At 39.3% G+C, this 56969-nt stretch carries 55 protein-coding genes and 4 pseudogenes (1 of these 59 only partly in view); 19 read left to right on the forward strand and 40 right to left on the reverse strand.

Features of this window, described 5'->3' with window-relative positions; translation table 11 throughout:
• The 7 genes from yycF to ccpA all read right to left on the reverse strand — a co-directional run.
• Positions 1-549: the 5' portion of a response regulator YycF gene (yycF, locus tag HMPREF2780_RS02980; RefSeq protein ID WP_012000241.1), read on the reverse strand. The gene continues 153 nt to the left of window position 1, outside the view; only the first 549 of its 702 coding nucleotides appear in the window; the start codon lies at positions 547-549; the stop codon falls past the left edge of the window.
• Between the two features lie 209 nt (positions 550-758).
• Entirely contained in the window at positions 759-2702 is a 1944-nt protein-coding gene (gene thrS, locus HMPREF2780_RS02985) for a threonine--tRNA ligase (RefSeq protein WP_008809006.1), read from the reverse strand.
• A gap of 90 nt (positions 2703-2792) precedes the next feature.
• Positions 2793-3164 carry a hypothetical protein gene (locus HMPREF2780_RS11720; protein WP_048775085.1) on the reverse strand — a complete coding sequence of 124 codons (372 nt, stop codon included), beginning with the start codon at positions 3162-3164 and terminating at the stop codon, positions 2793-2795.
• A gap of 333 nt (positions 3165-3497) precedes the next feature.
• Positions 3498-3863, reverse strand: a complete 366-nt coding sequence (locus HMPREF2780_RS03000) for a hypothetical protein (protein ID WP_048775083.1) — start codon at positions 3861-3863, stop codon at positions 3498-3500.
• A gap of 35 nt (positions 3864-3898) precedes the next feature.
• Entirely contained in the window at positions 3899-5212 is a 1314-nt protein-coding gene (locus HMPREF2780_RS03005) for a glycosyltransferase family 4 protein (RefSeq protein ID WP_045502122.1), read from the reverse strand.
• 1 nt (position 5213) lies between these two features.
• Positions 5214-6212, reverse strand: a complete 999-nt coding sequence (locus tag HMPREF2780_RS03010) for an LTA glycolipid anchor biosynthesis glycosyltransferase, IagA/BgsA family (protein ID WP_048775079.1) — start codon at positions 6210-6212, stop codon at positions 5214-5216.
• Between the two features lie 144 nt (positions 6213-6356).
• On the reverse strand, positions 6357-7361 hold the full coding sequence (ccpA, locus tag HMPREF2780_RS03015; protein ID WP_048775076.1) for a catabolite control protein A: 1005 nt from the start codon (positions 7359-7361) through the stop codon (positions 6357-6359).
• A gap of 164 nt (positions 7362-7525) precedes the next feature.
• On the opposite strand from ccpA, the gene HMPREF2780_RS03020 reads away from it, so the two are divergent.
• Positions 7526-8608 carry a M24 family metallopeptidase gene (locus HMPREF2780_RS03020; protein WP_105026114.1) on the forward strand — a complete coding sequence of 361 codons (1083 nt, stop codon included), beginning with the start codon at positions 7526-7528 and terminating at the stop codon, positions 8606-8608.
• A 50-nt stretch (positions 8609-8658) separates the two neighbouring features.
• Here HMPREF2780_RS03020 and HMPREF2780_RS11725 read toward each other — a convergent pair.
• Positions 8659-8766, reverse strand: a pseudogene (locus tag HMPREF2780_RS11725) (DNA-entry nuclease); the annotation flags it as partial.
• Between the two features lie 289 nt (positions 8767-9055).
• Between HMPREF2780_RS11725 and HMPREF2780_RS03030 the strand changes: the two are divergent.
• The 4 genes from HMPREF2780_RS03030 (at position 9056) to HMPREF2780_RS03045 (ending at position 12714) form a co-directional block, all read left to right on the forward strand.
• Positions 9056-10102 carry a FecCD family ABC transporter permease gene (locus HMPREF2780_RS03030; RefSeq protein WP_105026115.1) on the forward strand — a complete coding sequence of 349 codons (1047 nt, stop codon included), beginning with the start codon at positions 9056-9058 and terminating at the stop codon, positions 10100-10102.
• A gap of 1 nt (position 10103) precedes the next feature.
• The gene (locus HMPREF2780_RS03035) at positions 10104-10859 is read left to right on the forward strand and encodes an ABC transporter ATP-binding protein (RefSeq protein ID WP_105026116.1); all 756 of its coding nucleotides are present in this window, start codon (positions 10104-10106) and stop codon (positions 10857-10859) included.
• A 144-nt stretch (positions 10860-11003) separates the two neighbouring features.
• A complete protein-coding gene (locus HMPREF2780_RS03040) occupies positions 11004-12032 on the forward strand; it encodes an ABC transporter substrate-binding protein (RefSeq protein ID WP_105026117.1) in 1029 nt (342 codons plus the stop codon).
• Entirely contained in the window at positions 12013-12714 is a 702-nt protein-coding gene (locus HMPREF2780_RS03045) for an alpha/beta hydrolase-fold protein (RefSeq protein ID WP_105026118.1), read from the forward strand. The genes HMPREF2780_RS03040 and HMPREF2780_RS03045 overlap by 20 nt, the downstream gene beginning before the upstream one ends.
• Positions 12715-12929: 215 nt before the next feature.
• Here HMPREF2780_RS03045 and HMPREF2780_RS03050 read toward each other — a convergent pair whose 3' ends face one another.
• From HMPREF2780_RS03050 to ftsW, 8 genes are all read right to left on the reverse strand, one after another.
• Positions 12930-13769, reverse strand: coding sequence for a DNA/RNA non-specific endonuclease (locus HMPREF2780_RS03050; RefSeq protein WP_045634644.1), 840 nt, complete (start codon positions 13767-13769; stop codon positions 12930-12932).
• A gap of 44 nt (positions 13770-13813) precedes the next feature.
• Complete coding sequence (locus HMPREF2780_RS03055; protein ID WP_045502090.1) at positions 13814-14002, reverse strand: DNA-directed RNA polymerase subunit beta; 189 nt, start codon at positions 14000-14002, stop codon at positions 13814-13816.
• Complete coding sequence (murA, locus tag HMPREF2780_RS03060; protein WP_105026119.1) at positions 13995-15275, reverse strand: UDP-N-acetylglucosamine 1-carboxyvinyltransferase; 1281 nt, start codon at positions 15273-15275, stop codon at positions 13995-13997. Before murA ends, HMPREF2780_RS03055 begins: the two co-directional genes overlap by 8 nt.
• Before the next feature lie 39 nt (positions 15276-15314).
• A complete protein-coding gene (locus HMPREF2780_RS03065) occupies positions 15315-15548 on the reverse strand; it encodes a DUF1146 family protein (protein ID WP_045502080.1) in 234 nt (77 codons plus the stop codon).
• Positions 15549-15677: 129 nt separating this feature from the next.
• On the reverse strand, positions 15678-16436 hold the full coding sequence (tpiA, locus tag HMPREF2780_RS03070; RefSeq protein ID WP_012000225.1) for a triose-phosphate isomerase: 759 nt from the start codon (positions 16434-16436) through the stop codon (positions 15678-15680).
• A 273-nt stretch (positions 16437-16709) separates the two neighbouring features.
• On the reverse strand, positions 16710-17906 hold the full coding sequence (tuf, locus tag HMPREF2780_RS03075; RefSeq protein WP_020992675.1) for an elongation factor Tu: 1197 nt from the start codon (positions 17904-17906) through the stop codon (positions 16710-16712).
• Between the two features lie 294 nt (positions 17907-18200).
• The gene (gene ppc, locus HMPREF2780_RS03080) at positions 18201-21047 is read right to left on the reverse strand and encodes a phosphoenolpyruvate carboxylase (protein WP_105026120.1); all 2847 of its coding nucleotides are present in this window, start codon (positions 21045-21047) and stop codon (positions 18201-18203) included.
• Between the two features lie 51 nt (positions 21048-21098).
• Positions 21099-22310 carry a cell division peptidoglycan polymerase FtsW gene (gene ftsW / locus HMPREF2780_RS03085; RefSeq protein ID WP_008809024.1) on the reverse strand — a complete coding sequence of 404 codons (1212 nt, stop codon included), beginning with the start codon at positions 22308-22310 and terminating at the stop codon, positions 21099-21101.
• 136 nt (positions 22311-22446) lie between these two features.
• Between ftsW and HMPREF2780_RS03090 the strand changes: the two genes are divergently transcribed.
• The 6 genes from HMPREF2780_RS03090 (at position 22447) to lysS (ending at position 27548) form a co-directional block, all read left to right on the forward strand.
• The gene (locus tag HMPREF2780_RS03090; protein WP_105026121.1) at positions 22447-22923 is read left to right on the forward strand and encodes a glutathione peroxidase; all 477 of its coding nucleotides are present in this window, start codon (positions 22447-22449) and stop codon (positions 22921-22923) included.
• Positions 22924-23027: 104 nt separating this feature from the next.
• Positions 23028-23837, forward strand: coding sequence for a glycoside hydrolase family 25 protein (locus tag HMPREF2780_RS03095; RefSeq protein WP_053794814.1), 810 nt, complete (start codon positions 23028-23030; stop codon positions 23835-23837).
• 139 nt (positions 23838-23976) lie between these two features.
• The gene (locus HMPREF2780_RS03100) at positions 23977-24819 is read left to right on the forward strand and encodes a DUF368 domain-containing protein (protein WP_105026122.1); all 843 of its coding nucleotides are present in this window, start codon (positions 23977-23979) and stop codon (positions 24817-24819) included.
• Complete coding sequence (locus tag HMPREF2780_RS03105; protein ID WP_048778503.1) at positions 24819-25295, forward strand: aminoacyl-tRNA deacylase; 477 nt, start codon at positions 24819-24821, stop codon at positions 25293-25295. The genes HMPREF2780_RS03100 and HMPREF2780_RS03105 overlap by 1 nt, the downstream gene beginning before the upstream one ends.
• A 29-nt stretch (positions 25296-25324) precedes the next feature.
• Positions 25325-25966, forward strand: coding sequence for a histidine phosphatase family protein (locus HMPREF2780_RS03110; RefSeq protein WP_105026123.1), 642 nt, complete (start codon positions 25325-25327; stop codon positions 25964-25966).
• A 91-nt stretch (positions 25967-26057) separates the two neighbouring features.
• Positions 26058-27548 (forward strand): lysine--tRNA ligase, encoded by a 1491-nt coding sequence (gene lysS / locus HMPREF2780_RS03115; RefSeq protein ID WP_105026124.1) that lies wholly within the window; start codon positions 26058-26060, stop codon positions 27546-27548.
• 88 nt (positions 27549-27636) lie between these two features.
• Here the strand turns inward: lysS and HMPREF2780_RS03120 are convergent, their stop codons facing one another.
• From HMPREF2780_RS03120 to HMPREF2780_RS03130, 3 genes are read right to left on the reverse strand one after another with little or no spacing between them, the layout of a single operon-like run.
• A complete protein-coding gene (locus HMPREF2780_RS03120; RefSeq protein ID WP_105026125.1) occupies positions 27637-28911 on the reverse strand; it encodes an ABC transporter permease in 1275 nt (424 codons plus the stop codon).
• Complete coding sequence (locus HMPREF2780_RS03125; protein WP_105026126.1) at positions 28912-29607, reverse strand: ABC transporter ATP-binding protein; 696 nt, start codon at positions 29605-29607, stop codon at positions 28912-28914. It abuts the gene before it with no gap.
• Complete coding sequence (locus tag HMPREF2780_RS03130; protein ID WP_105026127.1) at positions 29591-30775, reverse strand: efflux RND transporter periplasmic adaptor subunit; 1185 nt, start codon at positions 30773-30775, stop codon at positions 29591-29593. Before HMPREF2780_RS03130 ends, HMPREF2780_RS03125 begins: the two co-directional genes overlap by 17 nt.
• A gap of 202 nt (positions 30776-30977) precedes the next feature.
• On the opposite strand from HMPREF2780_RS03130, the gene gorA reads away from it, so the two are divergent.
• Complete coding sequence (gene gorA, locus HMPREF2780_RS03135; RefSeq protein ID WP_105026128.1) at positions 30978-32327, forward strand: glutathione-disulfide reductase; 1350 nt, start codon at positions 30978-30980, stop codon at positions 32325-32327.
• 323 nt (positions 32328-32650) lie between these two features.
• Here the strand turns inward: gorA and HMPREF2780_RS03140 are convergent, their stop codons facing one another.
• Both HMPREF2780_RS03140 and HMPREF2780_RS03145 read right to left on the reverse strand, forming a co-directional pair.
• Positions 32651-33382 (reverse strand): cyclase family protein, encoded by a 732-nt coding sequence (locus HMPREF2780_RS03140; RefSeq protein WP_061601736.1) that lies wholly within the window; start codon positions 33380-33382, stop codon positions 32651-32653.
• Between the two features lie 17 nt (positions 33383-33399).
• Positions 33400-34543 (reverse strand): annotated as a pseudogene (locus tag HMPREF2780_RS03145) (5-methyltetrahydropteroyltriglutamate--homocysteine S-methyltransferase).
• 433 nt (positions 34544-34976) lie between these two features.
• On the opposite strand from HMPREF2780_RS03145, the gene HMPREF2780_RS03150 reads away from it, so the two are divergent.
• Positions 34977-35531 (forward strand): biotin transporter BioY, encoded by a 555-nt coding sequence (locus tag HMPREF2780_RS03150; protein ID WP_045773809.1) that lies wholly within the window; start codon positions 34977-34979, stop codon positions 35529-35531.
• Between the two features lie 12 nt (positions 35532-35543).
• On the opposite strand, the gene HMPREF2780_RS03155 is transcribed toward HMPREF2780_RS03150, so the two are convergent.
• Positions 35544-35756 (reverse strand): YdbC family protein, encoded by a 213-nt coding sequence (locus HMPREF2780_RS03155; protein ID WP_008809037.1) that lies wholly within the window; start codon positions 35754-35756, stop codon positions 35544-35546.
• A gap of 139 nt (positions 35757-35895) precedes the next feature.
• Between HMPREF2780_RS03155 and HMPREF2780_RS03160 the strand changes: the two genes are divergently transcribed.
• Positions 35896-36234, forward strand: coding sequence for a hypothetical protein (locus tag HMPREF2780_RS03160; protein ID WP_172601499.1), 339 nt, complete (start codon positions 35896-35898; stop codon positions 36232-36234).
• Between the two features lie 35 nt (positions 36235-36269).
• On the opposite strand, the gene HMPREF2780_RS03165 is transcribed toward HMPREF2780_RS03160, so the two are convergent.
• Positions 36270-37556, reverse strand: coding sequence for a peptidase U32 family protein (locus HMPREF2780_RS03165; RefSeq protein WP_105026129.1), 1287 nt, complete (start codon positions 37554-37556; stop codon positions 36270-36272).
• A 197-nt stretch (positions 37557-37753) separates the two neighbouring features.
• Positions 37754-38683: a peptidase U32 family protein gene (locus HMPREF2780_RS03170; protein WP_105026130.1), complete on the reverse strand. Its 930-nt coding sequence runs from the start codon at positions 38681-38683 to the stop codon at positions 37754-37756.
• A 195-nt stretch (positions 38684-38878) separates the two neighbouring features.
• On the opposite strand from HMPREF2780_RS03170, the gene HMPREF2780_RS03175 reads away from it, so the two are divergent.
• Positions 38879-39166: a DUF3270 family protein gene (locus HMPREF2780_RS03175; RefSeq protein WP_012000206.1), complete on the forward strand. Its 288-nt coding sequence runs from the start codon at positions 38879-38881 to the stop codon at positions 39164-39166.
• Positions 39167-39209: 43 nt separating this feature from the next.
• Here the strand turns inward: HMPREF2780_RS03175 and HMPREF2780_RS03180 are convergent, their stop codons facing one another.
• From HMPREF2780_RS03180 to HMPREF2780_RS03225, 10 genes and pseudogenes are all read right to left on the reverse strand, one after another.
• Positions 39210-40010 (reverse strand): C39 family peptidase, encoded by an 801-nt coding sequence (locus HMPREF2780_RS03180; protein WP_060554017.1) that lies wholly within the window; start codon positions 40008-40010, stop codon positions 39210-39212.
• Between the two features lie 89 nt (positions 40011-40099).
• On the reverse strand, positions 40100-40543 hold the full coding sequence (locus HMPREF2780_RS03185; protein WP_061595854.1) for a YtxH domain-containing protein: 444 nt from the start codon (positions 40541-40543) through the stop codon (positions 40100-40102).
• Positions 40516-40948: pseudogene (locus tag HMPREF2780_RS03190) on the reverse strand (DUF948 domain-containing protein). Before HMPREF2780_RS03190 ends, HMPREF2780_RS03185 begins: the two are co-directional and overlap by 28 nt.
• Positions 40941-41750, reverse strand: a complete 810-nt coding sequence (lgt, locus tag HMPREF2780_RS03195) for a prolipoprotein diacylglyceryl transferase (RefSeq protein ID WP_061598745.1) — start codon at positions 41748-41750, stop codon at positions 40941-40943. Before lgt ends, HMPREF2780_RS03190 begins: the two are co-directional and overlap by 8 nt.
• Complete coding sequence (gene hprK, locus HMPREF2780_RS03200) at positions 41743-42678, reverse strand: HPr(Ser) kinase/phosphatase (RefSeq protein WP_105026132.1); 936 nt, start codon at positions 42676-42678, stop codon at positions 41743-41745. Before hprK ends, lgt begins: the two co-directional genes overlap by 8 nt.
• Positions 42679-42791: 113 nt before the next feature.
• Positions 42792-43295, reverse strand: coding sequence for an NUDIX hydrolase (locus HMPREF2780_RS03205; RefSeq protein ID WP_105026133.1), 504 nt, complete (start codon positions 43293-43295; stop codon positions 42792-42794).
• A 27-nt stretch (positions 43296-43322) separates the two neighbouring features.
• On the reverse strand, positions 43323-43595 hold the full coding sequence (locus HMPREF2780_RS03210) for a PspC domain-containing protein (RefSeq protein WP_061585196.1): 273 nt from the start codon (positions 43593-43595) through the stop codon (positions 43323-43325).
• Between the two features lie 109 nt (positions 43596-43704).
• Complete coding sequence (locus tag HMPREF2780_RS03215) at positions 43705-44583, reverse strand: VOC family protein (RefSeq protein ID WP_105026134.1); 879 nt, start codon at positions 44581-44583, stop codon at positions 43705-43707.
• A 231-nt stretch (positions 44584-44814) separates the two neighbouring features.
• Positions 44815-45264, reverse strand: a complete 450-nt coding sequence (locus HMPREF2780_RS03220) for an Rrf2 family transcriptional regulator (RefSeq protein WP_048763305.1) — start codon at positions 45262-45264, stop codon at positions 44815-44817.
• A 59-nt stretch (positions 45265-45323) separates the two neighbouring features.
• Positions 45324-46172 (reverse strand): metallophosphoesterase family protein, encoded by an 849-nt coding sequence (locus HMPREF2780_RS03225; RefSeq protein ID WP_105026135.1) that lies wholly within the window; start codon positions 46170-46172, stop codon positions 45324-45326.
• 207 nt (positions 46173-46379) lie between these two features.
• Between HMPREF2780_RS03225 and HMPREF2780_RS03230 the strand changes: the two genes are divergently transcribed.
• The 3 genes from HMPREF2780_RS03230 (at position 46380) to HMPREF2780_RS11730 (ending at position 48431) form a co-directional block, all read left to right on the forward strand.
• Entirely contained in the window at positions 46380-46835 is a 456-nt protein-coding gene (locus tag HMPREF2780_RS03230) for a MarR family winged helix-turn-helix transcriptional regulator (RefSeq protein WP_096755370.1), read from the forward strand.
• A gap of 55 nt (positions 46836-46890) precedes the next feature.
• Positions 46891-48123, forward strand: coding sequence for an acyl-CoA thioester hydrolase/BAAT C-terminal domain-containing protein (locus HMPREF2780_RS03235; RefSeq protein ID WP_105026136.1), 1233 nt, complete (start codon positions 46891-46893; stop codon positions 48121-48123).
• Between the two features lie 140 nt (positions 48124-48263).
• A complete protein-coding gene (locus tag HMPREF2780_RS11730; RefSeq protein WP_008809054.1) occupies positions 48264-48431 on the forward strand; it encodes a DUF2992 family protein in 168 nt (55 codons plus the stop codon).
• Between the two features lie 258 nt (positions 48432-48689).
• Here HMPREF2780_RS11730 and HMPREF2780_RS11735 read toward each other — a convergent pair.
• The 3 genes and pseudogenes from HMPREF2780_RS11735 to HMPREF2780_RS03250 form a co-directional block, all read right to left on the reverse strand.
• Positions 48690-48837: pseudogene (locus HMPREF2780_RS11735) on the reverse strand (IS3 family transposase); the annotation flags it as partial.
• 170 nt (positions 48838-49007) lie between these two features.
• Positions 49008-51731 carry an ABC transporter permease gene (locus HMPREF2780_RS03245; protein WP_105026137.1) on the reverse strand — a complete coding sequence of 908 codons (2724 nt, stop codon included), beginning with the start codon at positions 51729-51731 and terminating at the stop codon, positions 49008-49010.
• A gap of 1 nt (position 51732) precedes the next feature.
• Positions 51733-52434: an ABC transporter ATP-binding protein gene (locus HMPREF2780_RS03250; RefSeq protein ID WP_105026138.1), complete on the reverse strand. Its 702-nt coding sequence runs from the start codon at positions 52432-52434 to the stop codon at positions 51733-51735.
• Positions 52435-52575: 141 nt separating this feature from the next.
• On the opposite strand from HMPREF2780_RS03250, the gene HMPREF2780_RS03255 reads away from it, so the two are divergent.
• A complete protein-coding gene (locus tag HMPREF2780_RS03255; protein WP_105026139.1) occupies positions 52576-53130 on the forward strand; it encodes a TetR/AcrR family transcriptional regulator in 555 nt (184 codons plus the stop codon).
• A 170-nt stretch (positions 53131-53300) separates the two neighbouring features.
• Here HMPREF2780_RS03255 and HMPREF2780_RS03260 read toward each other — a convergent pair whose 3' ends face one another.
• From HMPREF2780_RS03260 to tehB, 3 genes are all read right to left on the reverse strand, one after another.
• A complete protein-coding gene (locus HMPREF2780_RS03260) occupies positions 53301-54113 on the reverse strand; it encodes a PrsW family glutamic-type intramembrane protease (RefSeq protein ID WP_008809058.1) in 813 nt (270 codons plus the stop codon).
• The gene (locus HMPREF2780_RS03265; protein WP_105026140.1) at positions 54106-55770 is read right to left on the reverse strand and encodes a C69 family dipeptidase; all 1665 of its coding nucleotides are present in this window, start codon (positions 55768-55770) and stop codon (positions 54106-54108) included. The genes HMPREF2780_RS03260 and HMPREF2780_RS03265 overlap by 8 nt, the downstream gene beginning before the upstream one ends.
• A gap of 267 nt (positions 55771-56037) precedes the next feature.
• Positions 56038-56898: an SAM-dependent methyltransferase TehB gene (gene tehB / locus HMPREF2780_RS03270; RefSeq protein WP_061583555.1), complete on the reverse strand. Its 861-nt coding sequence runs from the start codon at positions 56896-56898 to the stop codon at positions 56038-56040.
• Between the last annotated feature and the right edge of the window lie 71 nt (positions 56899-56969).

Raw genomic sequence — 56969 nt, forward strand, 5'->3', positions numbered from 1 at the left:
TAACAGGTGTTCGCGTGTCATTACTTGACCAACATGACTAGCCAAATGGTAGAGTAATTCAAACTCACGATGGGTTAATTCTAGTTCCTCGCCATGTTTCTTAGCAACAAAGGCATCTGGTAAAATTTGCAATTCGCCCACTGTCAACTCATTTGAACCCTTCTCATTTTCTTGGGTATCTACAGCAAATTCTGAACGTCGCAAAATAGCCTTGACACGAGCTTGGAGCTCACGGTTAGAGAAAGGCTTGGTCACATAGTCGTCTGCTCCGATCTCAAGGCCGATAACTTTATCAAACTCACTATCTTTAGCCGATAGGACAATAATTGGAACATTACTGGTCTTCCGAATGGTACGTGCTACTTCTAGCCCATCCAACTCTGGCAACATCAAATCCAAAATCAAAATATCAGGATTTTCAGCTTCAAACATCTCAAGAGCTTCACGACCATCAAAAGCCGTAACAACTTCATAGCCCTCTTTTACCATATTAAATTTTATAATATCTGAAATTGGTTTTTCATCATCTACAACTAATATTTTCTTCATATCTTTCACCTTTTTTTCTGTCTCTTTTATTATAACAAACTTTCTTAAAATAGACTAATTTCCCCAATTAAAAATACTATTTCTTTATCTTACAATTTAAAGACATTCGTGACAATGCTGTAAAAAATTAGCTCATAAAAAAAACTAAAAATAAACAGCCAAAAAAGAAACAGAACTCAAAAAGAACCCGCAAAGCGAGTTCTTAATCATTATTTTTCAACGCGTGATTTGTTGGCGATATCAGCTAGGATAGCTTCAACAAATTCGTCTACCGCTACCGTATGTGTTTCTTTTTGGCCGTAGCGACGAACGTTGACAGTTCCATCTTCCATTTCCTTGTCCCCAACGATCAATTGGTAAGGAATCTTGCTGGTTTGAGAAGCACGGATCTTGAACTGCATTTTTTCATTGCGCTCATCCACATCAGCACGGACACCGCGGTCACGGAGTTTCTTAGCCACTTCCCATGCGTAGTCCACGTGTTTTTCGTTAGAAACGGGGATGAGGGTCACTTGATGTGGTGCAAGCCATGTTGGGAAGGCACCCTTGTAGTTTTCAATCAAGATAGCTGTGAAGCGTTCCATGGTTGAAATAACTCCACGGTGAATCATAACTGGACGGTGTTCTTCACCATCAGCTCCGATGTATTTGAGGTCGAAACGTTCTGGAAGCAAGAAGTCGAGCTGGATAGTAGAAAGGGTTTCTTCTTTTCCAAGGGCTGTCTTCACTTGGATATCGAGTTTTGGTCCGTAGAAGGCAGCTTCTCCTTCCGCTTCAAAATAGTCTACGCCCATTTCATCAAGCGCTGCACGAAGCATAGTTTGGGCATTTTCCCACATTTCATCATTGTCAAAGTACTTGTGAGTATCTTGAGGGTCACGAAGAGAGAGACGGAAGCGGTACTCAGTCAAGTTGAAGTCTTCGTAAACATCGATAATCAACTGAAGGGCACGTTGGAATTCTTCTTGGATTTGTTCAGGAGTAACAAAGAGGTGACCGTCATTAAGAGACATTTCACGCACACGTTGAAGACCGGTGAGGGCACCAGATTTTTCGTAGCGGTGCATCATACCGATTTCAGCGATACGGATTGGCAATTCACGATAAGAATGAACATGGTGTTTGAAGACTTGGATGTGGTGTGGGCAGTTCATTGGACGAAGGACAAACTCTTCACCGTCTCCCATGTCCATAGTTGGGAACATATCTTCACGGTAGTGATCCCAGTGACCAGAAGTTTTATAAAGCTCTACTGATGCAAGTGGTGGAGTGTAAACATGTTGGTAGCCTGCAGCGATTTCCTTGTCAACAATGTAGCGCTCCAATTCACGACGGATAGTCGCACCATTTGGCAACCAGAATGGCAAACCTTGACCAACCTCTTGAGAAATCATGAAGAGGTCAAGCTCTTTACCAAGTTTACGGTGGTCACGTTCTTTGGCTTCTTCACGCATTTGAAGGTAGTTCTTCAAGTCTTTCTTGTCAAACCAAGCTGTACCGTAGATCCGTTGCATCATAGCATTATCGCTATTTCCACGCCAGTAAGCACCAGCTACATGGAGCAGGTGGAAGATTTGGATGCGACCAGTTGATGGGACGTGAGGTCCACGGCAAAGGTCCACGTATTCACCCTGACGGTAGATAGTCAAACCGCCCTCGTCCTCAGAGTGTTCTTCAATCAATTCCAACTTGTAAGGGTCGTTTTTGAAGATTTCACGTGCCTCGTCCTTGGTAACTTCCTCGCGAATAGATGGGAAGTTTTCTTTGACGATCTTTTTCATTTCTTCTTCGATACGAGGAAGGTCTTCGTTTGAGATCTGACCAGCTTGATTGTCCGTATCGTAGTAGAAGCCATCTTCGATCGCTGGGCCAACTCCCAAGTGAATGTCTGGGAAGAGGCGACGAGCTGCTTGGGCGAACAAGTGGGCAGCTGAGTGACGCAAGATTGGAAGAGCATCTTCGTGATCAGGTGTCACGATTTCGATGGAACCATCTTCAGTAATAGCACGAGTCGTGTCAATGAGTTTGCCGTTGAATTTACCAGCCAAGGCTTTTTTAGCTAGGGAATTGCTGATAGATTGGGCAATTTCAAAAGTAGTAACGCCAGATTCAAATTCACGAACAGCGCCATCTGGGAAAGTAATCTTAATCATAGTATTCTCCTTTAAAATTTTATCTTATTTTTATAACTGAGGTTTGAAAGAATGGGACATTAGTCATTTACAAAGAATGAAAACAATTGATTATCTAAATAAATGATAGTTTAATTTTCTCATTCTAAAGATAAAGAAAGCTGTAGAAATGAATAGATAGCATACTAAGGAAAGAATTAAAGACAGATATTCTACCTTAGTCATCTCACCTCTCATGTATATCCTTATCGGATAACTTTTTATCGCATTGACCAAATAGATACCAGCTGTCAAACTTAAAAGATATCCCGTTATAATGAATTTCTTGTTATTGAAAAACATTAAGATACCAAGAAAGGGAGCAAGGAAGGGCAAGAGAGGAATGAGTAGAAAAAATGAAAAGACGACAATATACTCTAAGCCCCATAGGCTGAGAGTTTTCATTAGCCATACATAGACTATAAGGAAGGTACAAGCCATCATCCAAGATAAATATTTCTTCAAATCTATCACCTCATTCAGCTCTTAGCTAAATTTCATTTTAACTTTGTCATAACTATTCTCCATACAAAAAGCGACATCCTCGAAAGGACGTCGCAACGTGGTTCCACCTTCATTTATGTTCCTCAAAAAAGAGGGACACCTCTGATTGGCTCTAACGTAGCCACCGTTTTATGTTTTCATAAAATCCAGTAGAGTAGTCCCAACTGCATCCTCTACGCGATTTCCAGCTCCACGCGCTCTCTAAAAGATTTCCTGCAGGTGATATGTCTCTAGGAAACATTATAGCACGATTGAAAAAATTTGCAAGAACTTTTACATTTTTCTAGCTTCGCTTTTTTTCTTTCTCAAATGATAAAACAAATGGCCTAATCCATTACCAGCCAGTGAAGAAAGAAAATAAACCAAGTGATAGAGAGGAATCCATTCTCCAAAGATAAAAATTGTTAGCAAAAATAGAAGGCCAACTAAGAGTGAAAAACGCAATGAAAATCCATAAAATACTGCATATAGAAAAGACACCAAAAGAGTGACCAGAGGTGAAAATATAAGAACATTTCCAACCATAAGGCTTTTACTTACTATTGAATCAAGTGGCAAATATATTAGCAAAATATCAAATACTAAATAGAAAAAGACAAGGGGAAATAAGAAAAGAAATTCATTTTTTCTGTCTCTCATCCCCTCACCTCCTTTTCACCTTTCAAAGAGTAAACTTATTCTAGGTATTTGCGAATTTTTCTGATTTGTTTTCTTGAAGCTTTGATCATCCGAGTGGAACCATTTACCGGAAGAAGGATAATTTTACCTGGCAGTTTTATCATTGATTTTGCAAAGCGCTTTGTTCTTGTTTCATCCGGCCTAATTTCATTTTGAAAATCTTTAGAAATCCCTAAGTCCAGATAGAATTCATAGACACGGCGCCCAAAATTTTCTGCTGAAATCTCATAGAGTTTATCTGCCAATCTCTCTTCGTCCATTTTAGGCGTTGTCATAACTGCTTCTAAAATAGCACCAGATAGGTCATTGTCCTCATAATAAAGCGTCCCAAACATTTTATCCGTCACAACATTATCTAGATAAGGATTGCCATGTGCAATAATCGGTGTACCACTTGCAATACTTTCCAAATATGTTAGACCTTGTGTCTCACTAGTCGAAGCAGAAATAAAGAAATCAGCCGCCTTATAGTAAAGGGCAGTTTCATTTGGAGGAATCATACCCGTGAAAATGATAGAATCAGTAATACCTAAACTCTCAGCCTGTTCCTTCAAGTCCGCCAAATAAGGCCCATCTCCTGCTACTACCAATTTTACAGCAGCATTTTCTTTTAAGACATCTGGTAAGGCTTCAATAACTGCTTGAATATTTTTCTCATAGGAAACTCGAGACAAACTGAGCAACATAGTTTCCGAATCATCGATTGCCAATTTCTTTCGTAAATCTTCAATATGATTTTTGGTAATTTCAGGCCGTTCAAACTTAGCCAAATCAATCCCTGTAGGAATGACCCTCTTTTCAGTTGTAACCTTATAACGTGTCAACAAATCATAGACGATTTCACTAGGACAAATCACACCATCCATGTCATTCAAAAAACCACGAACGATATACTTAACCATACTAGGCCGAATCAGCATTCCATTTGCAATATAGCGGACGTAATCTTCATATTGAGTATGATAGGTATGCAGGACAGGAATCTTTAATTCCTTAGCAATCCAGACTCCTAACAACCCCAATGAAAATTCAGTCTGTGTATGAATGATATCAAGCTGATACTGTCGAGCAATCTCTAAAGCCTTAGAAAAACCTCGGTATGCAACCCGACGATCTTTAAAGGCAAAAAAGGGAACACTCGGTATCCGAATAATCTGCCAATCCTCATAACGATTCACGTCTTTATCAGTTGTCGTAAAGATAAAAACCGTATGTCCTTGCTTTTCAAGTTCCGTCTTCAAGGTACGAATACTCGTCGCTACACCCGAGACCTGAGGGAAATAGGTATCTGTAAAAAGACCAACGCGCATATTACATCTCCAATACTTTTCGATAGGCTTCTACTAGCTGATAGGCTACATCATCAATTGAACGACTTTGAGCTACTCGATAACCAGCTTCACGTTTATCAACTTGACCGTCTAGAACCTTTCGAAGTGACTCAACAAATTCATCAACATTATGACAAAGCTCAGCAGATTCTTCGCTAATCCATCCCTCATACACAGGAATATCTCGAAGAATGACATGTTGCTTGCTTGCTAGGGCTTCCAAGACCACAATACCTTCTGTCTCTTCGTAGGATGGGAAAAAGAAGGCATCACTTCCTGACATAGCTCCTTGAAAAACAGCTCCCTTAAAATAGCCAGGAAACTCCACATTAGAAGGATGATCTTTTTCTACTAATCTACGAATTGAAGCAGGGATCAACCACTTATTGATCGAACCTAGCCAGATAAAACGAACATCAGGCATCCTTCTAGCCACTTCAACAAAGTCTTCTATTCCTTTTCTCTTAAAATAGAGACCTGCGCAGACAACAACCTTTTGACCTTCCTTAACCCGAAAATGTTCTCTAAAAACCTTTTCTTTTTTAGGATCTGCTTGGTATTTTCCAAGATCTATACCGTTTGAAACAGCAATAATCGGTGTTGTTACCCCGTATCCTGCAATAAGCTTTTTAGAATACTCCGACGGTGTAATAACAAAGTCAGCCTTTTGATACATATGAGCCAGATATTTACCAAATAAAGGTGCAAATAAATTTGACCCAATAAAAGAATTCTGAAAATCTTCTTTAGTTGAGTGACCATGCATGATTACCTTCTTCCCATGTCTCTTAGCAGCGTGCAAGAGAAGCAAGCTTCTTGGCCCGTAAGTATTAATATGGACCACATCATAATCACCTAAAATATCTGTCGTATACGGAATACCAGCTAGGTCCAAGGCATGCATTTGGTGTTGCAAAGCTCGACCAATACCAGATTTTTCTAGCACTGATTTTCCTTCTAAATACAATAAAACTTTCATAAATACTATTATACCTAAAAGCAGAAAAAAATTAAACTTTAAATGGCAAAAGCAAGTATGAATCACTCAATCTTATAGCTTTTCTTGCCAATAAGTAGCCCCAAACGGCATATCAAAAAAGCCACCGAATGGTGACTTTAACTTTTATTTTCTAGTTGAGTTACGTTCGTAAATACCATGAGACAGAACAACTTCACGTTCTTCCAACTCTTCTTTGTGCATAATCTTAGTCAGCATACGCATACTAATAGCACCTAAATCATATAAAGGCTGGCTTATGGTAGACAAATTTGGACGTGTATAGCGAGATATTTGTGAATCATCGCTAGTAATAATTTCAAAATCCTCTGGAATTTTTACTCCACGATCAGCTAGTCCGTTTAAAAGACCAGCTGCCAGCTCATCACCTGTAACAAAAGCAGCCGTTGCTTTAGAAGCAATTACTCGTTCAGCTAAATTATAGCCATCATCATAGCTATACTTAGACTCAAAAACAAGACCTTCGCTGTATGACAGCTTTTTACTCTTAAGAGCCGTTTTATAACCGGATAAGCGTACTTTTCCATTGATATCATCAACTAAAGGTCCGCATACAAAAGCAATTTTTTTATTGCGCTTAGCAAGGAATGTGATAGCATCAATTGTAGCCTGTTTATAATCTATATTAACACTTGGCAATTGGTGCTCCACATCAATAGTTCCAGCCAAGACAACTGGCGTGCGTGAGCGTGAAAATTCTGAACGAATCTTTTCAGTAAGGTGGTAACCCATAAAGATAATACCATCTACTTGTTTCGAAAAGAGAGTGTTTACAACTGAAACTTCCTTATCATCATCCTCATCACTGTTTGCTAGGACGATATTGTATTTATACATCTCAGCAATATCATCAATTCCCTTGGCGAGTGTTGAGAAATAACTATTTGTAATACTTGGAATCACAACACCAACTGTCGTAGTCTTCTTGCTAGCCAAACCACGAGCTACTGCATTTGGACGATAATCAAGGCGATCAATTACTTCCAAAACTTTTTTCCGAGTGTTTTCTTTTACATTCTTGTTTCCATTAACTACACGACTAACTGTCGCCATAGAAACCCCTGCTTCACGGGCGACATCATAAATGGTTACTGTATCGTCTGTGTTCATATTGCTTCCTTTCTTAAAGTTGAAAATAACGTTTTCATATTCCTACCAAGAACATTTTATCACTTCTTGGAAACACTTTCAAGCATTTTGATGAGTTTATTTGAAAACTCTTGCTTTTTTAGCCATTTTTTGCCAAAATAGAGGCATAGAAAGAAGGTTTCATTATGACAAAATTGAATCAAATTCGTAATTTTCTTGAAAATGAGAAAAAAGACGCTGCAATCATTTCAGATCCAGTCACAATTCATTACTTAACCGGATTTTATAGTGACCCTCATGAACGTCAAATGTTTCTCTTTGTCTTCACAGATCAAGAACCTCTACTTTTTGTTCCCGCTTTAGAAGTAGAGCGTGCTTCTAGCACCGTTTCTTTTCCTGTAGTAGGTTATGTAGATTCTGAAAACCCTTGGCAAAAGATTAAGGCCACCTTACCAGTTGAAGCAGTTAAGGCTGTGGCTGTTGAATTTGACAACTTAATTTTAACTAAATACCACGGTTTGAAAACTGTTTTTGAGCAGGCTGACTTTACAAACCTTACACCATTTATTCAACGGATGCGCCTGATTAAGTCTGCCGATGAAATCCAAAAAATGCTTGTAGCAGGCCAATATGCCGATAAGGCTGTTAACATTGGTTTTGACAATATTTCTTTGAATAAAACTGAAACTGATATCATTGCTCAAATTGACTTTGCCATCAAGCAAGAAGGATATGAAATGAGCTTTGAAACCATGGTCCTAACTGGAAATAATGCGGCCAACCCTCATGGTATCCCAGGAGCAAACAAAATTGAAAACAATGCCCTCCTACTCTTTGACTTAGGCTGTATGGTTAATGGCTATGCTAGTGATATGACGCGGACTGTTGCTGTTGGCCAACCTGACCAGTTCAAAAAAGATATCTACCATCTAACTCTAGAAGCCCAGCAAGCTGCACTTGACTTTATCAAACCAGGTGTAACAGCCCATGAAGTAGACCGAGCTGCTCGACAAGTTATCGAAAAAGCTTGTTATGGTGAGTATTTCAACCACCGTCTTGGTCATGGTATCGGTATGGATGTTCATGAATTTCCGTCTATCATGGAAGGTAACGAGATGGTTATTGAAGAAGGTATGTGCTTCTCTGTTGAACCAGGTATTTATATTCCTGGCAAGGTCGGTGTCCGCATCGAAGATTGTGGGTATGTCACTAAAAACGGATTTGAACTCTTCACTGAGACTAGCAAGGACTTGCTCTACTTTGATTAGAATAGCCAAAAGCACCCATTGCGGTGCTTTTTTTCTAATTTGAAATCTACTTAGTCAACTGTTACTTCTCCAGTTCTATAGTTAATACGAATCCCGGTTTGAATATTCGGTATGAAAGTATTAAACTCGAGACTCCCATCGCTTGATTTGGTTTCCAGACGAAAAATTACTCCTTTTTTTGCTTCTAGTCGTTATTGGACTGAAATTCTTTACACTTTCTTAGATCCTCTTGCCCTTAATTACAAGTCTGAACTCTATTGTTTGGGCTTTTTTTTCTAAAAAATAAGAATCCTAAAAAACAGTCGACAACCATTTGGTGAAATTATTATATGTATAAATGATTAACTTTTCAAATCAGGTCTTCCCTTGCCCTTCTTTTTTTAAAATGATATAATTTCATTAAATTATCAGAATATTCTAAGATATTAGTGTTTTAAGGAGACATCTATGTCCTTCAAGAAAGCCCGAAGGAGAGGCTACCTTAGCTATCTTGTTCTCTTACTTTTTCTCATCATATTTTTACTTTTTTCATTGTTTTTATCTGTTTCTTTAGGAGCTGTTAAAATCAATTTGTTAGATACCTACCGGATTGTATTTAGTAAGTTAGGTTGGTTCTCAAATATAGGATACCTTTCCAAATCAAGTATTGCAATCGTTTGGAATATGCGAATCCCAAGAGTACTCCTTGCCATTATTGCAGGATCTGGACTTTCTATCTGCGGGTGTGTGATGCAATCCACTGTCAACAACCCCATTGCTGAACCTTACATTCTGGGGATTTCTTCAGGAGCTACTTTTGGAGCTACACTCAGTATCATTTTAGGCCTTAAAGCCTTCACTGGAGTTGCTGCTTTTGCGGGAGCACTTCTAGCAACCGCTGCTGTTTTACTAATTGCGACTATACAAGGAAAGTCAACAACATCCAGTCTGATTCTTTCCGGTACAGTAGTTAACGCCCTCTTTATCGCCTTTGCTAATTTTATCATTTCTCTTGGCGCCAATGCTGATAGCGCCTTGACTATCAAATTTTGGACTATGGGTTCTCTAGCAGGGGCATCTTGGTCGAATCTAACTTTTCCTGCTTTCATTGTCAGTCTTTCCCTTTTGTTCTTTTGGTCTCAATATCGAATTTTTAATGCCATGACGATGGGGGAAGAAATTGCTTTAACATTTGGTGTGCCCTTACGCTTTTATTGGTATATTTACATAACTATTGTAGCTATTATCACTGCTATGCTAGTAGCGTCTTGTGGAATTATTGGTTTTGTAGGATTGATCACTCCTCATTTAGCCAGAGCCCTAATAGGAAGCAATTATAAAGCAATCTTACCTATAGCCAGCTTGCTTGGAGCTCTCTTTGTTCTTTGGGCAGATGTTTTTGCTCGTGTTTTAATAAAAAATGCCGAGCTTCCGATTGGTATTTTTACTGCTTTAGTAGGAGCCCCCTTTTTTATCTATATGGTTGCTAAAAGTCGAAAGGAGGTGCTTAATTGAGATGGATCTAATTTGCGAAGATATTCACTATTCAATTGGCCAGAAAAAAATTTTAAATGGCATTTCTCTAAAAGTCGAAGGGAGAAAATTCCACACTATTCTTGGACCCAACGGCTGCGGTAAAACAACCCTATTGAAGACTATATATCGTCAAATGAAACCAGACAGTGGTAGGATTTTTTTAAACGGAAGTCCATTAAAAAATTTGAGTTTAAAATCTACCGCTAAAGGTATGGCCGTTCTCAGTCAATTTAACCAGTTGCAATTTGACACCACTGTTGAGGAAATCGTGTTACTGGGGCGAATCCCCCACCTATCTTTTTTACAGAGGGAACAAGAAGAAGATTATGACTTGGTTCACCAATCTTTACTTAAAGTAGACATGGCTGACAAAGCCAAACGCTCCTACTCCTCCCTATCTGGAGGAGAAAAGCAAAGAGTCTTGTTGGCTAGAGCCCTAGCCCAGCAACCAAGTCTGCTACTCCTAGACGAGCCTACCAATCATCTGGATATCAAATACCAGCTGGATATTCTAAGTATTGTTAAAGACTTAGATATCAACGTATTGGCTGTTCTACACGATATTCAATTAGCCTGTCGCTACTCAGATTATCTGTATCTTATGAAAGGAGGTGAAATCCTATATCAAGGCATCCCTGAAGAAGTAATTTGTCAAGAATCACTGCAAGCCATTTATGGTGTTCAAAGCAAGGTCGCTTGGACCAGCGATCAACAAGCAATGATTCAGTATCTCTAAGAAACTATTTTCAGAGATGAATAGTTGAAGAAAAAATTGTTTCCAATGTGACTTTCTTATAATTAATGGAAACTTTTGAGTAGCCACTTTTTGAAAACCTTAGCCTAATCTAGCTATATTCACAACACATGAAAGGAAATGTATATGAAAAAAACACTCAGTATCTTACTCGTTGCAACTGCTGCACTGACAATGGCAGCCTGCAATTCTTCATCTAAGGAAAATACGAAAGGAAGCTCAACTTCGCAATCTTCCTCAAAAACACAAAGCGCGAAAAAGAGCACAGCAGAAACAAAATATCCAGTGACAATCAAAACCTACGATGCCGAAGGCAAGGAAATTGATCAGGTCTTTGAAAAGGCACCAGAAAAGGTCATCACCAACAATCTTTCGACGACCGAAATCTTGATTGAACTAGGCTTGAAAGACAAGATTGCTGGTATGCTCAATCCAGACAACGACGTCACAGATAAATACAAGGCTGATATTGCCACCATTCCGCAGGTCGGCGACAAGAAAAACGTATCACAGGAAACTGTGCTATCCTATGAGCCAGACGCTCTTCTTGGCCGAAACATGATGTTTTCCGAAAAATCTCTGGGGACAGTTAGTGCCTGGAATGAAAATAAAATCCCTGTCTATACACAGAAGGCTTCCCTGTCCAATACCAAGCAAGACCTAGGCAATATCGTTGAAGATGTCAAGAATATAGGAACCATCTTTAACGTTCAAGATAAGGCTAATCAGTATGCCGACCAGCTACAGGCAAGAATTGACACTGTCAAGAAGGCAAATAAGGCTAGCCAAGGCGAAAAGAAAAAAGCGCTCATCATGTGTGCATATAACGATGAGACTTTCGGTGCTTATAAATCTGCTCTGCAAGAAAGTCTGCTCAACCAGCTCGGCTATACCAATGTAGCGACTGGAACCTCTGGCTTGACCTTGGAAAACCTAGTTTCTATGGATCCAGAAGTCATCATCTACGTAACCAGCGACCGCAACAAGTCCATGGATGAGCAAGCAGTTGATCTAATGAAAGCCAATCCAGTTCTGGAAGATGTCCCAGCGGTTAAGAATCAAAAAATCATGACCATCTCCTATGATGAGTTTATGGATTATGGTCCTGCTGTCATCAACTCTCTTGAGAAAATCAATGACTTTATCAATAAATAAGACCTTTGTCTGGGAGGGTATCACTGTTAATATTACTCTGCCCCAAGATTATGACGGATCACGACCTTATCCAGCAATCTTGCTAAATGATGGCCAGATAAACTACCTAATCAAGCTTTCTCCATCGGTAATCTTGATTGGACTGATACCGAACAATAGGCTGGACGATTTTACACCCTGGAAAGCCAATGCTCTAAAGCCTGGCAATCCTGATTTTGGTGGCAAAGCAGATAGTTACCATCAAAAGCTCTTCAGCGGTATATTAACAGAAATCAGACAGCACTACCTACTGGATGACAAGAGAATTGCCTATGGTGGCTACTCTCTTGGTGGACTCGCGGCTGTTTACAGTCTCTATAGCGACTGCAAGATCCCCTGTGTCTTTTCTATCTGCGGCTCCTTTTGGTATCCAGGTTTTACCGACTATTGCCAGACACAGGACTTGAAAAACAAGGACTGTCTAGTCTATTTACAGAATGGAAAGACAGAAGGTGCGAATCACTCGAACCGACTTTCCAAGGCTCCTTTCTATGCTGAAGAAATTCATCGCTTGATTCAGAAAGAAATCCTTACCACCTGCTCCATCTTTGACCCTTATGGACATCATGAAGCTCTTCAATCAAGGTATGATTCCTTTATAAAATGGTTAGTTCAATACTGGAATTTAGAAACAACTAGTTAACTATCTTTCTTGAAAAAATTTAATCTAATCAAGGAACTATATTGAGAAACACTTTTAATTCATATCAAAGTAGATAGCTTATACATTTCTTCCTCTCTTCTAATTTTAGAAAGTAAATAAAAAAGCACCAGATTTATCGACCCTAAAAGTTAGATTGAAATAATCTAAAGATTAGGGTCTGGTAAAATTGGTGCTTTTTCTGTCTTACTGCATGACTACTCTACTGTTACTTCTCCAGTTCTATAGTTAATACGAATCCCGGTTTGAATATTTGGAACGAAGACATTAAACTCAAGACTTCCATCGCTAGACTTTGCTTCTAAATGAGAGCCCGCTGCTATTAAGTCATCAGGATTAGCATAAATCAAGGTAACTCGATAACGGACTCGCTTCTTTTTATCCAAAGCCTTCCGAATCAAGCTTTCATAAAAATTTTGTCCAGTAGACGAAGGACTGTTTGCCTGATTTGCCCAAGCTGTTTGAACAGCGATATTCTCTGGGTTACTTGTAGAAGCATCAAAGTTCTTTAAGCCTCCTACTAAAGAATAGGCTAATAAATGGCCTCGATCAACAGCATGATTAAAATCTCCAGTAAGATTTCTCAACTGATGCCAGCCGGCGGGAACCCAACTTGTCGTCCCGTTTCCGGTTTCTTCTCGATTTTTGTATTGTCTAGTCTGTTTAGAAAGCAGTGCGTTCCCAATTATTGGTACTAACTGTCCCTGGACTGACTTCGTTTGATTTTGTGCATAAGGCTGACTGGCAATATCAGCATTCAGGTCTGTCTTGTTGCCATTAATAATAAAAGCACCTGCCTGATTCCATTCTATGCTGCCTTTTAATTGCTTACGAACAGAATCAGTCAATACACTCTGAGATAGTGCTTGCTCGGGAGTTGAGATATCCCTTCTTCCTGTTCTTTGAACCTGTGGATTAGACTTTATGTTATCCTGATTCTGATGGTTTGAGAAATAATTAGCACCAGCTATCAGAACAAGCGCCAGAATCAGTCCTACTATGCTTTGAAAGAGTTTCTCTTCTTGTTTCTTCTTCATTTTTTCCTCATAAAAATAGGAGCGGACAAACTGCCCTATACTCCTTATTTACCTGTGAATTTATTAATAATGCTCTGCCATTTATCAGGTGATAAGATGGACCAAGGATTATCGCCACCACCAATCACACCATAACCAATAACTAAACCAATAGCAAAGACAAGGAGCCCCAAGAAAATTACTAAGAGAACAATCCCAACTTGTTTCGCTACATATTTCAACTCATCATTCATCGTCATCTTCCTTCACACGCTTGATGTTGGCTCCTAGAGCAGCCAATTTCTCATGGAAAAGATAGTAACCACGATCTAAATGCTCTAATTTGCTAACCTTGGTTTCTCCACTAGCGACAAGGCCAGTCAAAATTAAGGCCGCACTAGCCCTCAAATCAGTAGACATGACCTCTGCTCCTTGAAGCTTCTGCCCTCCAACAATTCTTGCTGTATCCCGCATAATTTCAGAGTGCAAGCCCATACGACGCATCTCTTCTAAATGTTGGAAGCGATTTTCAAAAACTGTTTCAATCATGGTTGATTCGCCACGGACTACAGTCATCAAGGCAGTAAACTGAGCCTGCATATCCGTTGGAAAACCCGGGTGAGGCAGGGTTTTAACACTAACGGCTTTTAAGCGAGATAAATCTGATTGAATCCGGATTCCCTCTTCCTCTTCAGTTACTGATACACCCATTTCCTGTAGCTTAGCTAGCAAAGGACGATTGTGTTCCCAAATCGCATCCTGAATCAGAACATCACCACCTGTCATAGCAGCAGCAACCATAAATGTTCCCGCTTCAATTCGATCCTGAACAACACTATGTTTGGTTCCTGTTAATTCTTTGACTCCAAGAATGGTTAATGTTTCAGTCCCTGCACCACGGATCTTTGCCCCCATTTTATTGAGCAAGACAGCTAGATCAACAATCTCTGGTTCCCGAGCAGCATTTTCAATAACAGTTGTCCCTTCAGCCAGTGTCGCAGCCATCATAATATTCTGAGTCGCGCCTACACTCGGGAAATCCATATAAATATGTGCCCCGTGCAACTTATCTGCTTTTGCTTCAATATAACCGGCTGTCTGAGTAATCTCAGCCCCCATTGCTTCAAGGCCTTTCAGATGCAAATCAATTGGACGACTCCCAATTGTACAGCCACCAGGCATTGATACCTTAGCGTGTCCATTACGTGCCAAGATAGGTCCTAGGACAACAATAGATGCCCTCATCTTGCTGACATACTTGTAGGGTGCTTCTTCTGTAATATCTTGACTAGCATCGACCACGATCTCATGCTCATCCTGATTGAAGTCTACAGTAGTATTTAAACCGCGAACAACATTGTTCATAGTAAAGACGTCTGAAAGGACAGGTACATTTGTTAAAATCGTTTTTCCTTTACTTGCCAAGACGGTTGCAGCCAAAAGAGGCAAGACTGCATTCTTTGCACCCTCGATTTGTACTGTTCCAACTAAGCGATTATTTCCACCTTGAATAATAATTTTATCCATATATACTCCCTTACTCATTCATTGTTTCTAGTTTCTCTCTTATTTTACGTTTCCATTCAAAATATCAAAACTTACTTGATAAATACTTAGGAAAAAGAGACTAACCAGATAACCAAGCGCAATACTCAAGAATAGAATGAGTAAGCGAATTTTTAAAGCATTATCAGCATTTACTTTCAAGATCCTCTCCCAGTTAACAAGGCTAGATAATAACTGATGAGACAAAAAAATAAATAGTAAATGACTGCTAAGCGTAAAAACTATTTGAATCATAGACCTATTATACCAAAAATACTAAATAATGGGAAATGACCTTTACTTATCCCCTCTCGCCTTGTTCTTGAAGCAAGTTCTGACAGAAAAAAGCTTGTTGCCTTACAGCAACAAGCTTATGTCTAATCATTATTTTACAAAGTCAAGCAATGCCAAGAAGCTTTCAGCTTCAAGTGAAGCTCCACCAACAAGGGCACCGTCAACGTCAGGGCAAGCCATGTATGAAGCAACGTTTTCAGGTTTAACAGAACCACCGTATTGAACACGAACTTTGTCCGCAACTTCTTGACCGAAATCAGCAGCTACAACGTCACGAACAACTTTACACATTTTTTGTGCATCGTCTTGTGAAGCTGATTTACCAGTACCAATAGCCCAGATTGGCTCATAAGCGATAACGGTTGAAGCAACTTGTTCAGCTGTCAATCCAGCCAATGCAGCAGATACTTGAGCACCTACAAATTCAGCAGCCTTACCAGCTTCGTAAGTTTCAAGTGACTCACCGCAACAAATGATTGGAAGCATACCGTTTGCAAAGATTGCTTTTGCTTTTTTGTTAATATCTTCGTCAGTTTCATGGAAGTAGTCACGACGTTCTGAGTGACCGATAACAACGTAGTCTGTACCGATTTCTTTCAAAACTTGTGGGCTAGTTTCACCAGTGAAAGCACCTGAATTTTCAAAGTAGCAGTTTTGAGCAGCAACTTTAAGGTTTGAACCTTTAGCAGCAGCAAGAACAGCTGTCAAATCAACTGCAGGAGCTGCGATACCTGCTTCAACAAGGTCTGATGAAGGAAGTTTTGATGCAACGGCTTCAACGAATGCTTTTGCTTCTTCTGGATTTTTGTTCATTTTCCAGTTACCAGCGATAAATGGTTTACGTGACATTTCACATACCTCTTTTTTCATTTTATTTTCATGTTCCATTGTATCACAGTTGGCTCAATAAATAAAGGCGCTTGCTAAGTTTTTATCAAATTGAAACGGCTAAAATACTGCTCTCTATTTTATAAAAGACCTTGCTATATGTCCATTATGAAGCTAAATACATTGGTGTTAGGAATATTAGTAAACAAATTCTTCTTTCAAAAAAATATTAAAAAACCCGCATAAGCGGGTTTAGTGTCTGACTTAAATTGTTAATCTGGTAACTTAATTGAATTAAGCTTCGATTTCTGTAACCATACCTGAACCAACAGTACGTCCACCTTCACGGATAGAGAAAGTAGTACCTTGTTCAACGGCGATTGGGTGGATCAATTCAACTTCGATAGTTACGTTATCACCAGGCATTACCATTTCAGTACCTGCTGGAAGTTCGATTGAACCTGTAACGTCAGTTGTACGGAAGTAGAACTGTGGACGGTAGTTGTTGAAGAATGGAGTGTGACGTCCACCTTCTTCTTTAGTAAGGATATAAACTTCACCTTTGAATTTAGTGTGTGGGTTGATTGAACCTGGTTTAGCAATAACTTGTCCACGTTCGATTTCATCACGTTGGATACCACGGAGAAGCACACCTACGTTGTCCCCTGCAAGACCTTCGTCAAGCTGTTTACGGAACATTTCAACACCAGTAACAACTGCTTTTTGGATTTCTTCTTTGATACCAACGATTTCGATTTCGTCGTTGACTTTAACGATACCACGGTCGATACGTCCTGAAGCAACTGTACCACGTCCAGTGATTGAGAATACGTCTTCGACTGGAAGAAGCAATGGTTTGTCAGTGTCGCGTTCTGGTTCTGGAATGTACTCATCAACAGTGTTCATCAATTCCATGATGATATCTTCATATTTAGAGTCACCTTCAAGAGCTTTAAGAGCTGAACCTTGGATAACTGGAAGATCGTCACCTGGGAAGTCGTATTCTGACAAGAGGTCACGGATTTCCATTTCAACCAACTCAAGCAATTCTTCATCGTCAACCAAGTCAACTTTGTTCATGAACACAATCAAGTGTTTAACACCAACTTGGCGAGAAAGAAGGATGTGCTCACGAGTTTGTGGCATAGGACCATCAGTTGAAGCTACTACAAGGATAGCTCCGTCCATTTGAGCGGCACCAGTGATCATGTTTTTAACGTAGTCCGCGTGTCCTGGAGCGTCGATGTGAGCGTAGTGACGTTTTTCAGTTTCGTACTCAACGTGCGCAGTGTTGATAGTGATACCGCGTTCGCGTTCTTCTGGAGCAGCATCGATAGACGCATAGTCTTTTGGTTGGTTAACTGCTGAAGGCAAGCGACGTGCCAATACAGTTGTGATAGCTGCTGTCAAAGTAGTTTTACCGTGGTCAACGTGTCCGATAGTACCAATGTTAACGTGTGGTTTACTACGATCGTATTTTTCTTTTGCCATTTGAGTAAAAGCCTCCAATAAAATATATTTTATAGATAGACAGTAGGCAATACAGTCTAACTTTCCTTACTATTTTATCAAATTCTAGTGAAATTGCAAGCCTTTTACACATTTTTTGTGAATTAACCTTTTCTAATAGAAAGCTCAACTTATATCAGACAAGTTAACTGCTAGCGTATATTTTAAAACTTATCATCTGCTTCTCTTCTTACTTCCTTGAAAAATCTAATAAAACTCCAAAAATGATCTAATCAAGCACAAAAAAATCGGAAATATTTCCGATTTTTCTTCGTATTAACCTGAGTTTCGCAAACCAGTTGCAATACCATTAATAGTGATGTGAATCAACTTCTCTTGATCAGGCGTTAGCTGACCATTGCGTTGACGTTTAATCAGCTCTAGTTGAATATAGTTCAAAACATTAAAGTAAGGCATACGATAGTCCAAGCTGTCTCTTAGATAAGTATTTTCAGCCAAGAGTTCATCGTGTCCTTCAATCTCAAGAATAACATTCTTAGTTAGTTGCCACTCATCCAAGATAATATTGAAAATATCCCGAACATTCTGATCTTCACATAACTGAGCATATTCAAAAGCAATGTTCATATTGGACTTAGAAAGGACCATGTCTACATTTGATAATAGAGATTTGAAGAATGGCCATCTCTTGTACATAAGTTGTAGAAAGGCAAGATTATTTTCTGGATCTTGATCAATAAATTCCTTGAAACTTGAGCCAACACCGTACCAACCAGGGAACATCACTCGACTTTGAGACCAGGAGAAGACCCATGGGATCGCTCGAAGACCACCGATTTCAGTAATCGTTTTACGAGCTGCAGGACGAGAGCCAATATTAAAGCTAGAAATCGCTTTGATTGGACTAGATTCAAAGAAATAATCATAAAAGCGTTCGTCGCCAAAGACTAAATCACGATAAATCTGATAGCTTCGCTCGACAACCTGATCCATGATCCGCTCATATTTATTGGATGTATGGGCATCACTTTTCTTATGTGTTACCATTCGATTGATTGCTGCAGAAACGAGCATTTCCAAATTATAGTAGGCTGCATCTTTATTACCATATTTGTTTCCAATAACTTCCCCTTGCTCAGTAAGGCGGATCCGGTCGTTGATACTTCGTAGGGGTTGTGAGGTGATCGCTTCATAGGTTGGACCGCCACCACGACCAACTGTACCTCCACGACCATGGAAGAAGGTAATTTTAACACCAAATTTATCACCAATAGCAGTCAACTGTTGCTGAGCCTTATAGAGAGTCCAGCAAGAAGATAGGTAACCACCATCTTTATTACTGTCTGAGTAACCCAACATGATTTCTTGGTAATTATTCTTAGAGGCAATCCACTTCTGAGCAATAGGCAAAGATAGATACTTCTCCATTGTTTCGCATGAATTGTCCAAATCTTCAATTGTCTCAAAAAGAGGAACAATCTGTACTCGAGTCCCATTTTCATCAATCAGTCCTACTTCTTTCAGCATAATAGCCAACTCCAGTAGGTCTGATACACTGGTCGAGTGAGAAATGATGTTCTGCTTGATGACTTCTTCACCAAGTACATCTTTCAGCTGTCGAGCAGTCTTGAAAATTTCTAATTCTTTTTGCAAAAGTTCGGACTTAGGCTCATGAGTAGCTGATAAAATGCGAGGATCCTCAAGCAATTGCTTAAGTAGTACCTGACATTTTTCTTCTTCAGATAAGCTGCTGTAATCTTTTACAATGTTTGCTGATGCCAAGAGCTCAGCCACACAAGCTTCATGAACACTAGAATCCTGACGCATATCAATGCTGGCTAAGAAGAAACCAAAAACATCCACTGCTTGTAAAAGTTCTGTCAGGTCTCCTGTCACTAAAGCCTCACCATGATGTTCGATAAGAGAATCATAAATGACCTGTAAGTCTTCTTTGAATTCTTTTGCAGTTTTGTAAGAAGGTGTTTCCTCCTTCTTCAACTCAGTTAAGGTTTCACTGATACGAGACTGAATATAGTTTGGAATAATTTCCCGTCCCTTATTACTCACAGAAGGAGTTGTCTTGGCAGATAATGTTTTCTCAGCTCGATCAGTCAAGCACTGACCTTCATTAGAAAAGTTTCCTTCTTTCAGGTACAGCAAGGTCTGAATCAGCTTGGACTGAATATAGTGGAAGGCACGGCGGTAAGGCTCATTTTCACGATAAACAGATTTATCAGTTGACAAAGCAGCCATTTCTGCTACTGCCTGACTAGTTTCTGAGAGATTCGTTGACAGAGAGAAAGTACGATAAAGTGTATAAACCTTGTCAATGTAATAGTTGAGAATGACTTCACTCTGGAGAGTGGCTGATAGTTTCAAAGTTTCTGCCGTTACAAAAGGATTCCCATCCCGGTCACCACCAATCCACATTCCCATGGTAATAGGTTTAGGATTATCCAACTTGATACCCCGCTCTTCTGCCAAGCGTTTGTATTCGACCATAAAGTTGGTAATGGCTTGTAGAAAAGAGCTATTGTAGTATTCCATGACATTGGTAATCTCATTGGTTACTTTTAGTTTCTTATCCCGAATCATATCTGTCTGCATCATGAGCTCGATGTAACGACGAAGGTTGCCTAGCCACTTCTTCTCATTAACCAGACCAGCCTTAACATCTCGATGCTGACGTAAAAGGGTGTGAATATGATTTGTCAGATCCAGCATTGTCTTTCTTTGAACCTGAGTTGGGTGAGCTGTCAGTACCGGAACAACATTTAAATTCTCTAGAATTTCTTTTGCATTCTCCCGCGTTGAAATCAAGTCAATAGTTGTTGACAGCTTTCCAAGATAATCTTGGTCGATATTGTTCTGATGGTTGATTTCATAGGCTAGATCAACGTCTTCAGAAATATTAATCAAGAGTGGCAGAATAGAAAAATAACGAGAAATATAGACCATTTCTTCTGTTGTTAGTTCTTCTACGATTCCCTTTAGTTCCTGGTATTTGGAGTGAACAGCTAAGTCCTGCATCATTTCAATCTTTTCGAATGTCTCAGGACTAAGAATTTTACGCGTAACATCAGTAAGTAAGTCCGTCAAAATGGAAACTTCTTCTCGAATAACATCTTTATTACTAAAGCTTTCTAACTTATTAAATGACATGGTCTGAACCTTTCTATTTAAGGACAAAGACTAGCTAACAACCAGCCGGTCTCACAAAGTTTCTTCTAAAACACGATTGATATTGTTTCGTTTTTCGTTGGCATCAATATTGAGTACAAAGGCAATTCCAACTGACAGAACTAAGAGACTATTCCCACCTTGTGATAGGAATGGAAAAGTCACCCCTGTTGAAGGAATCAATCCTGAGATCCCTCCAATATTTATAAAGGTTTGGGTCAGCATCATGCCTCCAATTCCCAAAGCCACCATTGAATTAAAAGGGTCCCTAGCTCGAATACCTACCAAAATGATTCGCAAGATTAGGAAAAACAGTAGGGCTAAAATTAAGCTAGCACCAATAAAGCCCAATTCCTCGATAACAATTGAAAAAACAAAATCTGTCTGCGCTTCGGGTAAATAGCCTCGTTTTTCAATTGAATTTCCAAGTCCTAATCCAAACCAGCCTCCGTTTACAATCGCATAATATGAATTCGCAAGCTGATGCCCTGCTCCTGACACATCTGTAAAGGGATTAAAGAAGGCACTAAACCTCTTGGCAACATATCCAAACAAAGGAACCTTGGAGACTTTTTCTACACCAAGCAGCCAAATACTGGATAGGATCAAGGTCGAAGTTCCTACCAGTATTCCTAGCATAGCTGAGAACCATCGATGTCCAATACCACTTACAGAAACCATTATTAGGACAGTCAAAGCTAAAATAGTAGCATTCCCCAAGTCCGGCATGATAACAACAATACCTATCAAAATTCCTGTGATAGTACGCCAATCACTTAACGTTCTGGGTAACCACCGGTTAAAAGTTAAAGCTTGATAATCATATATTTCAATCTCTTCCTGCTTTCTTGAAAACCTCAGGGCTAAGAACCAGACCAGCAGAATTTTCAGATACTCGGCAGGCTGAATACTAACCCCACCAATAAAAAGCCAACCATGTGCTCCGTTTACTGCACGAGTTATAAAACGCGATAAGAGTAACAGGATCACTTCCACTAAAATGAAACCGAACAAAACCTCTTGTTTCTTAAAAATATCGATCTTTACCTTATATATAAAAACAATTGCTATTAAACTCAGAATCCAAAATATGCCTTGGCTTATAACTGATTTAAAAGAATTAGCACCTGACTGAACCAAGGTCGCACTGGTTGTTGAATAGACAATAATCAAGCCTAAAACTGATAAAATCAAATAGGGAATTAAGATAGAGTAGTTTAATAGGTGTCGTTTGTCAATCTTCATACTTCACCTAGATTTTCTAAAATTTCATTGTACATTATATCATTTTTCACAACGAAAAAAAAGCCATATCCTTTTCACAATTCACTAAAATCTTATGCTAGAATAAAAGAAAACAACTGATTGGAGGTCCAAAACTATGAACGTTTACCAATTTTCTGTCGAAAAACAAGATGGCAATCAGCTTTCGCTAGACATTTTCAAAGGGAAAGTCTTACTCATTGTAAATACAGCTACCGGCTGCGGGTTTACTCCACAGTATAAAGGACTGCAGGACTTATATCTTCGCTATCATGATGAAGGATTTGAAATATTAGATTTTCCCTGCAATCAGTTTAAAAATCAAGCTCCAGGAAGTGCAGAAGAAATCAACAATTTCTGTAACCTTAACTATCAGACCAGCTTTCCCCGTTTTCAAAAGATTAACGTAAATGGAAAAAAAGCTGACCCACTATATACATGGCTTAAAGAAGCAAAGGGGGGATTTCTATCTAAAGATATTAAGTGGAACTTCACCAAATTTCTTTTAGATAAAGAAGGCCATGTGATGAAACGCTACTCTCCTCAAACATCTCCTAAAGATATTGAAAAAGATATTCAAGAACTTTTAAAATGAATAAATTTTTAATAAGCTAAAACTTGAACAGTAGGTGTTCAGAAGTTCTATTATAAATGATTTTTTTTGCTTTTTTATTTATTTTAGGTTAAAATAAAAAAAGTATGAGAAAGAAGATAAAACCAATCGTTGTACTCGCTTTCTTTGTCTGCTTTATTCTAACAATATTGGTTAGCAGGCAACTATCGAATGCGAAAGGTCAACGAGAACAAACAAAAACTGTCCAATCATCTTCTTCAAGCTCTTCGGAAAAAATAGATCTTACTAAACCAATCATCGATTTGTCTGGTTGGCAGCTTCCGAGCGAGATTGATTATGATCAATTGGCTAAAAATGTTTCAGGAGTCATTGTGCGTATCCAGAGCGGTTCCTATACTAAAAAGGAGAATGCTGCTACTTATGCTAACGGGCTGGATAAAGCATACAAAACCCATATCAAGGAATTTCAAAAACGCAACATCCCTGTAGCAGTCTATGCTTATGTATCTGCTTCTTCGACTAAAGAAATGGAAAAAGAGGCAGAAAGTTTTTACAAGGCCGCATCCAAATACAAGCCGACCTACTACTGGCTAGATGTTGAAGAAAAAACTATGTCTGATATGAACGGAGGAGTCGAAGCCTTCCGTGCTAAATTAGAATCTTTAGGCGTAAAGAATATCGGGATTTATGTAGGCACTTACTTCATGGAAGAACACAGCATAAATACTGAGAAATTTACAGCTCTTTGGATTCCAACTTATGGAACCGATAATGGTTATTATAATGCTGCTCCTAAGACTGACATTGATTATGATTTGCACCAATATACTTCCCAAGGAACTTTAACTGGTTTCTCTCATCCTTTAGACTTAAACCAGATTTCTACTTTAAAGAACCGAGAGGAAACTCATGCCAAATTATTTGGGAAACAATAATTAAAATCAAGTATTTTACTTGATTTTTTCTTTTCATTTTGATTAAGTTCTATCTATTTTAGGACTTTACTTAAATTTTCACTAACTAAAAGTAAAATATGTTATAATAAACTACATTGAACATGTTAAGGAGATTTTGATGTTTTCTTGGATTACAAGAACGATTAAAGGATTGATTATCGCACTTGGTTTTATCTTGCCTGGTGTTTCTGGCGGAGTCTTAGCTGCCATTTTGGGAATATATGAGCGTATGATATCTTTTCTAGCTCATATCAAAGATAACTTCAAGGAGAATGTCCTCTTTTTCCTTCCGGTTGGTATAGGTATGATTCTTGGAATTGCCCTCTTTTCTCTTCCGGTTGAATATTTACTAGCCCACTATAAGATTATCGTTCTTTGGGGATTTGCAGGCGCTATTATCGGGACGATTCCTAGTTTAATCAAGGAGTCTGTTCGCGAGTCAGACCGTGATCGAATAGATATAACTATTTTTTGGCTGACATTTATCCTGTCAGGCTTACTCCTATATTTCCTCAATAGCTTGGTTGGAACTCTTCCAGCAAATTTCTTGACCTTTATGCTAGCGGGAGCCTTGATTGCTCTAGGGATTTTGGTCCCTGGACTCAGTCCTTCTAATCTACTTTTGATTTTAGGTTTATACACTCCAATGCTGACTGGTTTCAAGTCCTTAGATCTTTTTGGAACATTTTTACCAATTGCTATCGGAGGTTCTTTAGCTCTCATAGCTTTTTCAAAAACAATGGACTATGCACTCAAAAATTTTCATTCGCGAGTCTATCATTTCATTATTGGTATTGTGCTTTCTAGCACCTTGCTTATTGTCATTCCAAATGCTGGTAATAGTGAAAGCATTACTTATGCAGGAACTTCTATTATCACCTTTGTCATAACAGCCTTCTTCTTTGGCTTAGGAATTTGGCTAGGAATTTGGATGAGTCAGTTAGAAGAGAAGTATAAATAATGGCAAAAAAAACAAAATTAAAAAAAACACTAGTCGAACAAATCTTAACCAAGGCGGATATTCCCCACCAAGGATTGCAAATTAATGCCCTCGAAAATGAAACTGGCGACATAGATGACCGGTCTCAGATCTATAAAACCCTTGCATTGACAGGGGATAAAACCGGACCAGTAATTGGTATTCTCCCCATTACTGAGCATTTATCTGAGAAAAAATTAGCCAAGATTTCTGGAAACAAAAAGGTTGCTATGATTCCTCAAAAGGAACTCGAAAAGACAACTGGCTATGTTCATGGTGCCAACAATCCAGTTGGTATCCGCCAAAAGCACTCCTACCCTATCTTCATCGACCAGGTTGCTCTAGAACGCGAAGCTATTATCGTATCCGCTGGAGAAGTTGGACGTAGCGTTCTAATCAAGGCTCAGGACTTGGCGGATTTTGTCAAAGCAGATTTTGCTGATATAAAAGAAGACTAAATCAGGCATTTTATTTGAAAGAGAAAACTATGAAACTATACTTTATCCGTCATGGAAAGACTGAGTGGAATTTGGAAGGTCGATTTCAGGGTGCTGGAGGCGATTCACCTCTCTTACCTACTGCTATTGAAGAATTACATATTTTAGGGAAGCACCTTGCTAAAACTAGTTTTGATAAGATATTCTCTAGTGATTTAAGCAGAGCTGTAAAAACAGCTGAAATTATAAATTCAGAAAACCAGTTTCCGCAAGAAATTATTCTTAAAGAGGAATTAAGAGAATGGAAATTAGGTAAATTAGAGGGGGCCAAATGGGCAACTGTTGCTGCCGTATATCCCCACCAAATGCATGCCTTTCGTCATAATCTTGCTCAGTTTGACCATAGTTTATTTGATGCTGAATCGGTTTACCAAACGACCCATCGAGTTATCCATTTTATTAAGTCTCTAAAAGATTTAGAAGCTGAAAACCTCTTATTTGTTGGCCATGGAGCTAATCTTACGGCTTCAATTCGGACTCTTCTTGGCTACGATGTTGGCAACATACGAAAAAATGGTGGTCTCAGTAATGGAAGTGTCACTATCCTAGAAACAACTGATTTTGAGAAGTTTTCTCTCTTAGATTGGGACAATACCGACCATCTTGAAAATCTTGATACTGTGAATCTTTAAATTCACAGTTTTTTCTTTCTTAAAAGCTAAATATAGGTGAATTTCCATAGATTTTGTGATAAAATAAATTGGAATACTTTTGGAGGAAAACATGACTACTGAACATTTTGAAGAATTAAATGACCAGCAAATTATTCGCCGTGAAAAAATGGCTGCGCTGGCTGAACAGGGGATTGACCCTTTTGGTAAACGCTTTGAGAGAACAGCAAACTCTGGACAATTAAAAGAAAAATACGCTGAAAAAAGTAAAGAAGAGTTGCATGACTTATCTGAGACAGCTACTATTGCTGGACGTCTCATGACTAAACGTGGCAAAGGAAAAGTTGGATTTGCTCACATTCAAGACCGCGAAGGCCAAATTCAAATTTATGTCCGCAAAGATGAGGTCGGTGAAGAAAACTATGAAATCTTTAAAAAAGCTGACTTAGGAGACTTCCTTGGAATTGAAGGTGAAGTGATGCGTACTGATATGGGAGAATTATCTATCAAAGCTACCCATATTACCCACCTTTCTAAAGCACTTCGTCCCCTTCCTGAAAAATTCCATGGACTGACAGATGTGGAGACTATCTACCGTAAACGCTATTTGGATTTGATTTCTAACCGTGAGAGCTTCAATCGATTTGTTACTCGCTCAAAAATCATTTCTGAAATTCGCCGTTACTTAGATGGGCAAGGCTTCCTTGAAGTCGAAACTCCTGTTCTCCACAATGAAGCAGGTGGTGCTGCTGCCCGTCCTTTCATTACTCATCACAATGCCCAAAATATTGATATGGTGCTTCGGATTGCAACTGAATTGCACCTTAAGCGCCTCATTGTAGGTGGTATGGAACGGGTCTATGAAATCGGACGTATCTTCCGTAACGAAGGAATGGACGCTACTCATAATCCAGAGTTTACATCTATTGAAGTTTACCAAGCTTATGCAGATTTCCAAGATATTATGGACTTGACCGAAGGCATTATTCAACACGCGGCTATCTCTGTATGTGGAGATGGACCTATCAACTATCAGGGAACTGAAATCAAGATCAATGAACCATTTAAACGCGTTCATATGGTAGATGCCATCAAGGAAATTACTGGCGTGGATTTCTGGCAAGATATGAGCTTTGAAGAAGCCGCTGCCTTGGCAAAAGAAAAGAATGTTCCTCTCGAAAAGCACTTCACAGAAGTCGGCCATGTTATTAATGCTTTCTTTGAAGAATTTGTTGAAGAAACCTTAACTCAACCAACCTTTGTTTATGGACATCCTGTTGCAGTATCTCCTCTGGCCAAGAAAAATCCAGAAGATCCACGTTTCACTGACCGTTTCGAACTCTTCATCATGACCAAAGAATATGCCAACGCCTTCACCGAATTGAACGATCCAATTGATCAACTTTCTCGTTTTGAAGCCCAAGCTAAAGCTAAAGAGCTTGGTGATGATGAAGCAACCGGCATTGACTACGACTATGTCGAAGCTTTAGAATATGGTATGCCACCAACTGGAGGTCTGGGTATTGGGATCGACCGTCTGGTTATGTTATTAACAGATGTGACTACCATTCGCGATGTCCTTCTCTTCCCGACAATGAAATAATTTTCACATTCAAACACTGCTACACTTCAGCAGTGTTTTTTATAAACAAAAAAAGAGTTTAGGTTCCTAAACTCTTTTTCTTATTTCATTATTCGTACCTCAGTGCTTCAATTGGATCCAACTTGGAAGCTTTATTCGCAGGTAGAATTCCAAAAACAACACCAACCATTGCTGAGAAGACAAGACTTCCTACTGCAGCTGTAGTAGATACGATTGGAGGTCCACCAAAAACATCTTCTGGTACGACTGCAGCAATTAGCGCATTAATACCATAAGCCAGTCCTAAGCCCAACATTCCTCCAATTAGGGTGAGAACCATGGATTCAATTAAGAATTGGGTTAAGATGTTTCCTCTCGTAGCTCCTAAAGCTTTTCTCAGACCGATTTCACGAGTCCGCTCGGTAACTGATACCAGCATGATATTCATAACCCCGATACCACCGACAAAGAGTGAGATTCCTGCTATCGCGCCAATAACTCCTGTCATGGTACCTGTAATCTGCTTGTACTGTTCCAGCATACTCTCCATATTCAAGATTTGATATTCACCCTGGCGTGCTCCTGAAAGCTGGGTCAATTTTTTAGCTGCTTCTATCCCAACTTCGTTGACACGGCTGACTTCTGGAACATAGACGTAAACAGTTGAGATTTCTTCTGAATGAAACTCAGATGCTACTTGGGTATTAGCCATTAGAGCACTTCCTGAACTCATACTCATACTTTGACCAGCATTGGGATCTTTAAAGACTCCAATAACCCGATAGTTGCTGTCTCCTACTGATACGATTTTGTTTAAGGCTTCTGCGCTACTTCCAAAAAGTGAATTTGCAACTGTTTCATCAATCATCATCACATTAGAAAAGCGCTGGTAATCCACAGGAAGGAGGGTACGACCTGCCAAGATCTCGTATTTTCTAATTTGAAAGAAAGATTGGCTAACGCCAGTAATAAATACTCCATCCGCTTTCTTATTCTGATAAGAGAATGTTGCAGATGGACCTCCATTGGTTGTATAGTAACCTTTCACTCCATCAATTTTTAAGAGCTCTTTAGCCCATGCATCTTGAATAACTGGTGGAGCTTCGTTTTCTTCGTTATCAACTTCTTGGCTGCCTCCCTCATTTCCTGCAGGACCTTCCATAAGATTCATCCCCATAACATAATTACTCTTTGTTGGTGAATAATTCAGAGAGACATATTGTTGATCCTTCGTGAAACTTTTGGTAACTCCCTGTTGCATCCCATTTCCTAAGGCCATGATAACTACAACAGAAGCGACCCCAATGATAATTCCAATCATTGTTAGAAAGGAGCGCATTTTGTGGCCCATAATAGATCCAATAGCAAATCTCCAGTTTTGCATCTATGCTTCTCCTTTCTGCGCTGAATCAGAGTAAATTACGCCATCTCGAATGACAATTTGTCGTTTAGCATAGGCTGCAATTTCTGGTTCATGGGTAACCATAATGATGGTTTTGCCTTCTTTATTTAATTCAGTCAGCAATTCCATAATCTGTTCACCTGTTTTTGTATCCAAGGCCCCTGTTGGCTCATCTGCCAAAATAATAGAGGGACGATTTACTAGGGCACGAGCGATCGCAACACGCTGCTTTTGCCCCCCTGATAATTCTGATGGTAAGTGATGCATTCGAGTTCCTAACTCAACTTTTTCCAAGTATTGTTCTGCCAAAGCCTTACGTTTAGACTGAGAAACTCCCGCATAAATTAAGGGTAATTCAACATTTTGAAGAGCATTTAACTTGGACAAGAGGAAAAACTGCTGAAAGACAAATCCAATTGCCTGATTACGAACTTTGGCTGATTTCTTTTCACCCAAACGAGCCACTTCTTTCCCATCTAAATGATAGGTTCCACTAGAAGGACGATCCAACATACCAATAATATTCATCAAAGTTGATTTACCAGATCCAGACGGCCCCATAATGGCTAAAAACTCACCTTCCTCAACTTGAAGATTGATGTTTTTTAAAACCTGCAGTTCTTGATCTCCATTGCGATAGCTCTTATTGATGCCATTTAAATCAATTAATTTCTTCATAGGATTTTACCTCCTGCCCATCTTTTAAATCAGCAGTTGGATTTATAATCACTTTATCATCTTTTGCTAAGCCAGATGTTACTTCTTGATTTTCAGCATCAGCATTGCCAAGCGTGACTTCAACTTTTTTAGCTATACCCTTATCATCTAGTTTCCAAATGTAGTTTTTTCCATCTTCATCAGTAACAACACTGCTTACCGGAATAAGAATGGCCTTGCTGTTATTCTTCACTTCGATATTTACAGAGAATCCTTGCTTTAAATCACCTATTTCGCTAGTGAAATCAATGGTAAAGGGATATTTAGCGCCTGATCCTCCACCTGATCCTCCAGCAGCTGACGCACTTGAGCTTGCTTGCTGAGCATCTTTTGGATAGTTAGAGATATAGCTGATTTTACCAGTCCAAGTCTTATCTGGATAAACTTTTGAAGTAATGCTGACTTCTTGGCCCACTGACAGATTAGCTAAATTGTACTCTGACAATTCACCCTTGACTTGGAGATTACCATTATTAACAATATGGACCAATGTTTGATTAGATCCTGTTGTTGATTTTGAAACATCACGATTAACTTCAACTACTGTTCCTTCAACAGTACTTAATACAGTTGTAGCATCAAGTAAAAGTTTGGAACTATTGACTTTATCTGCAGCATCAGCTCGATTGTCTTGCAAATCTTTTAATTGAGAATCCAAGGATTGTTGTGTATTGACCGCTGGTGCAGTGCTTTCGCCAGATTCTTCTCCTTCTGCTGTTGGGCTTGGGGTAGGAGCTGTCCCATTATTTTGCAGTTCATAAATTTGACGGTCAATTTTATTGAGAGCTCGAACAGCAGAATCATAGTTAGATTGCGCCTCAGTGTTTCGATATTGGACCAAAGCTTGTCCGACTGTAACTTGATCACCCACATTAACGAGGACGCCTTCTAAATCTCCCTTTGTCGAATCATAATAAATATACTGCTCATTATTAGCAGATACTTGTCCTGACAAAAGTACAGAAGATGCTACTGATCCTTCTTTTGCCTTTTGAACCAGAGGTTTCGAATCTAAACCTTCTTGGCTGCCACTTTTCTGATTCAAAAACAGCATAGCAAGAACAACTACTACAATGACAAGAGGAACAGCAATCAGAGCAGTCAACTGCCACTTTTTCAATTTTTTCATTGGAATCTCCTTTAAAAATGAAATCTAATTAATTTTTTTCATTATAACATACATTATAACCTGGAACTATTGTTTTGAACTTAGCAATTTTCAAATGACATTATATCTTTCTCAAATGTCAGTTTTTCTCGTAGCAGATTTTTGCATTCATTTCTTAAAAAGGGTACAATTACCTCATATTGAAAGAAGGAGAATAAACATTATGAAAGAATTTGATATGATTGCTATCGGAGGTGGTAGCGGAGGTATCGCTACCATGAATCGAGCTGGCGAACATGGTGCTAAGGTCGCTGTCATTGAGGAAAAGAAGTTAGGTGGCACCTGTGTCAATGTTGGCTGTGTTCCTAAAAAGATCATGTGGTATGGTGCTCAAATTGCTGAGGCCATCCAATACTACGGTCCTGACTATGGTTTTACTTCAGAAAAACAAAGCTTTGACTTTGCCACTTTGCGTAAAAACCGCGAAGCCTATATTGATCGTGCTCGATCTTCTTACGACGGAAGTTTTAAACGCAATGGAGTTGAATTGATTGAAGGACGCGGTCGCTTTGTTGATGCTAACACTGTCGAGGTTAATGGTGAGCTAATCCGAGCTAAACACATTGTCATTGCAACGGGTGCTCATGCTGCTATCCCTTCTATTCCTGGCTCTGAATTAGGTGAAACATCTGATGATGTCTTCGCTTGGGAAGAATTACCCGAATCTGTAGCCATCGTTGGAGCTGGCTATATCGCAGTTGAATTGGCAGGAGTCCTCCATAATCTTGGAGTCAAAACAGACCTCTTTGTCCGACGTGATCGTCCCTTACGGAACTTTGATTCTTATATCGTAGATGGTTTACTTGAAGAGATGGATAAGACAGGTCTTGCCCTACACACCCACAAAGTACCTACAAAACTTGAGAAACTAGATGACAATCAACTGCAACTTCATTTTGAAGATGGTAGTAGCCATATAGCTCAGCATGTCATCTGGGCCATCGGCCGAAAACCTAATGTTCAAGGCCTCAATCTAGAAGCTGCTGGTGTCACTCTCAACGAACGAGGTTTCATCGCTGTAGATGAATACCAAAACACTGTAGTTTCAGGTATCTATGCCCTAGGTGACGTAACAGGCGAGAAAGAACTAACTCCTGTTGCCATCAAGGCTGGTCGTACATTAGCCGAGCGACTTTTCAACGGCAAAACAGACGCAAAGATGGACTATTCAACTATTCCTACCGTCGTCTTCTCCCACCCTGCTATTGGAACTGTTGGGCTAACCGAGGAAGAGGCTAAAAAAACTTATGGAGCTGATAATATTCACCTCTATACATCTAGCTTTGCTTCCATGTATTCGGCAGTAACTCAGCATCGCCAACAGGCCAAGTTCAAGCTCATCACGGCTGGTGAGAATGAAAAGGTCGTTGGTCTGCATGGTATCGGATATGGGGTAGACGAGATGATTCAAGGCTTCGCTGTCGCTATCAAAATGGGCGCAACCAAGGCTGATTTTGATGCCACAGTAGCCATTCACCCAACGGGATCAGAAGAGTTCGTTACTATGAGGTAAGAAGAGAAAAGGTTTGTTTTACAAGCCTTTTTTGACTTGTGTCCTTATTTTATTATAAAGTATATAAGTATTCCATAATCTAATCTTTCATTTTTCTTTTGAATCTTACATTTTTGTAAGATTCTATAAGGATTCTTCAAAAATTTTTACCTTCCCATGCATCATTTTTAGTTTCTAAAAGAGAGATTTGACACGTATTAACTTGTTAATCCTACAATCTTTATTTTACAGCCTCTTTATCAACATTTCATCAAGAAAATCTCAAAAATTTCTAAAGTTTTGTAAAAAAGGGAGCCTGAAGTAAAACTTCAGACTCTTTTTTCTTATGGTAAAATGGCTAAAGCTCGTACTGGCGAACCACTAGCTTGATGCCAGTTAGGGAAACTGATAGAAATTAGAGCTCCCTTAGCAGGTAATTGGTCCAAGTTAGACAATACCTCTACTTGGTAAATGTCCTCAGCCAAGAGATAATATTCATTAACCAAGCCATGCTCAGCCGTAGGAAGACCTGCATCAGTATCAAAAGTTTCATGACCTACTGCAGCTACACCACGCTCATGAATCAGAAATTCCAAAGCATCTCGTCCCCAGCCAGGTGTATGCTGGATTCCTTGATCATCTAAGTTTCTCATAGCGTCTTGACTAGGCCAACGCTTGGACCAGTCAGACCGAAAAGCCACGAAACTTCCTTCTGGAATCTTCCCATGCTCTGCTTCAAAGTCCAAAATATCTTGTTTGGTCAAAATGAAGTCAGGATTCTCCTCTACTTCTCTTGACTTATCAATGACAAACAAAGGAAGAAGGAGATCTTTTAAGTCTATTTCTTCCAACCAACGGCCACCTTCTACAAAATGAATAGGAGCATCAATATGAGTACCATACTGGCCAACTACCGAAAACTGCTGCACATGGAAACCATCTTTTAGAGTAAAAATATCTTTCTTCTCCAAGGCTGGTAAAGCTGGAAAGTGCGGACTATCTTCCTTAATCTGATGAGAAAGATTGACCCATTTCTTATTTTTTAATTCTTGGTATATTTTAAGCAAATCTGACATAAGTTGTTCCTCCGATTCTATTCTCCCCAGACTTCTTTTACAATATCTGAAATCAAAGCAATTTTTTCCCATTGACTCTCTTCTGTCAGGATGTTTCCTTCTTCCGTAGAAGCGAAGCCACATTGGGTTGAAAGGTAAAGATTTTCTAGCGGTACATACTGACTAGCTTCCTTAATCCGAGCAATAACTTCTTCTTTGTTCTCTAAATCACCACTTTTTGAAGTCAAAAGTCCCAAGACTACTTTTTTTCCTGGTGTTACTTTAGCCAAGGGTTCAAATCCACCAGCTCGCTCAGTATCAAATTCAAGGAAATAAGCATTCACCTTTTCTTTTTCAAATAATTCTTCAGCAATTGGACCGTAGCCACCCGAAGAAGCCCAGGTAGAATGGTAGTTACCACGGCAGACATGGGTATTAACAGTCAAACCAGCAGGGACATTTTGATAAAGATCATTGTTGAAACTTAAGAAGAGCTCCGCTAATTCAGCACGAACTTGGTCTTTGGTCTTACCTTGAAGAGCACCCCAGGCTGTCAAGAAATTATCATCTACCAAGACACCCCAAGTACAATCATCCACTTGTAGCGTTCTGAGGCCAGCGTCATATAAATCTTCAACAACTTGTAAATATGCTTTTTTTATATCTTCTCTCAATTGATTGAAGTCAGGATAAACTTGATTGAGCTTCTCCACATGCTCGGCATCCCGGATTAATTCAAAATAAAATTGGGCAGGGGCTGGAATGGTATACTTTGCTTCAACTCCATCTTGATCAGCCACTAAATCTCTTAGAAACTTAAAATGTTCCACAAAGGGATGGTGAAAACCGGTAATCTTACCAGCGATGAGGGCCGAATCTGCCTTGGTTGTTTCCCCATGAAAATGATAGCCTTCTGCAGCTTGAACATGCTCAATTCCTTGAAAGCCCCAGAAAAAGTCCAAATGCCAATAAGCCCGACGAAATTCTCCGTCTGTTACATTCTTCAATCCAGCTTTAATTTCTTTAGAAACTAAAGCTCGAATAGCTTGGTCTTCCACTGCAGTTAACTCTTCTTTGCTAATAGTCCCCCCCCGCAAAGGCTTCACGAGCTTCTACCAATTCCTTAGGGCGAAGGAAAGAGCCAACGTGATCAACTCGAAATGGTCCATGATTAACTGTCATCTCAACTCTCCTTTTCTAGTGTAAAGAAATGTTATAAAAATCAAATGGAAATTTGGTTATGGTTCATTATATCAACACGACAACCTTATCTCAAGTTTTTAAAGGGTTTTGAGCTAATCTTATTTTATTGATTATTATATAGTTTATAACTATATCAGTTCTTCCAATTCCTACTTTTCTTTTGGATATTAATTTGCTATGCTAGAGAAACACGTATATATGAGGAGAGTTTGATGAGTAAAACAAATAAAATTCTTACAACATTTGGTATTATCTTCTTTAACATCTTTGGTTTAATAGCATTTATTTTCTTGTATTTCAGGAGTAAAAAGAAAAAATAATACGAAATAGTCTAAGTCGATAAAAAACACTTGACTTTTAGCACTAGAGATCTTAAAATAGTTACCATAAATTATAAAAGAGGTTTACTATTATGAATCGAAATAAAGTTTTCTTACTTGTGCTCCCAGCCATTGGGGCTGCTATTTTAGCGGTTTTATCACAATTTAGCTTTGCTATTGGAGCTGTTCCTATTACTCTCCAAACCTTTGCCATCGGTTTGATTGCAACTATTTTTAAACCCAGAGAAGCGGTTTCAGCTACGCTACTTTATTTACTACTTGGTGCTATCGGTCTCCCAGTTTTTGCAGGCGGTCATGGCGGATTCCAATCATTCCTAAATCCAACTGCTGGTTACCTTTTGTCTGCTCCTCTCTTTGCCTTCATTACTTCTATCTTAACTCATAAAAACAGTTCATTCTTGACTATTTTACTGGCAAATATCTTGGGAGATACCATCCTATTTATCGGTGGAATTATAGGTTTGAACATCTTAGGGAATCTTGATTTTTCAAAAGCTATCGCTGTAGGCGTTACCCCATTCATTCTACCGGATCTTTTAAAAATGCTCCTGATAGCTATTATCAGCTTGCCAGTATTAAAAAGTCTCGGATTTCATCCTTACTTTGCTGATAAACAAAAAAACTGATAGACTTTTCTATCAGTTTTTAAATGCATCAAGAAGAACCTGAAATTCTTCATTAGAAAGAGTAATTCCCTTGCCCATTTTACTGTGATCCGGACTCCAAGTTCGAATATCATATTTGGCTGGCGCTCCATTGAAGCTAACTCGGTTAAGCTCTTTGGTCCAGCCTTTATCGTTTTCTGATAAGACTAGAAGTTTTTCTTCAATCTCAAATGTAAATTCTGACATAGTACCTCCTTGGTAAATTCAAAAGTAGATGAGCTAAAACAGCCTCTGCTGTTTGACAGTTTTCCATCTCTCATTTAATTCATTCGTAAAAGTTTAGAATTTTACGAGAAAATGTTATATAATGATATTGTATCAAGTTATGGAGATTTTAGCCATGAAAAAATTTCTAAGAATGCTGACTGAGAAAGCTAATGAGTTTATAAACGATAAAAAAACCGAACAGAACAGCGAGAATAATACTGCTATCTTATCCGCGATTGAGCTAGCCTTAAAGAAAAAATCCGGAATTCATGTTATTTTTCAAAATAAAAGCTTTACTGGCGATATTGTTAAGTATGACCAAGAACGCCAGCAGTTGATTGTTAAGAATTTCAATAAGAGCATGTCAACTATTATTCGGATTCCAGATATTCAACGTGTGCGTCTGGTTCCTCAGACAGTTCGAGTAGCACAGAAAGCTAATCCAAAGAAAAAATAAATCCCAGTTTTTACAAACTGGGATTTATTTTATATCTAGGCGCGGACAGTAACGCTGGTGCCATCTTCCTTATACAGATTGATAAGGCCTTCTTTTCTGCTACGCACCATATCACCTGGGCAAACAGGTGTCGGCATAGAAATTGTTAAGAGTTCCATAGGATTTGGCGCTCGATCAATTTTATTGCCCTGCGCATCATGCAAATCTGTAATGACTGTCTCAAAATGACGGAAGCCAGGACCGTAGAATTCAACCTGATCTCCTTCATGAATAACATTCCTCTGACGAATAGTCGCGATCTGTTTTTCAGCATCATAGTCTACAACTTCAGCCACAAACTTGTATTCCGGAATTTTTCGGCGTGCCCCAAAGAGCTGTTCGTTCTCTGTTGGAGTACCGTAGTAAAATCCCGTTGCCAATTCGCGTTGAGCAACTTTCCACATTTCATCAATCAAGTCCTGTTTAATCGCTTCAAATTTCTCAGGACTTTCCAAATAGGCATCGACAGCTGCCTTGTAACAGTTCGATACTGTGGATACATAGTGTATAGACTTCATTCGACCTTCGATTTTCAGACTGTCCACACCATTTTCAATCATATCAGGTATGTGATCAATCATGGACATATCTACCGCTGACATAGAAAATTCTTCTGGGATTTCACCCTTCAAGCTCTTTCTTTCTTGGCCAAAAGGCATATCGTAAAGGTCGTATTTCCAACGACAAGACTGCGAGCAACCACCACGGTTAGCATCACGCATACTCATGTGGTTAGAAAGTGTACAGCGTCCTGAGTAGGAAATACACATTGCTCCGTGGACGAAGGCTTCAATCTCAACATCAGTTCTTTTACGGATCTCAGCCAATTCTTCCATAGATACTTCGCGTGCTAAAACAACACGCGTCAAGCCTAGTTCTTTCCAAAATTCCAAAGTCTCATAGTTAGTCGCACTAGCTTGGGTAGACAAATGGATTTCTAATCCAGGCGCTTCTGATGCCGCAATAGCAATCAAAGCAGGGTCTGATACAATTACTGCAGCAATCCCAATATCACGGAGTTTACGGAAGAATTCTCCAGCACCAATTTCATTACCTTCGTGCATCACCATATTAGCCGCAACATAAACCTTTGCGCCATATTTTGCTGCAAACTGAACTCCTTCTTCCATTTGCTCGTAAGTAAAGTTCCCAGCTCGACTACGAAGTCCGTAGGCCTGACCACCAATAAATACTGCATCTGCTCCATAACGAACAGCTACTTTTAACTTCTCTAGAGTACCAGCAGGTGCCAAGAGCTCTGGTCGTTTCAATGTTTTTGTCATCATTTCTCCTATTTGCAAGATAAGATCGATAATCCCTAATTTTTAATCCTTTCTATTTTATAGCAAAAAACTTGGAAAATCAAGATGTGGCAAATGTTTTCACAATTCTAATCTTTCCTGAATTCAAAAAATTGTGATTTTACATCTTAGCAACAGAAAAAAGCAAGAAAATTTCTTGCTTTCTTAGATAGCTATAATTATTTGACCATATCTGGATCGTATTCATAAAAACCAGTATCCAAGAAACGGTTTTTAGGATGAAAACGGTGAACAGCTTCATCCAAAAGAAAAGCCTGATCATGGGTGAATTTACCAGCCAAAATTAAATCTCGAGCTTGAATGAACAACTTAGCGATTTCTACAAAATTATGACCTGGAGTATAGATTCCTTCTAATTTCCAATGAGTAAATCCATGATCCACTAACTCTGTCAATTTTGTCATCAAATCTAAGTCGTTATTTGCAAATATATGAGTTCCGTGATTGTCTTCAAAAATGGAATAATGACTGCTTGGGTCACCTGGCTCAGCCAAGAACAAATCACGCTCCCTCGTCTTCTCATCATCAATATGGGTGAAATTGTAATAATTTTGAAGCAGAGGGCGCTTGGAGTGATGAATGACACTAGCCCCATAGACCAAGACCTCTGCAGGAATCTCTAAAATATCCTGCATGGCAAAAAGTTCAGCTGAGGGAACTTCTCTAGCTAAAACTGCTTCTGATGCGCCAGCTTTTTGTCCCCAAAAATTAATCTGACGACTGCTGGTAACCATGGTCGAAGCATCATAAATTGTCTTAAAGGGATACTGATCGCGGTTAACAACATAAAACACACCCGCATCCCCAACAGTAATATAATCCGTCTGGATTTCTGTTAGAAAATCAAGAAATGGCTTGATCTTGTCCATCATTTCCTGGTGCATGAGAGCATTGACTGCTACGACTATTTCTTTTCCCGCCTCATGAACTAAATTAGCAATCTCTCGTAATTCGTCATAAGAAAAAGTGTGGGGAAGACGAAGGCCATAGTTTTTCTCGCCAACATAAATCCGATCAACTCCTGCTTCCAGCAGTTCCTTCACTTGCTCAATACTTTCAGCTGTCGCTGTAATAATTATCTTTTCCATAAAGTTAATTATAACACACTTTTAGAAATGAACCAGTTTTCTTTTCAAATTCTTTCTTTTACTTCTATTTTTTCTTAAATTTTCGATACTTTATTTTTATATTGAAAACTATTTTTATTCTTTCTGTAACAAAAATGTAATAATTACCCCAATAAATCATGATACAATGATATAGTACTAGTAGGAGAGAGAAAAATGGCACTTAGAGATTATAAAAATTATCAAGAGGATTATATCTATCAGGAACTTCCTGAAGAACAATTACCTTTATACCAAGAATATATTCCAGAATCAGACATTGAACCTAAAATAAAAGAGTTGCTTTTCTTCTTTAATATTGCTGCTTTTTGTATTTTAACAGCAATTTTTAGTTTTCTGTTTCTGTCTTTCAAACTGAATACTTTCTTTGCTCTGGCATTAGCTATGACTTTAAGCTTTGCAACAGTGCAAACCTATCGTTTTATTTCAAAAAAGAAATTTTAATCAAACAAGAGACCTACTTCTGACTTGAAGCAGGTCTTTTTTCTTACCATGCATAATTCGGCTCTTGGCAAGTCAACATAGCTGTCAAAAGCTCTTGAGGGGTCACTTTCTTTAACCCTCCATAAACCGGATCTTGAACAGTATAAGATGGATCAATATAATAAACTCCAATAATATCAGAAGCATCTGAGTTTAATTCATATCCAATTCCGATAACATTGTGCTCCCCACTACGTCCAGGATACATCTTTGAATTATCAAACGTATAATATAGAGGATAGCCAGCATCAATATTCTTCTTGAGTCGCTCTTTAAAGAGGCGCATATCAATTGAATTAGATGAGCTAGATCTCACAGTTTCCAAGCGATAGCCCGCCTGTCCATCAGTTGGTTCTGGATAACCAAATAAATGCTGATTAAGTACCTGAATAGCATTGGCATTATGGGTCCCAAAATGAGCATCTGTGCCCATTTCCTCAGCCAATTGTTCTTGCGATATATCGATTCCCCGACAGGCTAACATCATGCTCACAGTAGTTGGAGCACAAGTATTCCATGCTCTTTGCACCTGCATAGGTACTTCCAGCCTATGTCTCAACTGAAGTGATCCTTCTTCTGTTTTTTGAACTTGTGGCATCTCCTGCGATTCTGAAGCACTACTCGAAGACGAACCATTGTCCGAAGAAGTTTCTTTTGATCTGTAAAAAGTAGATGAATTGCTTGAAAACTTCTTACTAGAAACAGAGTTAGAAGAATCTAATGGTTTTGCTACTTTTCTTTGGTTAGCACATGCAGTAAAAAACAATATCGCAAACATAAGGCTTAAAAGTTTGATGCATTTCATCAGACCACCTCCCCAACTTTATCATAGTCTTTTCCGTACATGGAGTCAAGTTATTCTACAAAATAAAAAAGCTGGTTTAACCAGCTCTTTTAGTCTTCTTTTAGGTCTATAACGATTTCTTCAGAATGATCTTTTTCATCCGTCAAAGCATGTGCTTTTTCCCTGATAGAAGAGATCAAGTCGTCTTTAGTCAGATGTTCTTCCTGAATTTTTTCTTTAATAGCTTGGAACTTATCCTGTGAATAGTCTAACATCTCTTTTGTAGTTTCCTTTACAGATGTCAAAATAGACTCTTTTGTAATCTCACCATTATTGACCTTGTCTCTTACTTGTGTAACAGTATCTACTGTTTGATTTTTCAAGTCAGTTGCAGAATGACACACCTGCTCTTTAAACTCATCTGGGTTCTCTTGCACTTCTTTGATAAAATTGCTGACTCTAGCTCTTACTTCTTTACCTTTTTCACTGCTTAAGAAGATAGCTGCTGCAGCCCCAGCCGCTGCTCCTAATACAATCGATGAAAATTTACCCATAATGGACCTTCTTTCTTATGATTATCTATTGAAAAATTTTGATAATAGACGCCAAGCTGTTAAACCCGCACCCGCTTTGACTGAATTTCTACCAGCCGTTGCTGCTTTTTTACTCAGATTACGAGCTGAATCATTTAAATCTGAAACAGACAACGATAAATCTGCAACAGCTGTAAAGAGGGGTTCTATGGTCTCCATTTTACCGTTAATATCATCAGTCAAAACATTGACTTTAGCTAGTAATTCATTGGTTTGATATAATGTGACATTAACATCCGCTGTAAGAACTTTAATCGTCTTCTCTGTCTCATCCACAACATTGCTAATTTTTCTAACCAAGAAGATGGAGTAAACAATCAAAGCAATCAAAGCGACTGCGACTAAACTATATGAAATTTCAAGCATTTTTCTTCTCCATTTCTAAAGATGTGTAATAATACGGTGTATCTTTTTTTCTACGTTGATAAACGACCAAGGCGACACCAAGAATAATTAAGAGAGCAGACAACCACTGAGAAACCCGGAGTCCCATAAAGTAGAGACTGTCTGTCCGCATTCCTTCAATAATCATCCGACCACAACCGTACCAGATAAGATAGAAGGCTGTGATATCTCCTTGCTTAAGGAATTTGGGTTTTCTGCGTAAAAAGATAATGAGAATGAAACCTAGCAAGTTCCAAGTAGATTCATAAAGAAAAGTAGGTTGTCGATAAGCTCCATCAATATACATTTGATCTCTGATAAATCCTGGCAAGTAGTCTAAACTCTTGACCGCAGCACCGTAAGCTTCCTGGTTGATAAAATTCCCCCAGCGTCCAATACTCTGAGCAATCATAACACCTGGAGCCGCGATATCTAAGAAATCTAAAGTATTAATAAATTTACTCCTAGAAAAGAAATAAAGAACTAGAGCACCAGTAATCAGTCCTCCATAGATAGCTAAACCACCATGCCAAGTAATGAAAATCTCAATAAATGGTTGTTTTGAATAATAAGACCATTCAAAGGCCACATAGTATAGTCGTGCACCCACGATAGCAAGTGGAAAAGCAATCAAGATAAAATCAATAATGTCATCAGGTTTAATCTTTTTACGAGGGGCTTCTTTCCTAGCCAAGTAAACAGCTAATATTAAGCCTGAAAGTATGCAGATTGCATACCAGCGAATAGCAAATGGTCCGATTTGAAAGGCAATTGGATTAATCATTCTTCACCTCATTCTGGCTGATCAGATTTGTCAAGCGTTCTTCAAAAATCTTTGTAGCATCAAAGCCCATTTCTTTTGCTCTATAATTCATGGCCGCAGCTTCAATTACAACGGAGATGTTACGACCAGTTTTAACTGGAATGCGGACCCTTGGAATTCGAACACCAGCAATTTCTAATTCATCTGAACCATTACCTAGGCGGTCAAAGGTCTTATTGACGTCGTAATTTTCCAAATATACTGCAATTTGAACCTGTGATGAATCTTTAACTGCACTAGCACCATAGAGACTCATCACATCGATAATTCCAACACCTCGAATTTCCAGCAGATGACGCAAAATTTCAGCTGGCTCACCCCAGAGAGTCATTTCATCCTTAGCAAAGATATCAACACGATCATCCGCTACCAAACGGTGACCTCTTTTGACTAACTCAAGTCCCGTCTCACTTTTACCGATACCACTGTCACCCTGAATGAGAACACCCATACCATAGATATCCATTAAGACACCGTGAACGCTTGTTCTTTCAGCCAAGCGAGAATCTAGATAGCTTGATATTTCTCCTGACAATCGGCTCGTTGCTGTATGGCTACGCAAAATAACAATCTGCTTTTCTTGGGCAGCTTGCATCATTTCATCTGGAATCTCCAAATCTCTGGCAATGATGACAACAGGTGTCGTAGGTTGGAACATTTTCAGAAGAACTTGATGGCGGTTATGACTCGTCATCTTCATCAAATAAGACCATTCTTTCATCCCAATCAGCTGAATGCGCTCTGGTGTATAGTAGTCAAAATATCCTGTCATTTCAAGACCAGGCCGTGAAATATCGGATGTCGTAATTTCTTTTTCCAGTAGTTCTTCGCTACCGTAAATCAATTGTAATCTTACTTTTTGCAAGAGGTCCTTGACCTTAACAGACATAAGTTTCCCCCTTTGGATTCTTTCTTTTTCTATTATAGCAAAAAATTACTTTTATAGAGAGTTTCAGCGTCCTTTTTAGGAAAAGAAAAGATGACAGGAAAGGCTTCTACACTTTATCTGTCACCTTGTTTCTCTATTAGTTTTTTTAATAGTGCTTTTTGATGTTGAAAGAGAAGCTCCTCTTTCATGAATGCAGACAATTCATTTATTCCTATCCAGACATGTCCATCAGTCTCTCCATCTTGATAGGTTATATTCCCCTTATCGCCTACTATAATTGCTTCATAGTAGTCAAATAAGCATTGATCTTCAAAAGATATTGTCTGCTCAATGAGTCTTATCCGGCTGGGGACTAAACCTGTTTCTTCTTTCAACTCTCGAAGCGCAGCGCTAAGGCTATCCTCACCAGCTAGTACACTGCCACCAGCCCCAAATTCAAAGTAGTTGGGATAGAGTTCTTTTTGACTACTTCTTTTCATAAAAAGAACATCTCCATCCTCATGTCGTACCAAGACATTCACACAGAGATGATATAGGCCAGAGGGTATCCTTTCTCCTCTTACCAAATAACGCCCATTTTTTTCTCGATCTTCATTATAAGCATCCCAAATTTCCATAGTTCTCCTTTTTTAAACAGCAAGCCATTACCAAAAAAGTCCTTTATCGTCATCAATTGGTTCTGCATCCTTACGCTTTCTTGGTCCAGTCCCGTACATTTCAGCTTCTATATCTTCCTTGGTTGGAAGAAGTACTGCTAAAGAAATGTAAATAACAACTCCAAGTCCAAAAGACGAAATGGTAAAAAGGATATATAAAAAACGAATCAAACTAAGATCAAATTTAAACTTATCTGTCAAACCAGCTAAAACACCAGCTAACAATCGATTTCTTCTTGTTTTATAAAGGACCGTTTTCATGTTCTATTCCCTCTTTCTGTAGGTAATCTCATTTTATCATTTATTTTGGAAAATCCATCAGGCTCAAGGCTGATTCTGATTAATATCAAAGAAAAGACTAAGAAAATTCTTAGCCTTTATTTTCTATATTTGATTTAGCGGGTACAATAATTCTCACAGCAATCCCATCTGGATCTGTAACTTCTAGCTCTTGGGGGCTAATCCATCGGACTGGCGCCTGCAAGTCCAGAGCATTTTCATAAATTGCTACTAGGTCTTCTTTTCCTTGAACTTGGGCTTCAAAATAGGCTAGTCCCAGTTGCTTGGGTTGGCGATGATTCAAGCGAGAACCTCCCCATTCATTAACAGCTAAATGGTGATGGTAGTTTCCTGATGCCAGCCAGCTAGCAGAAGGTACAGAAAATTTATCCTCCAAGCCTAGAAGCTTTTGGTAAAAATGACTAGCAGCTCTGCTATTTTTCACAGACAGGTGGACATGGCCCATACGAGTGCCTGAAGCAATACTAAACGGCTGGACTTCCTGACCTAGTTCATAGATTTCTTGAGCCGCTAGCGCTTCCGTCACTCCGATAATGCGGCCATCTTCTCGAATATCCCAATCAGCCTGAGGCTTGTCCCGATAAAGTTCAATGCCATTGCCTTCTGGATCCTCCAGATAAATGGCTTCACTATAACCGTGGTCTGCTCCTCCAACCATAGGAACTTTATTTTCTGATAAATGCTTAAGAATATCTGCTAAGGCTTGACGGCTTGGAAGCAAGAGTGCCAGATGATAAAGACCGTAAGCCGACTTAATGGACTGCCGATCACTGGTCGCTAAAAGCCGCACCAACACTTGTCCGTCCCTGCCCAAAGCCACCTGTCCGTCCTGCTCTTCCAAAAGTTCCAGTCCTAAAACGCGCTGATAAAAATCGCTTTGTCCTGCTAGGTCAGCCACATAAATAGCCACCTCTCCTAGATAAATCTTGCTTTGATATTCAAAAGTCATGTACTTTCTCCTCTCTTAAATTTTAAATGTCAGGAGTGCTCCTGCTCCATCTTTTTTTATTTCTCCAAAACAGAGATAGGTTCCTTGATATGGCTTTTCACATTGCCATTTGTTCCTAAGGATTATTTCTGAATTGTAATTGTTTTTGTTACATCTATTAGTATAGCACATCTTAATGTAATGTCAATAATTACATCTTAGAAAAATATTCAATAAAAAACAACCTGCTTTCTAGGAAACAGATTGTTCTTTAATTTCTTTTTCTGTTGCTGCGACAACTTCGTCAAGGCTGGTCTGAGCCAATTCAGCTTCCATGGCTGCCTGAATAGCCGCCAAGCGGTCGTCCAAGACGTTGTGAATGTTCTTGCCGATAGGACAGTCTGGATTGGGCTTGTCATGAAAGCTAAAGAGCTGGCCACTCTTTCCTAGACACTCAACCGCACTATAGACATCCAACAGGCTAATATCTTTCAAATCTTTAGCAATCTCTGCTCCTCCGGTCCCACGAGCAACGGTAATCATTCCTGCATTCTTGAGCTGGGATAGGGTCTTACGAATAATAACTGGATTGACACCGACACTGCCAGCAAGAATATCACTTGTCAGTTTTCGTTTTTTTCCTTCCAAAGCCAGAACAATCAGCATATGGGTGGCAATGGTAAAACGGCTAGAAATCTGCATCTCTTCTTCTCCCTTATCATTTTCCTTTATTTTTATTATAGCTCAAAAATGGTGTAACTTCAAGAGTTACGACTAGACTTTAAGAAAGCTGCAATCTCATCTGAATAGCCTTCCCGCTCACTGATTTCCCGCAGCAGATCGTGATTGTGGGTATGGTGGATACCATTGACCAAACTCTCCCGATAAATCTCATAATAAGGCAAGTTGAGCTCCCGAGCCAATCTCAGCTCCTGCTCTACATCGTAGGCCACGCGCCGAAGGTCGGCATCAGCCAGACCCGTATCATCAATCTCTAAAATGGCATACTGGGCTCGTAAGTCCTGACGCAAAGCCGAATCTAGAAAGAATGGCTGACCAATAGAGCCGGGATTGATAATCAGCTGGCCCTTAGTCCCGTAGCGGAGAAACTGTTGGTGAATATGACCATAAACAGCGATAGCGCAGTCGTTTCCTTCAAAAAGGCGGTCGAAATCACTCTGCTCGCCAATATGAATCAACTCCCGTCCCCAATTCTTATCTGGCAGATGGTGACTGACCGCAATCTTCAATCCCTCTACTTCTGTCAAGATTTGCAGAGGAAGTTCCTGCATACGGTTGATCTCTTCTGGATGGATCTCTTCTAGGACAAAATGGCAGAGCCGGGTCAAATAGAGATGGCTGGGGCGACTCAAATCCAGCTTTTGGTGCAGAGCGTGCCAGAGACTGTCTTCCCAATTCCCTCTGACTTGGAGGCTGATGGGCAGCTGATCCATCCTATCTAAGATATTTCTGCGACCGGTTCCTGGCAGGAGCAAATCCCCCAAAAACCAATAGTCTGTCACTTGCTGGCTTTCCGCATCTGCCAGCACTGCTTCCAAGGCTGTGCTATTTCCATGTACATCGGATAATAAGGCAATTTTTCGTGTCATCGTGTGTCTTTCTCTTTCTTTACAAGGAATATTATATCAAAGTTCAAAAAAACTTCCACCCATCAAGTAAGTGAAAGTTTTTGTACTGCCCCCAAAAAGTTAGTTTTCTTCTGTCAAACTTTTGGTATGATATTCAAATCTGGAAGATTTTTTATTTGACAAAAAACCTTCATTTTGTTAATATAATTAACAAAATGAAGGAAGTTTATGGATAAAAAAGAATTTATTAAATTTAATAATCGTTTCAATAGATTTATTTTAACGTTTGAACAGTTAAAAAAAAATCAACATAAAATTAGTATTGACAAATCCATTACGTTGAATGAGGTACATTTGATTGTTGTGATTGGGAAAAATCAGCCTTTAAATCTAGTGAAATTATCTGAATTGTTGAAAGTTTCGAGAAGTGCAATAACTCAAAGTGTTAGGAGATTAATTCAAAAAAATTTAGTTGTTTTTGATTTTGCTCCGAATAATGGGAAAAATAAATATTTGAGATTATCTGAAAAAGGCATCGAAGTTTTTAAAATCCATAAGGAGCAACAAGCATATATTGAAGAATCGGTCTTTTCAGTTTTAAACAACTATAGCGAGGAGGAGCTTCAAACAGTTGTGAAATTGATGGATGATATTGAAAATATATGGGGAGGATTACCGTGGTGAAAGTCACGGTAAATTTTAAATTTTGTTGTTAAGTATATTAACAAAAGGAGAAGATATGAGTGTAAACATTGAACTGATTTCACAAACTGACTTAGGAGATGAATCTTTTTATATTACTATCAATGGTTTAGAACCAAGGACAAGGTATTGTGTAGAAATGTACCTGTCTGATTATTACTGTATAAATGCTCCCTTACTTTTAGATCATGATGTCATGTGGAAATCAACTGCAATTTTTTTATCTGATCAGGGCGGTATGATTGACACCTCTCAAACAGCATCTATTTCGGGATCTTATAAAGGAGTTTCAGAGATGGGCTTGTTCTTTAATGCGAAACCGTTGAAGAATAGGAAAAGGAGATTACCCAGTTCTCTTGATAGAATTCCATTGCGAGATTGTTTTGGTATTGAAATTAAAATCAAGCTGGGGAAAGATGTGGTCGCGGAGAAAAGTTTTGTAAGGCGTTATATGAATCTTGGAATAAGGTATCAAGATATTTATGATAAGCATTTTCAAGGTCGATTATTTTATGATGAAAAGTTAAGAAAGGCGCCGGCCGTAATTATTGTTAGTGGTAGTGAGGGAAGAATTGAAAAAGCTCAGAACATTGCCCAACTTTTATCTTCTAGAGGTTATATTTGTCTTGCGATAGCTTATTTTGGTTTAGAGGGATTACCCCAAAATTTAGAAAGAATTCCGATAGAATGTTTGGAGGAGGCGAAAGATTTTCTATGTCATCATCCTCAAGTTGATAATACAAAAATAGGAATATATGGTCGCTCTAAAGGAGCAGAACTCGTTCTGGCTGCACAAAGTATTTTGGATGATGTTCAATGTTTAGTACTCAATTCACCTTCAAATGTAATATTTGAGGGAATAAAGGGAAAACTCAACTCTCATTCATCTTCTTGGACATATTTACAAAAAGAACTTCCATATCAAAGATTTCAACTAGGAAATTTTCTGATAAACAGGCTTTTTGGACAACATATTCCTAAGGATCATAGAGCTCGGATTGATATAAGTAAAATTTCATCTCCTTTATTATTACTAGGAAGCGATGTTGATGAAATATGGGAGGCATCATCAGCAATAGATGATATTGTCTCGCATTATAATGGACAATCAATCTTGTTTAGAAAATACCATGAAACAGGGCATATGTTGACGGTTGCTTATCAACCGAACCATCGTTATCGAAAAGATTGGCGTTTATTGATGAAAGAAAGTGTAGACTCTTGGTTAGCTACGATAAATTTTTTTAATACACATCTAAAAAATATGTAGACAGAGCTAAACCATGCTATAATAGTCCCAACTAAGATAACAATACAGTTCCGGTTAGTAGTCCAGACGTAGGCTGTCATATCAGAAACCTTCCTCCTTGGTTGTCCGTTCTTAGGGATTTTTAAAAAAGAGGTTCTATTATGAAAACTATTTCAATCGATTTGGCAGCTTATTTTGAAGATGGATTTTTGCGTGATCTTTTCAAACTAGAATATCAGAAAAATTACCAAGTTTGCCATGTGACCTTAGGTCGAGAACCAAGGGATGAAGAAACATTAGATTTTTTAAGGTTTTATTTCCCCAATTAGTTTTCACATCAGAGTTATTAAGAAAGCGACATTAAAAAATTAAGAATCCGAATCGCTTACAATGAGCAGTTAGAAAGCAAATGGACCAGAAATTGTCTTCTATGTCGCAAGAACTCTTGCAGTTGCAGAATGAGGAACGAAAAACACTCAAAACATCAGTCTTATCTATAAAAGCAAACACTAAAACAAGAGAAATTTGAATGTAAACAGCGCAAAGAACATTAAGTTTGTACTACCCCAAAAAGTTAGACAATTAATTTATCCAAAGGATTTAGTTCTGTATTGAACAGGACTGAGTCCTTTTAGTTTGACCTTAATTTCGTTTATTATAGTAGTAATTTGATAGTTTACAGTAGCTTTTTCAAAGGTTCTCTAAGACTCTAAAATTCTTCTCGTATCCATAAAAATCTCAGACTTTCTAAAGCAGTTTGAAGCTCTGCCCTTGTTTTCGAAGTTCATAGATTTGAACGTTTTCCTCATAAGTTAATTTATTTAAAAACACCTCAAAAGTTAGATTTTTCTGTCTAACTTTTGGGGTGCAGTTCACAAGTAAGTGAAAGTTTTAAAGTTTTTTTATCAATCAACAGACTTGAGCGCTTCCAGCATATCCACCCGTCTGAGGCGATAGTTGACAAAGAAGCCAAGCAAGGTCAGGATAAGAGTCACTGCTGTTAGAGGAAACAGATAGACTGAGGAACTTACTTGAGGGTTTAAGCTGATAATGCTAGGCGCAACCTTCTCAATCAAAAAACGATGCAGGAAGAAACCACCTAGAAGCCCAACTGCCATCCCAATCACTGACAGAATAATGGTCTCTCGATAGATATAGAGGGTCACTTCCTTATTATGGAAGCCCAGGACCTTGATAGTGGACAGCTCGCGAATCCGCTCAGCTACATTGATATTGGTCAGATTGTAGAGAATGACAACTGCTAGAAGAACAGAGATCACCACCAAAATAAGCATCGTATTATTAAGAGAATCAGCTAGAACGTTGAACTGCTTCACCATGCTAGCGTTTTGTGAGACACTCTTGACAGACTTGAGGTTCATAAATTCATTGGCCTTGTCCACAATATTCTTACTAGAAGGGTTCTTGAGTCGCACTAGATAAGCATTTTTCTCGGGCTTTCTCCCGTAAATCTTCTGGTAGTCAGTCGCCTTCATAAAAGCAAAATGGCCAAAATGATTCTCACTGACTGCTGCGAGCTTGACAGGCTTGCCACCCAGCTCTATACGGCTACCAGGGCTAACTCCAGCTATGCGGGCCAATTTATCCGAAACAACTACACCGTCCTTGAGAGTTAGCTTTTGCTGGTTGTCAGGACTTTCCATAGAAATAAAAGGTTCAAAATTTTCCTTGTCCGTAACCATTAAAGTGACTGACTCTGTCTCTTTTTTTCCTTTGTATTTCTCTGTCAAGGTTTCACTATGGATTTCCTGATAATCAGCAATCGAGTCATCTGCCAGCATTTTTTTCAGCTTATCTTGTTCGGCTTGATTTTCCCCAGGATTGACAGCGACAATCAAGTCATAGCGCAGAATCTCCTCAAACTGACGTTTGGGAATACCACCAATAGAAGATTGGAGTCCTAGGCCGGCAAAGAGAAGAGCAACAGAACCCGCCACACCAAAGATGGTCATAAACATCCGCTGCTTATAGCGAAAGATATTGCGAGCTGTGACCTTCTGAGTAAAACTAAGACGTCGCCAGATCAGGGACAGTCTTTCCAAAAAGATCTTGGAGCCTTTAACTGGTGGCTTGGGCAAAAGCAAGTGAGCTGCTTCTTCTCTCAGCTCCCGTCTTGCCACCAAATAGGCAGGGAGGACACTGGATAAAAGGGAAAGTCCCAGGGCCAGTAAACTATAGGAAACATAAAAATATGCATGAGGGGTAGAAAGTACCATTCCTCTAGTAATAATAGAAGAAATCACTCCCGACAAGAAATAATGTCCCAGCAGAATCCCTATGAGGGTACCTAGACTGCCCGCTACCAAACCGTAAAGAGCAAACTTGCGAATGATATCTCGGCTATGATAGCCTAAGGCCTTAAAGACACCTGCATTTGTTCGCTCCTCATCGACAAAGCGCGTCATAGTGGTAAAGGTCACCATTGCTGCCACCAAATAGAGCACCACCGGGAAGATATTGCCAATCGACGCAATACTATTCATGGAGTTTTTATACATATGATAGCCATTCCCACCTGGCAGGGACTTGCGGTCATAGCTATGATAGGCCGGCTCTTTCAAACGACTCAGGTTTGCCTTAGCGTCAGCTAGCTTGTCCTTGCTAGCTGATAAGTCTTTTTCCGCCTGAGCTAGCTCTACTTTTTTCTGATTGAGCTGGGACTCAGCTTCCTGAATCTGCTGCTGGCTCTGGCTGAGCTGAGCAGGAGGGAGGATAGAAGCGGCTTGGGCTGCTGCTAGCTGGCTTTTTTGCTGGTCTAGCTGACTCTGAGCTTGCTCTAACTGTTTTTTACCTTGGGTCAGATCAATCTCTGCCTGAGCAATCTTATCTTGGCCCTTCTGAACGGTACTTTTGGCATCTGCCTCTAATCGCTTAAAGCGAGCCTCTCCGTTATCTTCCAGGCTCTTATCCAAAGCAGTCTGGTGCTGCTCCACACGCTCCTGATAGCTTTCAGAGAAGGGAGCCAGCTTTTCTAAATCATGATAGCGCAGGCGGGCAATAGTGTAAACATCTGTATCAAAGGCCTTGGGGCTGACTACAGCATAGGCTGATAAAGCCCCGCTTCCACTAGTCGCATTGCCCAGATTTCTATCAGACCAAAGCTCTGCTGAGTTGACAAATCCCACGACCTTATAGGTCTTGTTTTTTAAAACTGACCGGCTGCCGGCTTTTTCGGTCAGATCAATCTCCTGGCCAATTTTATATTTTTTAGACCAAAAGCTAGCTAGGGCAATTTCTTGCTCATTCTTGGGAAGACGACCGGAGGTCACTTGAAAGCTTGAAATATCCTTGGTATCTGAGAATACTCGGAGGGCCTCCTCGTCCACGGTGACATCTGTCAGATAGCCAAACTCGACATCGGCTCCCTTGATAGCTTCCAGCTCTTTCTGATCCTCCGCATCCAAACCATAGTCCGCCATAACAACCAAGTCCATGGTTCGCTGCTCTTTCAAGTAATCGGTTGCTGTTCTGCGCATATTTGGCGGAGCGACCTTGAGCCCTACAAGAGCTAAAGAACCCAGCATCATGAGGATTAAAATAGATAGGAAACGTCCTTTAGAGCTAGTGAAGGAGCGCAGAATATCTTTCCAATAAATCTTTCTCTTCATATCAATACTCCAATGTACTTATATCCTGTGGTTGATCATTGACTGTGATACTCTTGACTCTCGCGTCGTGCATGCGAATGACCCGATCAGCAATGGGAGCCAAGGCAGCATTGTGGGTCACGATAATCACCGTCGCTCCTTGATTGCGAGACATGTCCTGTAAGATTTGCAGCACTTGCTTGCCGGTATTGTAGTCCAGAGCTCCTGTCGGTTCGTCGCAGAGCAAAATTTTGGGATTTTTTGCCACCGCCCGAGCAATAGAGACCCGCTGCTGCTCCCCACCTGACAACTGCGCTGGAAAATTATTGAGGCGATTTTCCATACCAACCGCAGTTAGAACGGCCACTGGATCTTGAGCATCCTTGACAATCTCCGAAGCCAATTCGACATTTTCCTTAGCCGTCAGGTTGGGCACCAAATTGTAAAACTGAAAGACGAAGCCCACATCATTGCGACGATAGTCCGTCAGCTGGTGGGAATTGTAGTCAGCAATATTCTGACCGTCTATCAAGATATCTCCCTCATCATTGGTATCCATACCGCCGAGAATATTGAGCACTGTAGACTTACCAGCACCAGAAGCCCCCAGTATAATAACCAGTTCCCCCTTTTCAATCTCAAAAGAAATATCGTTATTGGCTACAATTTTTGTATCACCTACCTGATAACGTTTAAAGCTATGTTTCATTTCAATGTAAGCCATATCGTTTTTCTCCTTTTCAAAGCTCGTTTCTTTTAAATCAACAAGGTGTTGATTCTAAATCACAGATATTATATAATGAGCTTAGATAAAAAGCAATAATCAAAAATCAACAAACTGTTGATTTAAGAAAAAGGAAGAAAAATGGCCCAGAAACGAAAAACCAGCACCAAGGAAGACATCAAAGAAGCCTTGATTCAGTTACTTTCAGAAGAAAAATTTGAGAATATCTCCATCAGCAAGCTCTGCAAGCGGGCTGGTATTAACCGAGGTACCTTTTATCTCCACTATGAGGACAAGTACCAGATGATTGATAGTCTAAAAAGTGACATTATTTCCCAGCTTTATAGTTTTTTTGAGGAGGAAAGGGAATCTCCCAAAAAGTTAATGACAGCAAATTTTCATATACTTCGTGCCAATGAACGGCTTATCAATGCCCTGACTAGGAGCCACTATATAAACTTTCGTGAGGCCATCCGGGAGTTTCTGACCAGTGTCATTCTGAGCGACAAGCAAGAAGTTTCTACCAAGCTTTTTTTAGAGGGAAACTTTCAGATTCCCCAGAAATATGCACTGGAAATTTTCTTATCCAGCGTTGAAGGGGTTGTTTCTCTCTGGATAGCTGGCGGAGCTCAGGAAGAGCCCGAAGAAATCACTGATATGATTTTGACTACTTATAACTATGAATATTGGAGATAAGAAGGAGCAGAAATGCTTTATCAATCTCTTTGTGACATAAGCTTCTACTTACACGGAATACCGGTAGTCTGGGAAGAGAGAATTATATGCTGAACCTAACTGATATGTCGCCAACAGACCTCACTTTTCAAACTAAAAACAAGCCACTTAAAGGCTTGTTTTTAGTTTATTCAACTTAAGTTATGCTCTTTTATGACCAGCCGGTAAACCTCTACAAAGGTAGCTGCAAGAAAAGCAAATAAAGCTCCAACAACTAGATTGATCCGATGTTCTGTTTCGTAAAATGGAGAGTTCCAAATAAAATGGTTAACAACTGTTGAAACGACGCACCAGAGACCGAAGCGGCGATATTTCTTATAAACTTTAGAAAAGAGAAGGTAGACCCCAACAGTCACGACTGCCGTATAGAGCGTATGGGAAGCAAAGCCACCAGCAATTCTACCAATCGCTTCTAAAGCACCGCTATTTTCTCCACCAAAAGTCTGTCTGGATACATAACCAATATCTTCTATGACTTGGAAACCAAAACCAGAGCTCAGTCCAGCAATTAAGACAGATTGGAGATCTTTTTTACCCAAAATATAAAGGGCTGCAAAGGCAGTCAAGGCCTTGAAAAATTCCTCAGCAAAAGGAGCCGTCAATGCATTGGTCCAGTCATTAAAAACTGCAGGATCTTTAATGAAATTTGAATTAATAATGTCAATCAGGCTATTACCTGCAAAGCTAAGCCAGCCTGCAATAAATGCACCTCCAAAAAGGGCAGTTCCGAGAACAATGGTCTCTACAGATAACTTTTTGGCAAGCTTTTTAATTAAGAAATAGATAGGTAGGAAGAAGGCCGCTAAAACAGCTAGATTAAGGATGAGGTCACGTCCAGCCTCTAAGGTGATGTCCTTATCTGCCATGTCTCCCAATTCAAACTGCAAGCCAATACCTGCTAATACCAAATAAATATAGAGAGCAATTCTTCTTGTTTTATTCATGACTGTCTGCTCCTTTTTTATTTTTGCGTTTTACGAGATAGATCACTATTCCAACAACAGTCAGAACAAAGATTCCTCCAGCCAAAGCAATATCGTAATCAAAATCTTCCAGACGAATGGTTTCTTCGGTATTAGAATCTTCTGATTCCTCAATTTCTTTTAGGGCTTTAATACCATATTCACTTACTACCTTGTCTTCAGCTTTTTTCTGAATTTCCTTGAGGTGTTTAAAGACTGATTCCGCTCGTTCCATGGAAAGTTTCGTTGCTTTTAGACTAGCTTCTTCTGGTTGGTTAGCCAGGCTAATTTGTTCTTTATCATAAGCAGCCTGCTCTTCCATCCATTGGGTTTCTAGACGTTCAATCTCACTACGGATAGAGCCATCTTCAAATAAATCAGGATATTTAGCTACTAGATCATTGATACGGCTAACTGTCCAATACCAAGAATTTTCATTATAGGCTGTACTCATTTCTTGATAAGCCCGATAAGTATTGTTGATATTTGCATAGTAAGGTAGGTATGGTGCATTTCGCGGACTTCCCATAGAAAGCCAGAAAATGCCTCCTCCTGTTTTAGCAGGTAAATTATCTTTTAACTGAAAGATATGTGCTTCCATGACATTAGGATTGGAGATCGGATACTTATAAACAGGATCTGCCTTTTTCTTATCTGGAATCCCTTTACCATCAAGCTCCATCTGATCAAGCGGTTTAAAATCTGTTCCCTCTAGGCGGTTCCGTTGCAAATTCATAGCATCTCGTAGACTAAGCTTGTCATTGGTTGAATGCATGAGTTCAAAATATTCATCGTCATATTTTACATCTGCATTTGGATTCAAAGCCTTGATACCAGACCAAACCCTAGAACGATTCGCTTCAGCCAAAGGCGGATTATAGGATTGAGCTATATGAAAAGCCCCATTAACTTCTTTGTAAGTTCCTGCATCACGAGCTGTTTTCTCAAGATCCGCTGAAGCAATAGTATTTTCTGTATCATTTACATTGATATTGCCAAGGAAGAAAGTGTTAGGAAAGACAGCATATTTGTCATCAGGAAACTTGATTGCTGCGTATTGGTGCCCAGAAAGGATCTCCATATACCAAACACCAGACTTGTCTGCAATCGTTATGATATTTCCTTCTGCCGCACCCTTTTCTCTAACAATTTTTGCTAGGAGCTCTACTCCTTCCCTAGCTGTTTTGACATGAGGAAGAACTACAGAAGTTATAGCTGACTCGGCAATACCATCCTTAACGTAAGGATCTTTTTTCTGAATATCATCGTTGGCGCTTGCTGAGACAGTAGCAGAAATAGAAACTCCTTCTTCGTTGAAGCCAGCTTCATCAAAGACACCTTGTTCTGGAGTCACATCTGGAACTGCCGTATACTTGTAACTAACAGCTGGTAAATCAAAGCTAAAACCATTGGTTTCATCTACGAACTTATCACCAGCTTTATTATTCTTTCTCTCCCTCACAACAAAGTTTTTATTGTGATTAGGCTCCAAGTCCTCTGTTCTGCCATAGAGAGTCGAACCATCGGTCGTCAAATTCTTCCCAATGATAAAGCCCGTACAAGCTTGGACGACTTGGAAAGGAAAGAGTATAAGAAGCATCATGGCTGTAACAAGCCATCTGAAAAGATTCTTTTTCATCAGTTTCTCCTTTATATATTAATTGGTAAACCGAATACCACATGTTTAGTATACTATTCTCCTTCTATGCTTGCAAGCGTTTCCAAATTAGATTTCTACAGAAAAATGAATAAATTCACCTAAGAAAAATTCTGATTACTTTGTAAATTTAATTTTTTACTTGAGGTTCTTGTATAAATTTACAAACATTCCTATCAAGCTGTATAAAAATTTTTTTACAAACATAAAAAATGGAAATACTAGCAAAACGAGTACTTCCATTATTGTTTATTTCTTTTTAGCCAGCATCGTCGCAAATTGAAGCTGGATTCGATTGCCATTTTCATCAACCTTATGAAGTCTGCCTAAATCTTCATTATATTTGATGAATTCCCAATCCTTGTAGTATTCACGTAGCTCTCCTTCCTTGAAAGTAAAAGAGAAAGGCATATGACACGGATGACTTTCTGTATCCATGGCACAGACGATAAGATTATAGCCACCTGGGTTTGTTTGCTCTTGCATGTTTCGGATAATCTCAGGAACACGTTCACGATTCAAGAACATAAAGACTACAGTGGATACAATGAAATCGTACTTTTGAGTCAGGTTCGCAGAGTTAATATCATAAGTTCCGGCTAACATATTCAGATCTTCTGCTTCGATAATAGATGCAAGATTGTTTAATGACAAGGGATTAACATCTACAGCAGTTACATCAAACCCCAACTGCTCCAAAAAGAGAGCATTTCTTCCTTGGCCACAGCCTAAGTCCAAAGCTTTTCCGGGTTTTACAGTATCTGTAGCTTCCAGTACCTCAGAATGGACAGGCGTCAGACCATATTTCTTTGCATAGTAATCCTTGGGTAGACAGTAGAACTCTAAGTACCATTCGAGATCGTCAGTCAAGGCTTCGACACGATGCCAAGCCTGGGGCTGAGCATAGGGATTGTCTTCTCCAGCTTTAAAAATGTGCTCAGCCAACTCTTCCCCATTCTCAGTCATTTCAATAAATTTTAATTCTCCAGTAAGGACTGTGATTTTCCCCCAAGTGCCTACCTTGGTATTATGCTTGCGTTGCACAGCTTCTGGCATAGTTTCTGCAGTCCAAATGGGCATACGTTTATACATAACTAAATCTTGCATCATATAATTCCTTCCAAGCAATCTGATTTCTTTTTAATCATACCGAAAAATCGTCCTCTTGACAAGCTTACCTG

Origin of the sequence: Streptococcus sp. HMSC062B01 (assembly GCF_001811085.1) — a bacterium.
Lineage (GTDB): Bacteria > Bacillota > Bacilli > Lactobacillales > Streptococcaceae > Streptococcus > Streptococcus gordonii.

Bases quoted from the DNA above. Each gene is read 5' to 3' on its own strand.
- thrS (WP_008809006.1), bottom strand. From the start codon at position 2,702: ATGATTAAGATTACTTTCCCAGATGGCGCTGTTCGTGAATTTGAATCT.
- HMPREF2780_RS11720 (WP_048775085.1), bottom strand. From the start codon at position 3,164: ATGATGGCTTGTACCTTCCTTATAGTCTATGTATGGCTAATGAAAACT.
- HMPREF2780_RS03000 (WP_048775083.1), bottom strand. From the start codon at position 3,863: ATGAGAGACAGAAAAAATGAATTTCTTTTCTTATTTCCCCTTGTCTTT.
- HMPREF2780_RS03005 (WP_045502122.1), bottom strand. From the start codon at position 5,212: ATGCGCGTTGGTCTTTTTACAGATACCTATTTCCCTCAGGTCTCGGGT.
- HMPREF2780_RS03010 (WP_048775079.1), bottom strand. From the start codon at position 6,212: ATGAAAGTTTTATTGTATTTAGAAGGAAAATCAGTGCTAGAAAAATCT.
- ccpA (WP_048775076.1), bottom strand. From the start codon at position 7,361: ATGAACACAGACGATACAGTAACCATTTATGATGTCGCCCGTGAAGCA.
- HMPREF2780_RS03020 (WP_105026114.1), top strand. From the start codon at position 7,526: ATGACAAAATTGAATCAAATTCGTAATTTTCTTGAAAATGAGAAAAAA.
- HMPREF2780_RS03030 (WP_105026115.1), top strand. From the start codon at position 9,056: ATGTCCTTCAAGAAAGCCCGAAGGAGAGGCTACCTTAGCTATCTTGTT.
- HMPREF2780_RS03035 (WP_105026116.1), top strand. From the start codon at position 10,104: ATGGATCTAATTTGCGAAGATATTCACTATTCAATTGGCCAGAAAAAA.
- HMPREF2780_RS03040 (WP_105026117.1), top strand. From the start codon at position 11,004: ATGAAAAAAACACTCAGTATCTTACTCGTTGCAACTGCTGCACTGACA.
- HMPREF2780_RS03045 (WP_105026118.1), top strand. From the start codon at position 12,013: ATGACTTTATCAATAAATAAGACCTTTGTCTGGGAGGGTATCACTGTT.
- HMPREF2780_RS03050 (WP_045634644.1), bottom strand. From the start codon at position 13,769: ATGAAGAAGAAACAAGAAGAGAAACTCTTTCAAAGCATAGTAGGACTG.
- HMPREF2780_RS03055 (WP_045502090.1), bottom strand. From the start codon at position 14,002: ATGAATGATGAGTTGAAATATGTAGCGAAACAAGTTGGGATTGTTCTC.
- murA (WP_105026119.1), bottom strand. From the start codon at position 15,275: ATGGATAAAATTATTATTCAAGGTGGAAATAATCGCTTAGTTGGAACA.
- HMPREF2780_RS03065 (WP_045502080.1), bottom strand. From the start codon at position 15,548: ATGATTCAAATAGTTTTTACGCTTAGCAGTCATTTACTATTTATTTTT.
- tpiA (WP_012000225.1), bottom strand. From the start codon at position 16,436: ATGTCACGTAAACCATTTATCGCTGGTAACTGGAAAATGAACAAAAAT.
- tuf (WP_020992675.1), bottom strand. From the start codon at position 17,906: ATGGCAAAAGAAAAATACGATCGTAGTAAACCACACGTTAACATTGGT.
- ppc (WP_105026120.1), bottom strand. From the start codon at position 21,047: ATGTCATTTAATAAGTTAGAAAGCTTTAGTAATAAAGATGTTATTCGA.
- ftsW (WP_008809024.1), bottom strand. From the start codon at position 22,310: ATGAAGATTGACAAACGACACCTATTAAACTACTCTATCTTAATTCCC.
- HMPREF2780_RS03090 (WP_105026121.1), top strand. From the start codon at position 22,447: ATGAACGTTTACCAATTTTCTGTCGAAAAACAAGATGGCAATCAGCTT.
- HMPREF2780_RS03095 (WP_053794814.1), top strand. From the start codon at position 23,028: ATGAGAAAGAAGATAAAACCAATCGTTGTACTCGCTTTCTTTGTCTGC.
- HMPREF2780_RS03100 (WP_105026122.1), top strand. From the start codon at position 23,977: ATGTTTTCTTGGATTACAAGAACGATTAAAGGATTGATTATCGCACTT.
- HMPREF2780_RS03105 (WP_048778503.1), top strand. From the start codon at position 24,819: ATGGCAAAAAAAACAAAATTAAAAAAAACACTAGTCGAACAAATCTTA.
- HMPREF2780_RS03110 (WP_105026123.1), top strand. From the start codon at position 25,325: ATGAAACTATACTTTATCCGTCATGGAAAGACTGAGTGGAATTTGGAA.
- lysS (WP_105026124.1), top strand. From the start codon at position 26,058: ATGACTACTGAACATTTTGAAGAATTAAATGACCAGCAAATTATTCGC.
- HMPREF2780_RS03120 (WP_105026125.1), bottom strand. From the start codon at position 28,911: ATGCAAAACTGGAGATTTGCTATTGGATCTATTATGGGCCACAAAATG.
- HMPREF2780_RS03125 (WP_105026126.1), bottom strand. From the start codon at position 29,607: ATGAAGAAATTAATTGATTTAAATGGCATCAATAAGAGCTATCGCAAT.
- HMPREF2780_RS03130 (WP_105026127.1), bottom strand. From the start codon at position 30,775: ATGAAAAAATTGAAAAAGTGGCAGTTGACTGCTCTGATTGCTGTTCCT.
- gorA (WP_105026128.1), top strand. From the start codon at position 30,978: ATGAAAGAATTTGATATGATTGCTATCGGAGGTGGTAGCGGAGGTATC.
- HMPREF2780_RS03140 (WP_061601736.1), bottom strand. From the start codon at position 33,382: ATGTCAGATTTGCTTAAAATATACCAAGAATTAAAAAATAAGAAATGG.
- HMPREF2780_RS03150 (WP_045773809.1), top strand. From the start codon at position 34,977: ATGAATCGAAATAAAGTTTTCTTACTTGTGCTCCCAGCCATTGGGGCT.
- HMPREF2780_RS03155 (WP_008809037.1), bottom strand. From the start codon at position 35,756: ATGTCAGAATTTACATTTGAGATTGAAGAAAAACTTCTAGTCTTATCA.
- HMPREF2780_RS03160 (WP_172601499.1), top strand. From the start codon at position 35,896: ATGGAGATTTTAGCCATGAAAAAATTTCTAAGAATGCTGACTGAGAAA.
- HMPREF2780_RS03165 (WP_105026129.1), bottom strand. From the start codon at position 37,556: ATGACAAAAACATTGAAACGACCAGAGCTCTTGGCACCTGCTGGTACT.
- HMPREF2780_RS03170 (WP_105026130.1), bottom strand. From the start codon at position 38,683: ATGGAAAAGATAATTATTACAGCGACAGCTGAAAGTATTGAGCAAGTG.
- HMPREF2780_RS03175 (WP_012000206.1), top strand. From the start codon at position 38,879: ATGGCACTTAGAGATTATAAAAATTATCAAGAGGATTATATCTATCAG.
- HMPREF2780_RS03180 (WP_060554017.1), bottom strand. From the start codon at position 40,010: ATGAAATGCATCAAACTTTTAAGCCTTATGTTTGCGATATTGTTTTTT.
- HMPREF2780_RS03185 (WP_061595854.1), bottom strand. From the start codon at position 40,543: ATGGGTAAATTTTCATCGATTGTATTAGGAGCAGCGGCTGGGGCTGCA.
- lgt (WP_061598745.1), bottom strand. From the start codon at position 41,750: ATGATTAATCCAATTGCCTTTCAAATCGGACCATTTGCTATTCGCTGG.
- hprK (WP_105026132.1), bottom strand. From the start codon at position 42,678: ATGTCTGTTAAGGTCAAGGACCTCTTGCAAAAAGTAAGATTACAATTG.
- HMPREF2780_RS03205 (WP_105026133.1), bottom strand. From the start codon at position 43,295: ATGGAAATTTGGGATGCTTATAATGAAGATCGAGAAAAAAATGGGCGT.
- HMPREF2780_RS03210 (WP_061585196.1), bottom strand. From the start codon at position 43,595: ATGAAAACGGTCCTTTATAAAACAAGAAGAAATCGATTGTTAGCTGGT.
- HMPREF2780_RS03215 (WP_105026134.1), bottom strand. From the start codon at position 44,583: ATGACTTTTGAATATCAAAGCAAGATTTATCTAGGAGAGGTGGCTATT.
- HMPREF2780_RS03220 (WP_048763305.1), bottom strand. From the start codon at position 45,264: ATGCAGATTTCTAGCCGTTTTACCATTGCCACCCATATGCTGATTGTT.
- HMPREF2780_RS03225 (WP_105026135.1), bottom strand. From the start codon at position 46,172: ATGACACGAAAAATTGCCTTATTATCCGATGTACATGGAAATAGCACA.
- HMPREF2780_RS03230 (WP_096755370.1), top strand. From the start codon at position 46,380: ATGGATAAAAAAGAATTTATTAAATTTAATAATCGTTTCAATAGATTT.
- HMPREF2780_RS03235 (WP_105026136.1), top strand. From the start codon at position 46,891: ATGAGTGTAAACATTGAACTGATTTCACAAACTGACTTAGGAGATGAA.
- HMPREF2780_RS11730 (WP_008809054.1), top strand. From the start codon at position 48,264: ATGAAAACTATTTCAATCGATTTGGCAGCTTATTTTGAAGATGGATTT.
- HMPREF2780_RS03245 (WP_105026137.1), bottom strand. From the start codon at position 51,731: ATGAAGAGAAAGATTTATTGGAAAGATATTCTGCGCTCCTTCACTAGC.
- HMPREF2780_RS03250 (WP_105026138.1), bottom strand. From the start codon at position 52,434: ATGGCTTACATTGAAATGAAACATAGCTTTAAACGTTATCAGGTAGGT.
- HMPREF2780_RS03255 (WP_105026139.1), top strand. From the start codon at position 52,576: ATGGCCCAGAAACGAAAAACCAGCACCAAGGAAGACATCAAAGAAGCC.
- HMPREF2780_RS03260 (WP_008809058.1), bottom strand. From the start codon at position 54,113: ATGAATAAAACAAGAAGAATTGCTCTCTATATTTATTTGGTATTAGCA.
- HMPREF2780_RS03265 (WP_105026140.1), bottom strand. From the start codon at position 55,770: ATGAAAAAGAATCTTTTCAGATGGCTTGTTACAGCCATGATGCTTCTT.
- tehB (WP_061583555.1), bottom strand. From the start codon at position 56,898: ATGATGCAAGATTTAGTTATGTATAAACGTATGCCCATTTGGACTGCA.